Origin of the sequence: Pseudomonas sp. BN415 (assembly GCF_029871195.1) — a bacterium.
Classification (GTDB): domain Bacteria; phylum Pseudomonadota; class Gammaproteobacteria; order Pseudomonadales; family Pseudomonadaceae; genus Metapseudomonas; species Metapseudomonas resinovorans.
Genome location: NZ_SSOK01000014.1, coordinates 1 through 41820 on the forward strand (window position 1 = coordinate 1; position 41820 = coordinate 41820).

Genomic DNA, 41820 nt, shown 5'->3' on the forward strand with positions numbered 1-41820 from the left:
CCGGATGCAGGGGCAAGCCTTTTGGTTCCTTTCGGCGCTTGAGAAAGGGACTCGTCCGGGGGGACGAAACCAGAAGCATCCGCAGAACTCGGCAAGCAGCCTGGCTCAGGACGTACTAGCAACACTTAACGCAGACATAGCCAATGAATTCGCCCCTTCTACCGGGCTGTTCCGAAAGTCCGTAACCCGGATGAAATCCGGGAGCGAGGGTGTGGTCATTCCCGGATTGCATCCGGGCTACCGTTCCTGTGTAGAAGGTGAACCGGGCGTCACCCCTCTCCCGTCAGGAAGAGGGGGTGGGGGAGAGGGTTTAGAACTCCACGCTGTAGCTCAGGCTGTAGGTACGGCCACGGCCGTGGTAGTCGAACAGGTCGGCGGGGATGTTGGCGCTGTAGAACACTTGGGCGCGCTGACCCCAGACGGTGGTGTAGTCCTTGTCCAGCAGGTTCTGGATGCCGAAGTTGAGGGTGCCCACCGGCAGGACCTGGCTGCCTAGGAGGTCGAAGGTCGTATAGCCGTCGATCTTGTGGTCGTTGCCATCGAACTGGCCGCTGGCGAGGACGTTGCCGTCGTCGGAGAGGTTGAAGGTACGCACACCCTGCAGGCGCAGGCTGGTGTCGTCGTCACGCCAGCCGACGAAGGCGGTCAGTTTGGAGGGGCTGGCGGCGGTCACGTCCTGTTTCTGCCAGCGGTCGTCGATCTTCTGCTGGGAGCGGATCGCCAGCGCACTGGTGCCCACCTGCCAGTTCTCGGTCAGCCAGTAGTTGGCCTGACCTTCCAGGCCGTAGTTGCGCTTTTTGTTGTCCAACTGCTCCACCAGCAAGGTGGTGCGGTTGTAGGTGATGCTCTTGTCGGACCAGGCATAGAAGGCCGCCAACTGGGCATCCAGGCTGCCGTCGTAGTGGCGCCAGCCAAGTTCCACCTGCTTGGTCTTGATGCCATCGAGGGCCGAGTCCTCGACGTTCACGCCTTTCTGCAGGACCCAATGGCCGTTGACCGGCGCGGCGGAGTAGGTGCCCTGGCCGTAGTACTTGGCCGGGTCGGGCAGTTCGAAGCCTTCGGAGTAGTTGGCCCAGACCTGCTGGGCCTTATTCAGCTTGTAGACGGCACCGAAGTTGTAGAGGTCGACCTGGTAGTCCTTCTCGCCACCGGGAATGGCGTCGGCGCTGGTGCCGTTGCCCTTGCTGATCTGGATCTGCTGGGCCGCCGCGACGAAGTCGCCGACATCGTTGTTGGTGCGCTGGCGACGCACGCCACCCGACAGGGTGAGGGCGTCGGTGGCGCGCCAATTGCCCTGGGCGAACAGCGAGTTGCTGTCGGTGTCGATGCCGGGGTAGCGGCCGACCTTGGCGTATTCGTCGGCCACCAGGCCTCCGGTCTGGGCAGCGGTGTCGAGGTCGAACAGGGCCTGGTCTGCGTCGAAGCTCTCGCGCTCTATGTCCGCGCCATAGGTCAGGGTGAAGCGATCCCACTCTTTCACCAGCACGGCTTTCAGGCCGTAGTAGTCGGTGTCCTGCTGGGAGGCGGAGTAATAGGAGCGGGCAGGGTTGATCGCGCCGGTGCCGGTGAAGGCGATGCTCGGGTAGGGCTGGAAGGCCATTTCCTCGCTACGGTAGTAGGCCTGCAGATAGAGGTCGTGGCCGAGCGTTTCGGGGGCGTGGTAGGTGGCGTTGACCTGCTGGCGCTCGGTGCGCGGCTCGCGGTCGAAGCTGGCGCCACCTTCGATCTCGAAGGGCTCCAGGCCGCGCAGGCCACGGAAGTTGCGGCCGAGGTCGACGCCCTTGTCACCGTCGTAACCGGAGTCGTACCACTGGGCGCCCAGGCTCAGGCTGTGGCCGTTGGCGAAGGCGAAGTCGAGGCTGCCCATGACATCCACCGACTGGTTGTACTGCAGGTCGGTCTGGGTGATGTCGAGCATCACCTGGTCGCCGCTGCCGTCGTAGGCGGCGCCATTCTTCTGGTAGGCGACCGAGGCGCGGCCCTTGATCTGCTCACTGCCACCGCTGACGGATTGGGCGACGCGCCAATCGTGGTCCTGGCTGGTCTCGAAGCCGCTGCGCAGGCCCACTTCACTGTTGAAGCGCGCCGGGCCTGACTCGCCCTTTTTGGTGACGATGTTGATGATGCCGCCGGTGGCGCCACCGCCGTAGACCGCGCTGGCGCCGGAGAGCACTTCGATGCGTTCGACGTTGAACGGGTCGATGGAGTCGAACTGGCGGCTGATGCCACGGGAGCTGTTCAAGGAGACGCCGTCGATCATCACCAGGGCGCTACGGCCGCGCATGTTCTGGCCGTAGTTGGTGCGGCCCTGTGGGCCGATGTCGAGGCCGGGAATCAACTGGCCCAGGGCTTCCTTGAAGGGCACACCACCTTTGGTCTGCTCCTGCAGCTGAGGGGCGTCGATGATCCAGACGGTGCCTGGCAGCTCGCTGATGCTGGTCGGCGCGCGGGAGCCGATCACGACCTGGCGATCCACTTCGATGGCCGCGCCGCTGGACTGCAGGCTGTAGCCGCCATCCTGGGCCACGGCCTGCAGGCCGCTACCGGCCAGCAGTTGGCGCAGGCCCTCGTCGACGCCGTACTGACCGTGCAGTCCCTGGGTCTGGCGGCCCGCGGTCAGCTCGGGGCTGAAGGACAGCAGCACGCCGGCTTCGCGACCGAACTGATTGAGCGCCAACTCCAGCGGGCCTGCGGGAATGTCGAAGGCCTGGAGCTGGCTTTCGGCGCTGATTTCCTGGCTGGCGGCAATGGTCGGCGCGGGCAGGACTGCAGCCAGGCCCAGGCCCAGCATCAGGGCGCGGGCAAGGGGCGTGCGGGGGAGGGTGCGAAGGCGTTGCGGGGACTGCATGGCGGCGTCTCGTCGGTAAAAAGGAAGGGTCTCTGCCTGCCTTGTCACGCGAGATCGAAAAAAAGGCTCAGCTTTCGCAAAAAAAATAAATGGTTTCGCCGTGTCGGCCCTTGCGTAGGGTGGATGTCGCTTTTCACATCCACCAACGGAGCCCGATCGAGCCTCGAACGGTGGACCGATGAAGCGTGGTCCACCCTACGAACTACGAATGCATGAACGCGCGGCTTTGTAGGATGGCGTGGAGCGCAGCGATACCCATAGCTTCGGTACTTCGTCATCAGCTCGTGGCGCGCGGATGTACCTTGACCCAGTAACGCGTCAGGCTGTGCACCTCCACCGGCAGCGCCTTGGGCAGCATGGCGAGAATGCGTTCGGTGTTGTCCAGCGGGTAACTGCCGGAGATCAGCAGCCCGGCCACCTGTGGGTCGCAGCCGAGGTGGCCGCGACGGTAGCGGCCCAGTTCGGCAAGGAAGTCGTCCAGGCGCATATGGCTGGCAACCAGCATGCCCTGGGTCCAGGCCATGTTGTCTTCGCTGGCGCTTCTCGGTGGACCGATGCGCGTCGGCGAGAGGTTGGCCTGCTGGCCGGGCAGCAGCGACTGGCTCTGACCGTCGGCCAGCAGATCGGCGTTGCCATCGAACAGGCTGACCCGACTGCTGCGTTCGAGGATGCGCACGTTGAGGCGGCCACCACGGCTTTCGATCAGCCCCTGAGGCGTGTGGATGCGCAGCGGACGTGAGTCGCTGACGGCATCGACGAGGATTTCCCCCTGGCGCATCTCGATCAGTCGTTGTCTGGCATCGAAGCGGATATCCACAGCGCTGGCGGTGTTCAGTTCCAGGCGCGAGCCATCGGCCAAATTGAGCGCTCGGCGTTCGCCGATACCGGTGGCCTCGTCACTGCGCAGGGCCAGCAGGGGTGCGCTGTCGCGCAGGTTGATCGCACCACCGCCCACCAGGACGCAGAGCACCAGGAGTTTCAGGGCCTCGCGGCGGCTGCGGCGGGCGGGGGCGCCCAAGGCTGCCAGGGTCAGCGGCGTGTCCAGACCTCGCAGGCCAAGGTTGATCGCCTCGATACGCTGCCAGGCGCGTTCATGTTCGGCGTCGGCGCTGCGCCAGTCCTGCCAGGCCCGGCGACGCTGTTCGCTGACTTCGCCACTCTGCAATTCCACCAGCCATTCGACCGCCTGCTCGGCAACGGCCGGGGCGATTCGGCTGCGGTCCACGACAGAGAGGTTCATCTCAGAAGCTCTCCGCGAAGTAGCAGCGCTGGGCTGCCTTGACCATGTGGCGCTTGACGGTGGAGAGGGAAATGTCGAGCTGTTCGGCGATTTCGGCGTAGGTCATGCCGTCCACCTGGGCCAGCAGGAATACCTTCTTCGCCACGGCTGGCAGGCCGTCCAGCAGGCGGTCCAGCTCCACCAGGGTTTCCAGGATGATGGCGCGTTCCTCTTCGCTCGGGGCCAGGGCTTCCGGTTGCGCGGCGAGGGCTTCGAGGTAGGCGCGCTCGATGTCCTGGCGGCGGTAGTGGTTGGCCAGTACGCGCCTGGCCACTGTGGTGAGGAAGGCGCGGGGCTCCAGGATCACGGGTTTTTCCCGTGCCAGCAGCACGCGCAGGAAGGTGTCATGGGCGAGATCGGCGGCATTCTGTGGGCAGCCCAGGCGACGGCGCAGCCAGCCCGTCAGCCAACCATGGTGGTCACTGTAGAGCTTGTGCAGGGATTCGGCCGGCGGAGGCGGAAGGGCGTCGGCACCGTGATTCAAGAGCAAGACTCGGAAGCAAATGGGAATGTTTCGCATTCTATAGCTACCGGCCGGAGTTCAGCAATAATCTGAATATCAGTGTGAATTTTCCGCGTTTGTTTTAGGAAAGCTGGAACCGGAAAACACGTTCCGTGGTCAACTGGCCACAATATCTGGAGAAACCACCATGCTCTCGCGTCCTTGCAACCGTCGTCTCGCTTCCTGCCTGATTGCCAGCCAGTTCCTCTTCCTCGCCCAGATGCCCCTGGCCCAGGCCGCTATGATCGGCACCCCCCAGGCCCTGCAGGAGCAGCAGTTGCCGCAGCAGCAACCGGTGGACCAGGCACAACTGCGCGCCATGCTCGACGACAAGCAGGTGCAGCAGAAGCTCGAATCCCTTGGCGTACCGCGTGAACAGGTGGAAGCGCGAATCGCCAGCCTGACACCGGCCGAACTGCAGCAGTTCAACCAGCGCCTGGAGCAGGAACCGGCCGGTGGCTGGGTGGGCATCATCGTGCTGTTCCTGGTGATCTTCATCATCACCGACATGCTCTGCGCCACGGACATCTTCAGCTTCATCAAGTGCATCAACTGATGCGGTTCTGGCTTGCCTTGCTGACGCTGGCACTTGCGGGCTGTGCCGGGCAGCAACCCATGCTGTCACCGCACAGCGATCGACTGCCGCAACGGGTGGAGCTGACCCAGACGCCGTTCTACCCGCAGGAGATCTACCAGTGCGGTCCGGCGGCCCTGGCTACGTTGCTGGTGCAGCGCGGAGTGCAGACCTCGCCTGAGGCGCTGGCGCCGAAGGTCTATCTGCCCGCCAGGCAGGGCAGCCTGAAGCTGGAACTGGTGGCCGCCGCGCGTCAGCACGGCATGCTGGTCTACCCGCTGCAGCCAAGCCTGGATGCGCTGTTGGCACAGGTGGCGGCCGGTAATCCGGTGCTGGTAATGCAGAACCTCGGCCTGGACTGGCTGCCGCGTTGGCACTTTGCGGTGGTGGTGGGTTTCGATCGCAGCAAGGATGAACTGGTGCTGCGTTCCGGCACCGAGAAACGCTGGGTCACCGACCTGCGCAGCTTCGACCGCACCTGGCAGCGCGCCGAGCGTTGGGCCGTGGTGACGGTCCCTGCGGACCAGCTACCGGCAGAGGCGCAGCTGGAACCCTGGCTCAAGGCCGCCAGTGACCTGGAGGAAACCGCCCAGCGCCCGGTGGCTGAGCGTGCCTACCGCACCGCTGCCGAACACTGGCCGAAGGAGCCGTTACCGCTCTTCGCCCTGGCCAACGCACGCTATGCCGATGGCGATCGCGACGGTGCCGAGCGTGCCTTGCGTGAAAGCCTGAGGCGCAAGCCGGACTACGCGCTGGGCTGGTTCAACCTCTCCGAGGTGCTCAACGAGAAAGGCTGTACGGCCCAGGCCAGTCAAGCGCGGGCCTGCGCTCGCCAACTGGCACCCCATGATTCGCGGTTGGCGGCGTCCCTGGCCGCAGGGGCCGCGATCAAGGGGCATTGCGAGGCGTTGCCGGTGTGTGGGGAAGGGGCCGCGATTCGCGAATGAGTTCGCTCACTCATCGTGCATCGGTGGCCCTTGCAGAACACCGGTGCAAGCCATCCTCCGAACCGGTCACTTGCCGGGCTTCGCGTACTTCGGCCTGATTCAGAGTCCACAAAAAAGGCGCCAAATGGCGCCTTTTCGTGGCTGATGCACTCAGGGGCGGATCTCGATCAGGGTGCCGTCTTTCACCAGGCTCCAGATTTCGCGCATGTCCGAGTTCCTCATGGCGATGCAGCCTTCGGTCCAGTCCAGCGTATGGAAGTACCACTCCGGGTATTCCTCATCCAGCGGGGTGCCGTGGATCATGATCATGCCGCCCGGTGATACGCCCTTTTCCCGGGCCTTGGCGGCATCGCGGGCGTTGGGGTAGGAGATGTGCATGGAGAGGTTGAACTTGTCGCTGGTCTTGCGCCAGTCAATCCAGTAGAAGCCTTCCGGGGTGCGCTGGTCGCCTTCGCGCAGCTTGGCACCGAGCGGTTGCTTGCCAAGCGAGATGCGGTAGGTCTTGAGAATGTCACCGCGATTCATCAGCAGCAGCTTGCGCTCCGATTTCACCACCATGACCTTGTCGATGGCTTTGCCACCCAGCGTCGGCGTGGTGCTCGCCTGGGCGAGAGCCGAAAGGCTCATGATTAATACGACTAGCAACCAGCGCATCGGCACAACATCCCCACAGTGTTCAAGTAAGCAGATTAGCGGTCAGGCTTTTTTGTAGTAGGCCAGCAACGGTGCCAAGGGCTCGTTGCGCACCGGGAAGACCTGCCCGGTACGGTCAGCGAAATAACATTCTAAGGTACGGCCTACCGTGGGAAAAGCCAGCTCCGACCAGGGAATATCCCGTTCGTGGAAAAGGCGTACTTCCAGGCTTTCGTCACCGGCTGCGAAGTCCAGGTCTACCAGTTCGGCGCGGAAGAAGGTGTACACCTGGCTGATGTGCGGCAGATCGAACAGGGTATAGAGGCTGAGGTTGCGCACCCGCGCGCAGGCTTCTTCGAGGGTTTCGCGGGTGGCGGCCTGTTCCATGGTCTCGCCGTTCTCCATGAAACCGGCGGGTAGCGTCCAGTACCCCTTGCGCGGGTCGATGGCGCGACGGCAGAGCAGCACCTGCTGCTCCCACACTGGCAGGCAGCCGGCGACGATGCGCGGATTCTGGTAATGGATGGTGTGGCAGCGCTCGCATACATAGCGCAGGCGGTTATCGCCTTCGGGAATGCGCTGGGCGACCAGGCCGCCGCACTGGCTGCAGAATTTCATCGGGGTTCCTCTGGTTCAGGCGCTCATCTTGGCGCGGCATGGTGTCGCACGGCAAGCGGTGTACAGGGCAAACCAAAGGTGGTGAATGGTGCGGCCGGTCGGCGCGGGGCTTGGGCGTCCCCAAGGTTCGTGCCATGATGCCCGGCAGTCGAGAACAATGAGAAAGTCCATGCTGGATGACCTGCTCCGTCGTGTGCAGAGCTACTCCCCGAGAACCTTGGAGACCGATCACGACTTCCCCGAAGCGGCTGTGCTGGTGCCCATCACGCGCAGCGACGAGCCCGAACTCGTCCTGACCCTGCGCGCCAGTGGGCTGTCCACTCACGGCGGTGAAGTCGCCTTTCCTGGTGGCCGTCGCGATCCCGAAGACCCCGACCTGATCCGCACCGCCCTGCGTGAAGCGGAAGAAGAAGTCGGTCTGCCTCCGGGGTTGGTGGAGGTCATCGGCCCGCTCAGCACCCTGGTCTCTCGTCATGGCATCAAGGTCACGCCTTTTGTGGGGCTGGTTCCGGACTTCGTCCAGTACAAGGCCAACGACGGTGAGATCGACTCGGTCTTCAGCGTGCCGCTGGAATTCTTCCGTGACGACCCCCGGCAGGTGACCCACCGCATCGACTACCTCGGCAGCAGTTGGTACGTGCCCAGCTACCAGTATGGCGAATACAAGATCTGGGGCCTGACCGCGATCATGGTCGTCGAACTGGTCAACCTGGTGTACGACGCCCGGATCGACATGACCCGTGCGCCCGAAAGCTTCATAAAACTCAAATAAGCCCTTCCGAGGAGCGCCTGATGAAATACCGCCTTGGAACCGCCCAGGTCGAAGCCCACCCCGACAGTTGGGCCGCCCCCAATGCCACCCTGGTCGGCAAGGTCCGCCTTGATGCCGGTGCCAGCGTCTGGTTCGGTGCCGTGCTGCGCGGCGACAACGAACTGATCCACATCGGTGAGAACAGCAACGTCCAGGATGGCACTGTGATGCACACCGACATGGGCTACCCGCTGAACATTGGCCGCTCCGTCACCATCGGTCACAACGCCATGCTGCACGGCTGCTCGGTGGGAGACTTCAGCCTGATTGGCATCAACGCCGTGGTCCTCAACGGCGCGAAGATCGGCAAGTACTGCATCATCGGCGCCAATGCGCTGATTCCCGAAGGCAAGGAAATCCCCGACGGCTCACTGGTCATGGGCTCCCCCGGCAAGGTGGTGCGAGAGCTGACCGAGCAACAGAAGAAGATGCTCGAGGCCAGTGCCGCTCACTATGTACACAACGCCCAGCGCTATGCGCGCGACCTGTCGGAGCAGGACGATTGATGGACGCCGAACGCCCCGTCCGCTCGCCCTGTGTGCAGGTCTGTGTGCTGGATGACCATGACATCTGCAGCGGCTGCCAGCGCACCGCCGATGAAATCACCCGCTGGGGCCGCATGGACAATGCCGAACGCCGCGAGGTCCTGGTGCGCTGTTTCGAGCGTGCCAAGGCCAGTGGCCTGTTCATGACGTCCCCGACCCAGGCCTCTTGACTCCCCGAGGAAACGACATGCCCCGTATTGGAACCCCCTTGTCGCCCAGCGCGACCCGTGTACTGCTGTGCGGCTCCGGCGAGCTCGGCAAGGAGGTGGTGATCGAACTCCAGCGCCTCGGCTGCGAAGTGATTGCCGTTGACCGCTATGCGGATGCCCCCGCCATGCAAGTGGCCCATCGCAGCCATGTGATCAGCATGCTGGATGGTGCCGCCCTGCGTGCGGTGATCGAGCAGGAAAAACCGCACTACATCGTGCCGGAGATCGAAGCCATCGCCACTGCGACCCTGGTCGAGCTGGAAGCTGAAGGCTTCACCGTGGTGCCTACCGCTCGCGCCGCCCAACTGACCATGAACCGGGAAGGCATCCGTCGTCTCGCGGCTGAGGAGCTGGGCGTCCCCACTTCGCCCTATCATTTCGCCGACAGCTTCGAAGACTACCGTGCCGCTGTGGCCAGCGTTGGCTACCCCTGCGTGGTCAAACCGATCATGAGTTCCTCCGGCAAGGGCCAGTCGGTGCTGAAGTCCGACGCTGACCTCCAGACGGCCTGGGACTATGCCCAGGAAGGTGGTCGCGCCGGCAAGGGGCGGGTGATAGTCGAGGGCTTCATCGATTTCGACTACGAAATCACCTTGCTCACCGTGCGCCACGTCGGCGGTACCAGCTTCTGTGCGCCCATCGGCCACCGCCAGGTGAAGGGGGACTACCACGAGTCCTGGCAACCCCAGGCCATGAGCCCGAAGGCCCTGGCCGAATCGGAGCGCATTGCCCAGGCAGTGACCGAGGCCCTGGGGGGGCGCGGTCTCTTTGGTGTCGAATTGTTCATCAAGGGCGATCAGGTGTGGTTCAGCGAGGTTTCTCCGCGTCCGCATGACACCGGTCTGGTGACCCTGATCTCCCAGGACCTGTCCGAATTCGCCCTGCATGCGCGCGCCATCCTCGGTCTGCCGATCCCGGCAATCCGCCAGGTGGGGCCGTCCGCTTCGGCGGTGATCCTGGTCGAAGGCACGTCCAGCCAAGTCAGCTTCGGCAACCTGGGTGCCGCCCTCAGCGAACCGGATACCGCCCTTCGCCTGTTCGGCAAGCCGGAAGTAGGCGGCCAGCGCCGCATGGGTGTGGCCCTGGCGCGGGACGAATCCACTGACCTGGCGCGGGCCAAGGCGACCCGTTCGGCCCAAGCGGTAGACGTCCAGCTGTGATTCGCCTGGCCGGGCTGTGCTGGTGGGTAGCGGCGCTGCCGCTGCTGCCCCTGGCGCTGCCCATGGCTGTGCATACCCGCCGTACCGCCCTGCGCCTGGCGCCTGCCGCCGGGCCTGAGAGCGGTCTTGCCGGGGGCGGGCTCGAGGGCGCGCCCCTGCGTCTGCTTTTGATTGGTGAGTCTACTGTCGCCGGTGTCGGTGCCTCCTGCCTGGACTTCGCCCTGCCCGGGCAACTGGCCGCTGCGCTGGCGTCGCGTCTGGGCCGCCCCGTGGCCTGGCGGGCCTGTGGCGAGAATGGCATCACCGCGGGCGAAGCCCGGAAGCGACTGTTGCCGCAGGTGGCGGAGGAACCGGTCGATCTGGTGCTGCTGGTCTTCGGCGTCAACGACACCACGCATTTCAGTTCCAGCCGCAGCTGGCTGGCATCCCAGCAGGCGCTGGCTCGCCATTTCGTCGAGCGAGGTGCGCAGGTTGCGTTTGCCGGCGTGCCGCCCTTGCAGTATTTCAGTGCCTTGCCCTGGCTGCTGCGTCATTTGCTGGGATGGCGGGCGCGCCTGCTGGACTGGCAGTTGCGAGCGCTCGCGATGCGCGAAGGGCTGGCGTGCTGTGCTACGCGCCTGGAGATGCGCCCGGATTACCTGGCGCTGGATGGCTACCATCCGTCGTCGCTGGGCTATCGCGTCTGGGGTGAGTCTCTGGCGGACTGGATGGTCGGCAGGGTCGGGGAGGGCGGGGAAATCCCCGGTCCGCCACGGAGGCTGGCGCAGGTAGCTGCTAGGCCTTTGGCATAAGCCCGGCGCGCCAGGCGAGTACGCGCTGTACCCGGTTTTCGCTGGATTGGAGGATTTCCAGGCGGTAGGGGCCGACTTTCAGGCACACGCTACAGTCGGGAATCTGCTCGAGTGCTTCGGTGATCAGGCCGTTGAGGGTCTTGGGGCCGTCGCACGGTAGGTGCCAGCCGAGCACCCGGTTCAGTTCGCGCAGGTGCAGCGCGCCGTCCAGCTCGTAACGGCCATCGTCGCGGGGCTGGATGCCGGGGTTGGGGGCGAAGTCTTCCAGGCTGCCAAACTCGCCGACCAGCTCCTGAAAAATGTCCTCCAGGCTGACCAGCCCTACCACGTCACCGTACTCGTCGACCACGATGCCAAGACGGCGCTTCTGCTTCTGGAAGTTCACCAGTTGGGTCAGCAGCGGCGTGCTTTCGGGTACGAAATAGGTTTCTCGGCTCACGGCCATCAGTTGCTCGGCACTGGTTGGGCCTTCGGTCAACAGGCGTGGCAGTTGGCGCAGGTGGAGAATGCCTTCGATTTGATTGATGTCTTCGCGATAGAGCGGCAGGCGGGTGTGGGTGGCGTTCTGCAACTGCACCAGGAGTTCGTCCGGCGTTGCGTCCAGGTCGATGCCCTGGATTTCACTGCGGGGAATCATGATGGAGCTGACGGTAACCCGTTGCAGCGCATCGGCCACCGCCACCGGCAGGCGGGATTGTGGCTGGATCTCGACGCCATGACGGCGTCGCGTCGCCAGCCAGGCGACCAGCGCGCCGGCTACCAGGGAGAGGGTGATTCCGAGGAGAAGGCCGGCGAGCAGTCCGTGCATGGGATGGTCAGACGTGGAGGATGAATTCGCGGACCAGCTTGCTGCCGAAGTACGCCAGCATCAGCAGGCAGAAACCTGCCAGGGTCCAGCGGATGGCCTTGTGCCCGCGCCAGCCGAGCTGGTGGCGGCCCCACAGCAGGACGCCAAACACGACCCAGGCGATGCAGGAAAGGATGGTCTTGTGTGCCAGGTGCTGGGCGAACAGGTTCTCGACGAACACCCAGCCGGAGATCAGCGACAGCGACAGCAGGCACCAGCCGGCCCAGAGGAATCCGAACAACAGGCTTTCCATCGTTTGCAGGGCCGGGAAATTCTTGATCAGCCCGGACGGGTGCTTGTGCTTGAGTTGGTGGTCCTGTAACAGCAGCAGCAGCGCCTGGAACACTGCCATGGTCAGCAGGCCATAGGCCAGGATCGACAGCAGGATATGGGCGAGAATGCCGGGTTCTTCATTGATGGCCTGGGACGTGCCGCCTGGCACCAGCGCCGCTGCCAGCACCGTCAGGGCGCCGAGCGGTAGCAGCAGGAGCAGCAGGTTTTCGATGGGAATCCGCGCGATGGCCACAATGGTCAGCAGGATCACCGCTGCGGCGATCAGGCTGGCTGCGTTGAAAAAATCTAGATAGAGCCCGACCGGCGTCAGCAACTGGAGGAAAAGCGCGGTGCAATGGGCGAACAGGGCCACGCCGCCACCGATGATAAGCAGGCGCTTGTCCGGCGTGGTGCGCTGGCTAAGGCGAAGGCCCTGGTAACCAGTAGTGCCCGCATAGAGGAATGCAGCCAGGAGGCTGGGCAGCAGAGGGTGCATAAGTCCTTGTAAGGCAAGCCCGAAAGGCAGTGAGTGTGGCATACAAGGCTTGCCGGTGAAAGACCGCTGGCGGTGTCGGCAATGCCGAGTCTTCGTTATACTCCGCCGCCTGCCGCAAGCTCAGCCGGGGCTCACGAGAGCCCGAAAGGAACGCGCATGTTTGAAAACCTTACCGACCGCCTCTCACAGACGCTGCGCCATGTCACCGGCAAGGCGAAACTGACCGAGGACAACATCAAGGACACCCTGCGCGAGGTGCGCATGGCTCTGCTCGAGGCCGACGTCGCCCTTCCGGTGGTGAAGGACTTCGTTGCCAAGATCAAGGACCGTGCGGTCGGTACCGAGGTTTCCAAGAGCCTGACCCCTGGCCAGGCCTTCGTGAAGATTGTCCAGGCCGAACTGGTCGAGCTGATGGGCGCTGCCAACGAGGACCTGGCGCTGAATGCCGCTCCACCGGCGGTGATCCTGATGGCCGGTCTGCAGGGTGCGGGCAAGACCACCACCGTGGGCAAGCTGTCGCGCTTCCTTAAAGAGCGCAAGAAGAAGTCGGTGCTGGTGGTTTCTGCGGACGTCTACCGTCCGGCGGCTATTAAACAGTTGGAAACCCTGGCCAATGACATTGGCGTCACCTTCTTCCCTTCCGATACCAGCCAGAAGCCGGTGGATATCGCTGAGGCGGCGATCCGCGAAGCCAAGCTGAAGTTCATTGACGTCGTCATCGTCGACACCGCAGGCCGTCTGCACGTCGACACCGAGATGATGGACGAGATCAAACAGGTCCACGCCGCGATCAAACCGGTAGAAACCCTGTTCGTGGTCGATGCCATGACCGGTCAGGACGCCGCCAACACCGCCAAGGCCTTCAACGATGCCCTGCCGCTGACCGGCGTGGTGCTGACCAAGGTCGATGGTGACGCCCGTGGTGGTGCCGCGCTCTCCGTACGCGCCATTACCGGCAAGCCGATCAAGTTCCTCGGCATGGGCGAGAAGACCGAAGCGCTCGACCCCTTCCACCCGGACCGCGTGGCCTCTCGCATCCTCGGCATGGGCGATGTGCTCAGCCTGATCGAGCAGGCCGAGCAGACCATGGATCGCGAGAAGGCCGAGAAGCTCGCGAAGAAGATCAAGAAGGGCAAGGGTTTCGACCTCGAGGACTTCCGCGATCAGCTGCAGCAGATGAAGAACATGGGCGGCCTCGGCGGCCTGATGGACAAGCTGCCGATGCTCGGCGGCGTCAACCTGTCTCAGATGGGCAACGCGCAGAACGCCGCCGAGAAGCAGTTCAAGCAGATGGAGGCGATCATCAACTCCATGACACCTGCCGAGCGTCGCGACCCGGAAGTGATCAGCGGTTCGCGCAAACGCCGCATCGCGCTGGGCTCCGGCACCCAGGTGCAGGACGTCGGGCGTCTCATCAAGCAGCACAAGCAGATGCAGAAAATGATGAAGAAGGTCACCGCCAAGGGCGGCATGGCCAAGATGATGCGCGGTATGGGCAGCATGTTCCCCGGCGGCATGCCGAAGATGTGAGCCCCGGCCGCCGACCAGCGGCCAGCAAAAAGAGATTTGCAATCGGCCGGATAATCCTTAGAATATGCGGCCTTTCGGGCCCATGGCCCATGTGTGTGCATTGCTTGAAAAGCACCGACTATAGGAACGAAGTTCAATGGTAACCATCCGTCTTGCCCGTGGCGGCTCCAAGAAGCGCCCCTTCTACCACCTGACCGTGACCAACAGCCGCAATGCGCGCGATGGTCGCTTCGTAGAGCGTATCGGCTTCTTCAATCCGGTCGCCACCGGTGCAGAAGTGAAGCTCTCCGTAAACCAGGAGCGCGTCAGCTACTGGCTGAGCCAGGGCGCCCAGCCGTCTGAGCGTGTTGCTCAGCTGCTGAAGGAAGCTGCCAAGGCTGCTGCCTAAGCATCTTTATGAGCACGACGCCGGCTCCCGCCGATGAACTGATCGTTCTCGGCAAGATTTTCTCGGTGCATGGCGTACGTGGCGAGGTGAAGGTCTACTCCTTCACCGATCCGCTGGATAACGTGCTCGATTACCGCCGTTGGACGCTCAAGCGTGACAACGAGGTAAAGCAGGTCGAAGTCGTCAGCGGACGCGTACACGGCAAGGTCCTGGTGGTAAGGCTGAAAGGGTTGGACGATCGCGAAATCGCTCGTACCTACGCAGGATTCGAAATCTGTGTCCCTTGCAGCGAACTGCCGGAGCTCGACGAAGACGAGTTCTACTGGCATCAGTTGGAAGGTCTCAATGTGATCAATCAGGACGGGCACTTGCTCGGTCGAATCGATCACCTGCTGGAGACCGGTGCCAACGATGTGATGGTGGTCAAGCCCTGCGCTGGCAGCCTCGATGATCGTGAGCGCCTGCTGCCCTATACGGAGCAGTGCGTGCTGTCGATCGATCTGGACGCTGGCGAGATCCGGGTGGAGTGGGACGTTGATTTCTGAGGGGCCTGACATGAAAAGCATGCAGGTCGAAGTTATCAGCATCTTCCCCGAAATGTTCGCCGCCATCAGCGAGTACGGCATTACCAGCCGCGCGGTGAAGCAGGGGCTGCTCAAGCTCAACTGCTGGAATCCACGGAGCTTCACGGAGGACCGCCACCAGACGGTGGATGATCGGCCCTTCGGCGGCGGCCCGGGCATGGTGATGAAGATTCAACCTCTGGAGCGGGCTCTGGCAGCAGCCAAGGCAGCGACAGGGGATCGAGCGAAGGTTATCTACCTCTCGCCGCAAGGGCGCCAGCTGAAGCAGGCAGCCGTGCGCGAGCTGGTGAATGAGGAGGCTTTGATCCTCATTGCCGGGCGCTACGAAGGCATTGACGAACGCTTCATTGAAGAGCACGTCGATGAGGAATGGTCGATCGGGGACTACGTCCTGTCCGGCGGTGAGCTGCCGGCCATGGTGCTGATCGATGCGGTGACGCGGTTGCTGCCCGGAGCGCTGGGCCACGCGGACTCCGCCGAGGAGGATTCCTTTACGGATGGCCTGCTCGATTGCCCGCATTACACCCGACCGGAGTTGTATGCAGGCAAGCGTGTTCCTGAGGTGCTGCTCAGCGGCAACCACGAACACATCCGGCGATGGCGTTTGCAGCAGGCGCTTGGGCGCACCTGGGAACGTCGGGCTGATCTTCTGGATTGCCGCTCGCTTTCTGGAGAAGAGAAAAAGCTGCTGGAGGAATACATCCGCCAGCGGGACGATAGTTAACGTATCGATGGCACGCCCAGAAGGCCTGCCTTAGGAGCATAGCGATGACCAACAAGATCATTCAGCAACTCGAAGCTGAACAAATGAATAAAGAGATTCCGGCTTTCGCCCCGGGCGACACCGTAATCGTTCAAGTTAAAGTGAAGGAAGGCGACCGTTCGCGTCTGCAGGCCTTCGAAGGTGTGGTCATCGCCAAGCGTAACCGCGGCCTGAACAGCGCTTTCACCGTGCGCAAGATCTCCAACGGCGTAGGCGTTGAGCGTACTTTCCAGACCTACTCCCCGCTGGTTGACAGCCTGAGCGTCAAGCGTCGCGGTGACGTGCGCAAAGCCAAGCTGTACTACCTCCGCGACCTGTCCGGCAAGGCAGCTCGTATCAAGGAAAAGCTGGCCTAATCGCCGCGGCTTTCCCGAAAGACCCGCCCAGGTTCGCCTCGGCGGGTTTTTTGTTGGCCGTGGGAAGGGGATAATCCGCTTCCCGCTGGTGCCGCCAGCCGGGAGCAACGGCCCATCCGGCAGGGCACAGAAGAACGACAAGAGTCGCCGCATGCGTGGCAGCCACATGGGTTCGATTCAGGTAGTAGTGGCATGACCCCGAGAGAGCAAGAAATCGCCTGCAGGACCGAGCTGTCCGAGAGCCGGGTGACCAAGGCGGTATTCCCGTCCAGCACCAACCATCACAACACCCTGTTCGGCGGTACTGCCCTGGCCTGGATGGACGAAGTGTCCTTCATTACCGCCACGCGCTTCTGCCGTTTGCCGCTGGTGACTGTTTCCAGTGACCGAATCGACTTCAAGCATCCGATCCCGGCAGGCTCCATCGTCGAGTTGGTGGGGCGTGTGGTGAAGGTGGGCAACACCAGCCTCAAGGTGGAGGTCGAGGTGTTCGTCGAGGACATGTACAGCGCCTCCCGCGAAAAGGCCATTACCGGACTGTTCAGCTTCGTCGCCATCGACGCGGAGAAGCGCCCGGTGCAGGTTCTGCCAGACCATCCCCAGGCCGCCAGCGCCGCATGAATGCAAAAGGCACCCACAGGGTGCCTTTTTAGTATCCCGCCGGGTTCAGTTGCGCATACTGATCTTCAGCGATGCCTGGGACAGGTCGATGTTGTTCAGTGTCAGGCTGCCGAAACTCTGGTCCTGTGGCGCGCCTTCGACGCGAATGTTGTCCAAGCGCAGTTCGCCGATGGAGCTGGGTAGTCGCACATTCACGGAGCCGTCCGGGTTGACCATTGAGGTCATCTTGCTGGTGTCGTAAACCACGTCTTTCATCGAGGTTTCCGCATCCAGGCTATCCAGCACCGGCATCACCAGCTTTGCCAAGTGCTTTACCGCCCCCAACCCGTCGCCGCTTTCTGCCTGAAGAAACAGGCCCTGCAACACATCGTCCAGGCCCTGGGCGCTGACGTTGCTCATTTCCAGGTCTGTCAGCGGTCGCAAGCCCTGCGGGGTTTCCTGGCGGCTGATACTGGCGGGCGGCTGTAGGCGCTGGATGTCCGCGCTGGCCATCTGGAAGGGGCTCATCAACGCTGCCACGAGGGTAGCCGCCAGACGCAGATTGCTCTGCTTCTTCAGGGCCTTGGTCAGTTGCTTCTGGGATAGCAGGCCTTGCGCTATCAGTACTTCACCCAGCCGCAACTTGCTGGTGAGTTGCATCTTGATCGCGGCATCCAGCTCCTGGGAGGTGATCAGACCCTTGTTGATGAGGATCTGTCCCAGGCGGGAATTCATTTGGTTGGCCATGTTCCGGTACCGGCAATGGGTGATAGCAAGATGAAATCATCCACGGCCAGCCCGATCCTGTCACCAGACTTAGGATAGGCTGGCCATGCCGCTTGTCAGTGTGTTTGCACCAGTGTGCGATCGGCGGTAACACCGGGTTGCGCTTCAGTTTCGATCAGGGACACCAGCGTCCAGTCCTTCTCCGGTGTGAAGTCCAGCGGCTGCCCTGCCAGATGCGTCCAGCCCCGCGGATCCAGGGCCAGCAGCAGGGTGGCGCGATCGCCGTGCAGGGCCTGGTACTCGCTCCAGCCGAAGGTCGCGGTCAAGGTGGTGGTGCGCACGTCAGCGCCCTTGGACAGGTAGCTGGCGAACTGCGGATAGGTCAGTGGCTGGTTGCCCAGGGGGCGGCCGCGTACCGTTTCGCTGGTGCGGTGCTTGTCGCTGCGCCGGCTTTCGTTGCCGCTGGGCAGCGTGAATCGGCGCTGGGCACTGAAATCGTGGCGGAAGTGCATGCAGGCCAGGGCATTCAGTTCGCTGGACGGGGAGAGTGCCAGCAGGTGGCCGAGACCTACCAGGTCCAGGTGTGCCTCGGCGTGTTGCGATGTCGGATTGCCAAAGTAGGTCGGCAGGTTGTCCATGCGCGCGGCGCGGATGTTCTCCCAACTGGAGTCGGTGAGCAGCACGCGGATGTCCAGATTCTGCAGGGCCCTGCCCACCTCACGGGCTACCGGGTTGGCGCCGATGATTAGAAAACCCGATGGCGCCGGTTCGGCGACGTTCAGCAGTCGTGCCAGCGGTCGGGAGGTTGCGCTTTGCAGCACCACGGTGCCGATGATCACCAGGAAGGTCAGGGGCACCAGCAGTTGCGCCTGTTCGTGGCCCGCTTCCATCAGGCGCAGGGAGAAGATCGCGGACACCGCCGCCGCGACTATGCCGCGCGGCGCGATCCAGGCCAGCAGCGCGCGCTCCCGCCAGTTCAGGCCGGAACCCAGCGTACTGATGGCGACATTTAACGGGCGTGCCACGAACTGGATCACCGCCAGCAACAGCAGGGTAGCCGGGCCCATGGCCACCAGGGCAGCAAAATCCAGACGTGCGGCAAGCAGGATGAACAGCCCGGAAATCAGCAAGACGCTGAGGTTTTCCTTGAAGTGCAGGATTTGTCGCACGTCCACGCCACGCATGTTGGCCAGGCCCATGCCCATGACGGTTACCGCCAGCAGGCCGGACTCATGCACCAGCAGGTTGGCGCCGATGAATACCCCCAGCACTGCAGCCAGTGCCGCGAGGTTCTGCAAGTATTCCGGCAGCCAGTGACGTCGCAGTACCAGGCCGAACAGCCAGCCGCCAGCCGCACCCAGCCCGGTGCCGCTAGCGATCACCGCGGTAAAAGTCCAAAGGCTGGCGCTCCAGCCGCCGTCGTCGCGACTGACAATGAAGCTGAATACTACGACCGCCAGCAAGGCACCGATGGGATCGATGACAATGCCTTCCCAGCGCAGGATGTTGGCGATCGAGGACCGTGGCCGCACCACGCGCAGCATCGGGACGATGACGGTGGGCCCGGTGACCAGTGTCAGGGTGCCGAACAGCAGTGACAGCTCCCAGGAGAAGCCCAGCAGCCAGTGAGTGGCAACGGCGATCACCGCCCAGGTGCTCAATGCGCCGACCGTGACCATGCGCCGGACAACGGTGCCGATTTCCCGCCATTCGGAGAAGTGCAGGGTAAGGCTGCCTTCGAAGAGGATCAGCGCTACCGACAGGGAAATCAGTGGGAATAGCAGCGGGCCGAACAGTGCCTGCGGGTCCAGCAGGCCGGTAGCCGGCCCCGCGAGAATGCCCGCCAGCAGCAGGAAGAGGATGGCCGGTAGCCGCAGGCGCCATGCCAGCCACTGGCAGAACAGCGCGGCTGCGCCGATGCCACCCAGACCTAGCAGAATATGGTGTTCGCTCATCAAGACTCCTTGTCGGGGATGAAATCGGTTTACGCCCGTGGAAGACTAGCGCGTCTCACACGCCAAGCAGTCTGCCATGCCCGCCCTGGATCACCTTCTGATTGACCGCTTCCTCGACGCCCTCTGGCTGGAAAAAGGCCTGTCCGAGCATACGCGTTCGGCTTATCGCAGCGATCTCGCACATTTCAACGGCTGGCTCGATGAACGCGGCCTGGCGCTGGACAAGGCCGGACGCGACCTGATCCTCGACCACCTCGCCTGGCGCCTGGAACAAGGCTACAAGGCGCGCTCCACCGCGCGCTTCCTCTCTGGCCTGCGCGGTTTCTACCGCTTCCTCCTGCGGGAGAACCTGATCCTCGAAGACCCGACCTTGCAGATCGACCTGCCGCAACTGGGGCGTCCCTTGCCCAAGTCGCTGTCCGAGGCCGATGTGGAGGCGCTGCTGGAAGCGCCGGAGCTGGAAGATCCGATCGGCCTGCGCGACCGCGCCATGCTCGAAGTCCTCTACGCCTGTGGCCTGCGTGTCACCGAACTGGTGAGCCTGACCCTGGAACAGGTCAACCTGCGCCAGGGCGTACTGAAGGTGTTCGGCAAGGGCAGCAAGGAGCGCCTGGTTCCCCTGGGCGAGGAGGCCATTGCCTGGCTTGAGCGTTACCAGCGTGAGGCGCGGCCCTTCCTCCTCGACGGCAAGCCCAGCGACGTGCTGTTCCCCAGCCTGCGTGGCGAGCAAATGACCCGCCAGACCTTCTGGCACCGCATCAAGCACCAGGCCCAGGTCGCCGGCATCAGCAAGTCACTGTCACCGCACACACTGCGCCACGCCTTTGCCACCCACCTGCTCAATCACGGCGCCGATCTGCGCGTGGTGCAGATGCTGCTTGGCCACAGCGACTTGTCCACCACGCAGATTTACACCCACATCGCCCAGGCCCGTCTGCAGGAGCTGCATGCACGCCACCACCCACGGGGTTGAACCAGGCAGAGGCACCACGACATGGATGTCATGCACAGGTCCCGGTTCTCATGCATGCGTCGCTTCCGTCCGACGAATTCCCCGGCCGATCTCCGACAACGGCCGCCGGGCGTCCGACATCTGTGCGCCGGGGCTTCTGTGTTAGGCTTGAACGATTTCCGTACGTCCGCTGCTCGACAGGAGTATCCATGCGCGTGACCCGTCTTATCGCCGGCCTGGCCCTCGGCCTTGCCAGCACCATCAGCCTCGCCGACGACCCGGACCAGGCCATCCGCAAGACCCTCGACGCCCTGGAGCTCGGCTTGCCCATCGAATCCATCGGTGAAAGCCCGATGACCGGCATCTACCAGGTCCAGCTCAAGGGCGGCCGCATGCTCTACACCAGCGCCGACGGTCAGTACCTGATGCAGGGCTACCTGTACCACGTGCAGAACGGCAAGCCGGTGAACCTTACCGAGCAGGCCGAGAGCCGCTCCATCGCCAAGGAAATCAACGCCATCCCTGCCGGCGAGATGGTGGTGTTCTCGCCCAAGGAGCCCGCCAAGGCCCATATCACCGTGTTCACCGACACCGATTGCGGCTACTGCCAGAAGCTGCACAGCGAAGTGCCGGAGCTGAACCGCCGCGGTATCGAAGTGCGTTACGTCGCCTTCCCGCGCCAGGGTATCGGCAGCCACGGCTACAACAGCCTGGTCAGCGTCTGGTGCAGCAAGGACCGCCAGGCTGCGATGAACAAGGCCAAGTCCAGTGAGGAGCTTCCTGCCGCGACCTGTGATAACCCGGTGGCCAAGCAGTTTGAACTGGGCCAACTGATCGGCGTCAACGGCACCCCGGCTATCGTGCTGGGCAATGGCCAGATGATTCCGGGCTATCAGCCGGCTCCGCAACTGGCGAAGCTGGCCCTTGAGGCCAAGTAATCCGGGCACCTGCCTCGATTGACCAATATTCAGCCGCTTCGTAAAGTGCGGCTCTTTTCCTCGGCCGGGACTCTTCCGGCCGCTTTCGCAGTGATGATGGGGAGTTCAGCGTGAAGCCGGTAAAAGTAGGCATCTGTGGCCTTGGGACCGTCGGTGGCGGCACCTTCAACGTACTCAAACGCAACGCCGAGGAGATTGCCCGCCGTGCCGGGCGTGGAATCGAAGTTGCCCAGATTGCCGCTCGTCGTCCCAACCCGAAGTGTGATACCGGCGCTACCCCCATCACCGCCGACATCTTCGACGTGGTCAACAACCCGGAAATCGACATCGTCATCGAGCTGATCGGTGGCTACACCCAGGCTCGCGAGCTGGTCATGAAGGCCATCGAGAACGGCAAGCACGTCGTTACCGCCAACAAGGCGCTGATCGCCGTGCACGGCAACGAAATCTTCGCCAAGGCCCGCGAGAAGGGCGTCATGGTTGCCTTCGAAGCCGCCGTGGCCGGCGGCATCCCGGTGATCAAGGCGATCCGCGAAGGCCTCTCCGCCAACCGCATCAACTGGCTGGCCGGCATCATCAACGGCACCGGCAACTTCATCCTCACCGAAATGCGTGAGAAGGGCCGTGCCTTCGAAGACGTGCTCAAAGAAGCCCAGGCGCTGGGCTACGCCGAAGCCGATCCAACCTTCGACGTCGAAGGCATCGATGCCGCCCACAAGCTGACCATCCTTGCCTCCATTGCCTTCGGTATCCCGCTGCAGTTCGACAAGGCCTACACCGAGGGTATCTCCAAGCTGACCAGTGCCGACGTGAACTACGCCGAAGCCCTGGGCTATCGCATCAAGCACCTGGGCGTGGCGCGTCGCACCGACAGCGGTTTCGAGCTGCGCGTGCATCCGACCCTGATCCCGGCCGACCGCCTGATCGCCAATGTCAACGGCGTGATGAACGCCGTGATGGTCAACGGTGACGCTGCTGGCAGCACCCTGTACTACGGCGCTGGCGCCGGCATGGAGGCCACCGCGTCTGCCGTGGTCGCCGACGTCGTGGACGTGGTTCGCGCGCTGACCACCGACCCGGAGAACCATGTGCCGCACCTGGCGTTCCAGCCGGACTCGCTGTCCGACCACCCGATCCTGCCGATCGAAGCCTGTGAGAGCGCCTACTACCTGCGCATCCAGGCCAAGGACCACCCGGGTGTGCTGGCACAAGTCGCGTCCATCCTGTCGGAGCGTGGCATCAACATCGAATCCATCATGCAGAAAGAAGTCGAAGAGCAGGACGGCCTGGTGCCGATGATCCTGGTTACCCACCGGGTCGTCGAGGCGCGCGTCAACGACGCCATCGCCGCGCTGGAAGCTCTGGAAGACGTGGTAGGCAGCGTAGTGCGCATCCGCGTCGAGCAACTGAACTAAGCAGCCGCCGGGCCCCGGTGCCGTCGCGAGGGGCGATCCCCCGGAGCGACGCACCGACCCCGGCCGCTCGAAACCAAGGTTTTAAGACATGCGCTATATCAGTACCCGCGGCCAGGCTCCGGCCCTGAACTTCGAAGACGTGCTGCTGGCTGGCCTGGCCAGTGACGGCGGCCTCTACGTCCCGGAAAACCTGCCGCGCTTCACCCAGGAAGAAATCGCCTCCTGGGCCGGCCTGCCGTATCACGAACTGGCTTTCCGTGTGATGCGCCCCTTCGTGGCCGGCAGCATTGCCGATGCCGACTTCAAAAAGATCCTCGAGGAAACCTACGGCGTCTTCGCCCACAACGCCGTGGCGCCGCTGCGCCAGTTGAACGGCAACGAGTGGGTGCTGGAGCTGTTCCACGGCCCGACCCTGGCGTTCAAGGACTTCGCCCTGCAACTGCTGGGTCGCCTGCTCGACCACGTGCTGAGCAAGCGCGGCGAGCGCGTGGTGATCATGGGCGCCACCTCCGGTGACACCGGCTCGGCCGCCATCGAAGGCTGCAAGGCCTGCGAGCACGTCGATATCTTCATCATGCACCCGCACAACCGTGTGTCCGAGGTGCAGCGCCGCCAGATGACCACCATCCTCGGCGACAACATCCATAACATCGCGGTCGAGGGCAACTTCGACGACTGCCAGGAGATGGTCAAGGCGAGCTTCGCCGACCAGGGCTTCCTCAAGGGCACCCGCCTGGTAGCGGTCAACTCGATCAACTGGGCGCGGATCATGGCCCAGATCGTCTACTACTTCCACGCGGCCCTGCAGCTGGGCGGCCCGGCGCGTTCCGTGGCGTTCTCCGTGCCCACCGGCAACTTCGGCGACATCTTCGCCGGCTACCTGGCGCGCAACATGGGCCTGCCGATCAGCCAGCTGATCGTCGCCACCAACCGCAACGACATCCTGCACCGCTTCATGAGCGGCAATCAGTACGTCAAGGACACCCTGCACCCGACCCTGTCGCCGTCCATGGACATCATGGTGTCGTCCAACTTCGAGCGCCTGCTGTTCGACCTGCACGGTCGTAACGGTGCTGCTATCGCCAACCTGATGGATACCTTCAAGCAGGGTGGCGGCTTCAGCGTCGAGGAAGACCGCTGGACCGAAGCGCGCAAGCTGTTCGATTCGCTGGCCGTGGATGACGCAGCCACCTGCGAAACCATCGCCGAGGTGTACAAGGAGTGCGGCGAGCTGTTGGACCCGCACACCGCGATTGGCGTTCGCGCCGCCCGCGAATGCCGCCGCAGCCTAGCGATCCCGATGGTCACCCTGGGCACTGCCCATCCGGTCAAATTCCCGGAAGCGGTGGAGAAGGCCGGCGTTGGCCTGGCCCCGGCACTGCCGTCGCACCTCGCCGATCTGTTCCAGCGCGAGGAACGTTGCACCGTGCTGCCGAACGACCTGAAGCAGATCCAGGCCTTCGTCAGCCAGCATGGCAACCGCGGCAAGCCGCTGTAAGCCAGAGCGCCTGAAACGAAAAGGCCGGCTCCCGAAAGGGGCCGGCCTTTTTCATTGCCGCACGGAATGGGAGGGAAAACTGTGGGGGCGAATTCATTCGCTAAGGGCAGCGCAGCTGACCCCTGACGATCCGAATGGCAGGCCTTCGGCCTGCTCAGCGAATGAATTCGCCCCCACAAGGAAAGGCAGCGCGGCGTTCATCAAATCGCCCCATCTCCTTTCAACGCCGCCACCTGCTCGGCGCTGTAGCCCAGCCCCGCCAGCACTTCGCTGTTGTGTTCCCCCAGCTCCGGGCCGATCCATTCGGTCGAGCCGGGGGTATCGGAGAGCTTGGGTACGATCCCCGGCATCTTGAACGGCTTGCCATCAGGCAGCTTCGCCGAGAGGAACATTTCGCGGGCGAGGAATTGCGGGTCGGCGAACATGTCCTCGGCGGAGAAGATACGGCTGGCCGGCACTTCGGCGCGATTGAGCACCGCCAGTACCTCCCCCAGCGACAGCCCACCCACCCAGCGGTCGATTACCCCATAGAGTTCATCGCGACGGGCGTCACGGCCGTCGTTGCTGGCCAGCTGTGGATCGTTGGCGAGGTCCTCGCGGCCGATGGCGAGCATGAAACGCTTGAAGATGGCATCGCCGTTGGCGCCGATCTGCACATGACGGCCGTCGGCGGCGGTGTGGATGGAGGAGGGAGTGATACCCGGCATGATGTTGCCGGTGCGTTCGCGGATGAAACCGAAGACATCGAACTCCGGCACCATGCTTTCCATCATCGCGAACACCGCCTCGTAGAGTGCCACATCCACCACTTGCCCCTGTCCGCCGTTCACCTCGCGGTGGCGCAGCGCCATGAGCGCGCCGATAACGCCCCAGAGCGCGGCGATGGAGTCGCCGATGGAAATCCCGGTGCGCACGGGCGGACGATCCTCGAAGCCGGTGATGTAGCGCAGCCCGCCCATGGACTCACCGACTGCACCGAATCCTGGCTGGTCTTTGTAGGGGCCACTCTGGCCGAACCCGGACAGTCGCACCATCACCAGCTTCGGGTTCAGGGCGTGGATGACGTCCCAGCCCAGCCCCAGCTTCTCCAGCACACCGGGGCGGAAGTTCTCGATCAGGATGTCCGCGTCGGCCAGCAGCCGCTTGAGGATTTCCTGGCCGTCGGGGTGCTTGAGGTTCAGCGTCAGCGACTTCTTGTTGCGTGCCTGCACGAACCACCAGAGCGAGGTGCCCTCGTAGAGTTTGCGCCACTTGCGCAACGGATCACCGCCGTCGGGGGATTCGATCTTGATGACTTCGGCACCGAATTCGGCGCACAGGCGGGAGGCGAAAGGGCCGGCGATCAGGGTGCCGAGCTCAATCACCTTGAGGCCGGCGAGGGGTTTGGCGGGGGCGTTCATCGGGTTATCCATGGGCCAGGCAATGGCGGCGACTCTACCCCGTGGGGCCGATAGCGAACAGTCCGGTTTGCCGCTGGCGCACCTTTCCGGGCCGACTTAAAGTGCTTGCAGGACCCACATTCTCGCGCGCCGACCGCCATGCCAACACGCTTCGCAACTGCCTGCCACTTGTCGCCCGGTTCGCGCCGGGAGGGGGGCTTATGCAGCTGAATGTCCCCACTCTGGTGCTGGTGGATATCTACGTCCTCGCCCTGGTGGGGCTGCTCATGCTGCACGCTTGGCGCCGTGGCCGCCGCGAGCCGACCCTCGGCTACCTGGCCGCCATGCTGTTGCTTGGCGCCGTGGGCACCGTGCTGGGCAGCTTGCGCGGCATGGGCATGGATTTCGTCCCCTTGGTGCTGGGCAACCTGGTGCTGCATGTCTGTGCGGCCATGAACTGGACTGCCATGCGCGTGTTCGTTGGGCGTCAGCCGCATCTGCCGGGCATCTGCGCGGGTGCCGTGATCTGGGCGGTGCTCTGCCTCAACCCGGCCTTCTACGAATCCCTCATGGTAAGGGTGGCGGTCAGTTCTCTGATCACAGTCTGCTATTGCGGGCTGAGTGCCTACGAGCTCTGGCGCAGCCGCGCAAGCCTTGAAGTGGCCTACATGCCGGCTTTGGCACTGACCCTGTTCCACATGGTCTTCTACAGCGTGCGCATCGTGGTCGACCGTGGCATGCCCTTCGAGCAGGCGGTCGCGAGCTCCGGGCAAGGCACCAGCTTCTTCTCCCTGCTGGTGTTCGAAACCCTGCTCTACGCCATCGGTATCGCCTTCGTCACCCTGGCCATGGTCAAGGAACGTGCCGAACTGAAGTTCCGCGCAGCCGCCTATTGCGACCCGCTCACCGGCGTCGGCAACCGTCGCGCCTTCATGGCCACGGGCGAGTACCTGGTGGAAAGCTGCGAGCATCGCGGCGAACCGGTGGCTCTGTTGCTCTGCGACCTTGACCATTTCAAGCGTCTCAACGACAGCTATGGCCACGCCACCGGTGACGAAGCCCTGGTGGCCTTCACCCGCGTTGCCGCCGGCAGCATGCGCAAGCAGGACGTGTTCGGCCGCATCGGCGGCGAGGAGTTCGCCTGCCTGCTGGCCGATGCCGACGACGAGGCCGGCGCCCAGGTGGCCGAGCGTATTCGCCGCGAGTTCGCCGAACTGCCGTTCCAGGAGCCGGGTGCCCTCAGCGTCAGCATCGGTATCGTCAGTTCAAAGGAGGCCGGTTACGACCTGTTCCGCCTGCTCTCCCTGGCCGACGATGCCCTCTACGACGCCAAGGACAAGGGCCGCAACCGCATCCAGCGCTACCCCGCCGATTAGCCGGAAGGCCCAGCCACGACGGTGGAATCAGGGTAGACTTGCCGCCCTCCGAGAATCATCAAGAAGCCCGCCATGGCCCTCCAAGCGACCCCCTACAAAGTCGAACTCAACCTCACCGACCTCGATCGCAGCGTCTACGAGAACCTGCGTTTCACCGTTGCCAAGCACCCGTCGGAAACCGAGGAGCGACTGGCCGTCCGCCTGATCGCCTACATCCTCTGGTACCACGAGCAGTTGGCCTTCGGTCGTGGCCTGTCGGACGTAGACGAGCCCGCGCTGTGGGAAAAGAGCCTGGACGACCGTGTGTTGCACTGGGTCGAAGTGGGTCAGCCCGATGCCGAGCGCATGACCTGGTGCTCGCGCCGTACCGAGCGCTTCAGCCTGGTGGCCTACGGCAACCTGCGGGTCTGGCAGACCAAGGTGCTGGACGGTGTGCGCAGCCTGAAGAACATCAACGTCGTTGCCGTGCAACAGGAAGCGCTGGAAGAACTGGCCCGCGACCTGCCGCGTTCGATCAGCTGGAGCGTGATGATCAGCGACGGTTCCCTGTTCATCACCGACGAGCGCGGCCAGCACGAGATCCCGCTGGAGTGGTTGGTCGGGGAACGCTGATCGGAAATCCGGAGGATTTCCGGGGCAGGGCATCAGGCCCTCGCCCCAAGGCCCTTTCCCGTTAGGGAGAGGGAATGTCGAGTCAAAGATTGGACCTTTCATGCGTATCGAACACCGCGTCCTGCCCGATGTCCTGCCTGACCTGGGCGACCTGCCACCGCTGCTGACCCGCCTCTACGCCTCCCGGGGTGTGCAATCCGCGGCGGAGCTGGACAAGAGCCTGGCGCGGTTGATCCCCTACCAGCAGCTCAAAGGCATCGACGCCGCCGTGGCGCTGCTGGTGGAGGCCCTGGAGAAGCGACAGCGCATCCTCTACGTTGGCGACTTTGACGCCGATGGCGCCACCGCCAGTAGCGTCGGCGTGCTCGGCCTGCGCATGCTCGGTGCCTTCCATGTCGATTACCTGGTGCCCAACCGTTTCGAGTATGGCTACGGCCTGACACCGGAAATCGTCGCCGTCGCCCTGGAGCGCAATCCGGACCTGCTGGTGACCGTGGATAACGGTATCTCCAGCGTCGAAGGCGTGGCCGCAGCCAAGTCCGCGGGGCTGAAGGTACTGGTGACCGACCATCACCTGCCGGGCCCGGAGCTGCCGGTGGCCGACGCCATCGTCAACCCCAACCAGCCCGGTTGCGACTTCCCCAGCAAATCCCTGGCCGGTGTCGGCGTCATCTTCTACGTGCTGATGGCCCTGCGGGCACGCCTTCGCGAGCTGGACTGGTTCAATCGTGCCGGCCTCAAGGAACCCAACCTGGGCGACCTGCTGGACCTGGTGGCGCTGGGCAGCGTGGCCGACGTGGTCCCGCTGGATGCCAACAACCGCATCCTGGTGCATCAGGGCCTGGCGCGCATCCGCGCTGGCCGGGCGCGGGCAGGCCTCAAGGCGATTCTCGAAGTCGCCGGCCGGCCGGCTGGCCGCATCACGTCGACCGACCTCGGCTTTATTCTCGGCCCGCGCCTGAATGCCGCCGGCCGCCTGGACGACATGAGCCTGGGTATCGAGTGCCTGCTCTGCGAAGACGAAGCCCTTGCCCGTGACATGGCGGTGCAACTGGATCAGCTCAACCAGGACCGCAAGGCCATCGAGCAGGGCATGCAGCGCGAGGCCCTGGCCCAGCTGAAGAACCTGCCCATCGAAGACATGCCGTTCGGCCTTTGCGTGTTCGAGCCGGACTGGCACCAGGGCGTGATCGGCATCCTCGCCTCGCGGCTGAAGGAGCGCTATCACCGCCCGACCATCGCCTTCGCCGATGCCGGAGACGGCCTGCTGAAGGGCTCGGCGCGTTCGGTGCCGGGTTTCCACATCCGCGATGCGCTGGACGCCGTTGCTGCGCGCCATCCGGGCCTGATCAGCAAATTCGGGGGGCATGCCATGGCCGCCGGTCTGTCCCTGCCTGTGGAAAACTTTGGCGCCTTCGCTGCCGCCTTCGATGCCGAGACCCGTCGGCAGCTCAATGAAGACGACCTCACCGGCCGCCTGCTCTCAGACGGCCAACTGAGTATCGAGGAATTCCACCTGGAACTGGCCCGCGCCCTGCGCCTGGCCGGTCCCTGGGGCCAGCACTTCCCCGAGCCGTTGTTCCATGGCGTATTCCAGATCGTCCAACAGCGCCTGGTCGGCGAGCGCCACCTGAAGCTGGTGCTGAAAAGTGAATGCGGTTCGGTGCAGCTCGACGGCATCGCCTTCAACATCGACCGCGAGCAATGGCCCAACGCCAGCGTGCGCTGGGCCGAGGTGGCCTACAAGCTGGACGTCAACGAGTACCGTGGGCAGGAAAGCGTGCAACTGATGGTCGCTCACATCGCCCCGCGCTGACGCGAAGGGTTGTGGGGGCGCGTTCATTGGCTATGTCTGCGTTACGTGTTGCAAGCAGCTCCTACAAGGCTCTTGGCCCGTTGGTAAATCTCTCGCAACAGCTTGCGCAGACCCGCGAGGCATGCCTTCGGCCTGCTAAGCGATTGAGATCGTGCCCACTTGCTCATCCGTCACCCCACCCGCGCAAACCTCCGATCCGGGACTACGCTGTCCCAGTCCTGCGTCCCTGGAAAAAATTTCGTCCTGTTGTCGATCTGGTCGTTTCCCCATCGACCAATAAGCACAGTCAGCAGGCACGGGCCGCAGGCTGGAGTTCATGCCACCCAACAGGAGAACAACAATGCGCTTCATGGTGATTGTCAAAGCAACCAAGGAATCGGAAGCCGGCATCATGCCGAGCACGGAACTGCTCACGGCCATGGGCCAGTACAACGAGGAGCTGGTGAACGCCGGCATCCTGCTTGCCGGCGAGGGTCTGCACCCCAGCTCCAGGGGCGCGCGGGTGGTGTTCAAGGGCAAGGACCGCGCCGTGATCGACGGCCCCTTTGCGGAAACCAAGGAACTGATCGCCGGCTTCTGGCTGTTCAAGGTCAATTCCCTGGAAGAGTGCATCGAATGGGTCAAGCGTTGCCCCAACCCCATGCTGTCCGATTCCGAGATCGAAATCCGCCAGGTGTTCGAGGCCGAGGATTTTGGTGAGGAGTTCACCCCCGAACTGCGCGAACAGGAACAGCGCGTATTCGAGAAAGCTGGGCAGCAGTGACCGCCTTCCACCATGGACAGGAGACCCTCATGAAAATCGACCCCTACCTCACGTTCGATGGCCAGTGCGGCCCGGCCTTCCAGTTCTACGCCAAGGTGCTCAACGGCACTCTGGAAGCCTTCCTGAGCTTCGCCGAAAGCCCGGCCAGCGGCGACGTCCCGGAGAACTTCCGCGACAAGATCATGCATGCCCGACTGGCGGTGGGGGACCAGGTGATCATGGGCTCTGACTGCCCGCCCCAAGCGCCTTTCGAAGGCGTCCGCGGCATCAGCATCTCGATCAATGTCGACCGCATAGTCGAGGCTGAGCGGGTGTTCAACGCCCTGGCCGAGGGCGGCCAGATACAGATGCCCCTGGCGCAGACGTTTTGGGCCGCGCGCTTCGGCATGCTGGTGGACCGCTTCGGCGTGCCCTGGATGATCAACTGCGAGAAGGATCAGTAATCCGCATCAAGCCCATAACGCCGGAGCTACCCCGGCGTTATGGGCCTAAGCTTCTGGAGTCGAATCCGGGACGACTCCTATGCGCCTGACCCACTGGCTGCGTGACCGCGCCAGCCGCCTCCATTACCGCTGCGAATGGCTGCGCACCGACATCGCCGCCGGTCTGTCGGTGGCCGCGGTGCAGATTCCCACCGCCATTGCCTATGCGCAGATCATTGGTTTTCCCGCGCAGGTCGGCCTCTATGCCTGCATCCTGCCGATGCTGATCTACGCCCTGGTCGGTGGTTCGCGGCAGTTGATGGTCGGCCCCGACGCCGCCACCGCCGCGATGGTCGCCGCAGCCATCACACCGCTCGCCGCCGGCGATCCGCAGCGCCTGGTGCACCTGTCGATGATCGTCGCCGTGATGGTCGGCCTGCTGTCTATCGTTGCCGGATTCATTCGCGCCGGTTTCATCGCCAGCTTCCTTTCGCGCCCCATCCTGGTGGGCTACCTGAATGGCATCGGCCTCAGTCTGCTGGCCGGGCAGTTGGGCAAGCTGCTGGGGTATCAGAGTGAGACCAGCGGTTTCATTGCCGGGCTGCTGGCGATGATCCGCAACCTCGCCAGTACCCACTTGCCGACCCTGGCGCTGGGAGCCGCCACCCTGCTGCTGATGATTGTCCTGCCCAGGCGTTGGCCGCGGCTGCCCGTCTCCCTGGTCGCCCTCGTGCTGGCGTCGGTGGCGGCCGCCTGGCTGCAGCTGGACCGGCACGGCGTGGCGCTGCTGGGCGCCGTCCCGGCGGGCCTGCCTGAGCTGAGCTGGCCGAAGACCAACTACCACGAGCTGCTCGGCCTGCTGCGCGACGCCACCGGTATCACCATCGTCAGCTTCTGCAGTGCCATGCTCACCGCCCGCAGCTTCGCCGCCCGTCATGGCTACGCCATCGATGCCAACCGCGAATTCATCGCCCTGGGGCTGGCCAACGTCGGCGCCGGGGTGTCGCAGTCCTTCGTCATCAGCGGTGCGGATTCGCGCACGGCGGTGAACGACTTGGTGGGCGGCAAGACGCAGATGGTCAGCGTGGTGGTGGCCCTGGTGATAGTCGCGGTACTGGTGTTCCTCCACGGCCCGCTGGCTTGGGTGCCGATCGCAGCCCTGGGCGCGGTGCTGATGCTAGCCGGCTGGGGGCTGATCGATTTCCGCGCGCTGAAGGCCTTCTGGCGCCTCAGCCGCTTCGAGTGCGGCCTCTGCTTGCTGACCACCGTGGGCGTGCTGGGTGTCGGTGTGCTGCCCGGCATCTTCGTTGCGGTTGTCCTGGCCCTGTTGCGCCTGTTGTACCTCACCTATCGCCCCAGCGACGCGGAGCTTGGCTGGGTGGAGGGCGTGGACGGCCAGGTGGAACTTGGGCGTTATCCACAGGCCACCACCTTGCCGGGGCTGATCATCTACCGATTCGACGCGCCGCTGCTGTTCTTCAATGCCGATTACTTCAAGCAGCGCCTGCTGGCTGTGGTGGAGCGTGCGGAAGACCCGCGCGCGGTGCTGCTCAACGCCGAGACCATGATCAACCTGGACGTGACCGGCCTGGCCACCTTGCGTGAGGTGCAGGAAACCCTCGCGGCCCGGGGCGTTTTTCTCGGCTTTGCCCGTCTCTTCGGTCCGGCACACGACCTGCTGCTACGCTCCGGGCAGTTTGGTGAGCTGAAACCGCCGCTGGTGTTCAGCTCGGTACGTGCCGGGATCAATGCCTACCGCATCTGGCTGACAAAGCAGGCCTTGCAGGAAAAGCAGCCTGTCGCGTAAACCACAGGATCAACCCATTGGAAACCAAGGAATGACCATGGACCCTTTCATGCAAGCCGCCATCGAAGAAGCCCGCCAGGGCCTGGCTGAGGGCGGGATTCCCATCGGCTCGGTGATCGTCCACAAGGGCCGCATCATCGGTCGGGGCCATAACCGCCGTATCCAGGAAGGCAGTGCGATCAAGCACGGCGAGATGGACGCCTTCGAGAACGCCGGTCGCCAGCCCGCCAGCGTCTACCGCGAGGCGGTGCTCTACACCACGCTGTCGCCGTGTGCCATGTGCAGCGGCGCCATCCTGCTCTATGGGATTCCCAAGGTGATCATCGGCGAGAACCGCACTTTCATGGGCGAGGAGGAACTGCTGCGCTCCCGTGGCGTGGAGCTGGAGGTCCTGCAGGATGCCGAGTGCGTGAAGCTCATGGAGGATTTCATCGAAGCCCGGCCGGAGTTGTGGAACGAGGATATCGGCGAGCCGGTGGCCTGATCCCAAGCCGACGCCACCTCCGTATCACCCCCTGGCGCCCGCCAGGGGGAACCCCTTGCCAGAGGCCTTCTCGCAAGGGGGCTACCAATCGTCGAGTAGCGACTATGCTGGTATTCAACCGATCCAGCAGCGGATCGCAGACGTCGCTTTAGGCCCGACACGATAGGGGCGTCGAGGCTGGAAGCCGGCAGAAATGACGATCATTGAACAGAAATGACTTGGATCAGACTCCAGTGCGGCTTGAGGATCTCGCGCCGTACGTCCGTTGGATCGCTGCCAAGCAGTAGGAATGTCCGACTGGTTTTGCCTGATTGATACAGCAGAAGGAGAGTTCAATGCTGCCAAGTTCCGTTTCGGAAAGGATCCTGTCTCGCGGTCTGATGGACGTGCTCATTCGAGCAGGCCTGGTCGCGATCCTCGCCATTTCCTGCTACCAGGTTTTCCATCCTTTCCTCAATCTGATGCTCTGGGCATTGATTCTGGGCGTCACGTTCTACCCACTGCATCAGAGCCTGAAGACCAAGCTGGGCATGCGTGATGGCCACGTGGCCACGCTGATCGTCGTGGTTTCCCTGATCCTGCTGATGGTGCCGATCTACTTGCTGGCGTCTTCCATGGCCGAGTCGGTGCAGGGGGCCATTGCACTTTTCAAAGACGGTGAGCTGAACATTCCATCGCCCAACGCGTCGGTTGCCAGCTGGCCACTGATCGGCCAGCCACTGTTCGATTTCTGGCAGCAGGCGTCGGTCGACCTGACCAGTCTGATGAAGAAGCTGCTGCCCCACCTGCGCGGCTTCGGCATGAGCATGTTCGGCAAGCTGGCCGGCGTAGGGGCGGGCTTTTTGCTGTTCATCGCCGCATTGATCGTGGCGGGCATCTTCATGGCCTTTGGCGAGAACGGCCACCGCAGTGCCCTACAGATCGCTTCACGCATCTCCGGGCCGGACCGTGGCCCGCAGATCGCCGAGCTTTGCACGGCGACCATTCGCGCCGTGGCCCAGGGCGTGGTCGGCATTGCCTTCATCCAGATGCTGCTGGTGGGCATCGGCTTCGTGCTGATGGGGATCCCGGGCGCTGGCCTCCTGGCACTCGGCGTGCTGCTGCTGGGCATCATGCAACTGCCCGCATTGCTGATCACCATCCCGGTGATCATCTTCGTGTTCGCCACCCAAGGGGCGACCGCCGGAACCATCATTTTCGCCATTTACACCTTCGTTGCCGGGATGTCGGACAACGTCCTGAAACCCTTGTTGCTGGGGCGTGGCGTCGACGTGCCGATGCCCGTGGTGCTGATCGGCGCCCTGGGTGGCATGGTCACCGGCGGCATCATCGGGCTCTTCATCGGCCCGGTCATGCTGGCGGTCGGCTACATGCTGTTCTGGCACTGGGTGGAGGACCAACCCACGGCGCTGGACGCGGACGCGGAAGAGGAGGGGCGAGCGACCTGAGCCGGACCCGGTGCCATGGTCCACTCCGCCGCCTTCCGGCTGGTCCTGTTCGGTGTGCTTGGCCTCAGTGGCTGTGTGCGGCTGGGGCCGGATTTCCAGTCGCCCCGCGAGCCCTGGGTGGAGCACTGGAGCAGCCCCGCGCTGGAGCAGATGAGCCTCGACCGACCGGAGCCCGACTTCCGGCAGTGGTGGCGGGTGTTCGAGGACCCGACCCTGGATGCCCTGATCGCCGAGGCGGACGTGTACAACTCCAGCCTCGAAATTGCCGGCCTGCGGGTGATGGAGGCTCGTGCGCAACTGGGTATCGCAGTGAGTGGTCGCTACCCGCAGTTCCAGCAGGCCAGCGCCGATAGCCTCTACCTGGACCGTGACCAGTCCGGCGGCCGTAATCCCCAGGACAGTCATTCCTGGCAGTATGGTGCCGCGTTCGACATTGCCTGGGAGCTGGACTTCTGGGGCCGATTCAGTCGCGCCATCGAATCCGCGGACGCGGCCTACTTCGCCGCCCGGGCCAACTACGAAGACGCCCTGGTGTTGTTGCGTGCCCAGGTGGCGGATACCTACTTCGTCCTCCGAACTTTCGAGGCCCGCCTACGCATCGCTCGGGAAAACGCGGAACGGCAGAAGCGCAGCTTTGAGATCACCGAGCGGCTGTTCCGCAGTGGCGACAGTTCCGAACTGGACTTCCAGCAGGCGAAAACCCAGTACCTGGGCACCCTGGCGACCGTTCCCGATCTGGAGGGCCAGGTCGCCAGGACGCGCAACGCGCTCGCCGTGCTGATCGGTCGGCCACCGGGTCCCTTGCCTGAGCTGGCCGAACGGGTCGGGCTCATTCCGCTTCCCGATGCGGCGGTGCTGCAGGACGTCCCCGCCAATCTGCTGCTGCGTCGGCCGGATGTGCGCTCAGCCGAACTGGCGGTCGCCGCCCAGTCGGCGCTGATCGGTTTCTCCGAGGCCGATCTGTATCCGTCGGTGGCATTGTTGGGCAGCATCGCCTGGAGTGCCTCGAGCCTCGATGGCGCCTCCGACACTCTGGACCTGGTCGGCGGTCCCAGCCTGACCTGGAACCTGTTCGACCACGGCCGGATCAAGAACGACGTGCGCGTGCAGGACGCTCGCTTGCAGCAGTTGATCGAGGCCTACCGTGACCGGGTTCGCCAAGCCGCGCGCGAGGCCGACGACGCCGCCACCGGGCTGGCCAAGGCGCTGGAAAGCGAGCGCATCCGCCGCGAGAGCGCGCTGTCTGCCCTGCGTTCGCTGGACCTGGCCAACGCCCAGTACATCGAAGGCTTCGCCGACTTCCAGCGAGTGCTGGATGCCCAGCGCGAGCTGTTCCAGCAGCAGGAAAGCTACCTGCTCAGCCGCAGCGATGCGGTTAGCAACCTGATCGGCCTGTACAAGGCCCTCGGGGGTGGTTGGTACCGGGACGGTCCCATGATCGACGACACCACCCGCGAGCAGATGCAACGGCGTACCGACTGGGATGATCTGCTGGACGAGCCGCCGGCTACGGCCGAGCCAGACGCTGATACCGAGCAAGGTGAACGAGAATGAGCGAGCAACCGCAGGCTCCGGCCGAGGAAACGGCAAAGCCCGAACCAGCCGGAGCGCCCGATGCGGCCGCGAAGGGGACGAAATGGGTGGCGCTGGTGATCGTCCTGACACTGGCCTGGTACCTCCTGGCGGATCGTTTCACCCCCTATACCCAGCAGGCACGGGTGCAGGCCTTCGTGGTGCCGGTAGCTGCCGAAGTCGCCGGCCGGGTCACCAAGGTACATGTGCGCAACAACCAGGACGTCGACGCTGGCGCGGTGCTCTTCGAAGTGGACCCGGAGCAGTACCAGATCGCTGCCGACCGCGCCCGGGCCGATCTCGAAACCGTTCGCCGACAGATCGGTGCGAGCACCGCCGCCATCGACTCGGCACTGGCGTCGCTGCGAGCCGCCCAGGCTAATGAACTGAAGGCGCGGCAAGACAACGATCGCCTGGAGCGGCTGTATCGGGACGATCCGGGCACCATTTCCGTGCGTCGCCTGGAAGGGGCACGGGCGACCCTCGAACAGGCCATCAGCCAGGTGGCCGCGGCACGCGCCGAAGTGCAGCGGGCGCGCGAGCAACAGGGCGGCAGCGATGAGGAGAACGCGCAGTTGCGCAGTGCCGCCACTGCGTTGGAAAAAGCCGAGCTCGATCTGGCCAATACCCGGGTGAAGGCCCGTTCCGCCGGCCTGATCACCGACCTGCGCACCGATGTCGGCCAGTACGTCGGCGCTGGCAGCCCGGTCATGACCCAGATCGCCATCCACGACCTGTGGCTGAGCGCCGAGATGACCGAGAACAACCTGGGCCATGTCGAGGTCGGCACGCCTGTGGCCATTGTGCTCGACGCCCTGCCGGGACGGCTGTTCGAAGGAAAGGTACGCAGCATCGGGTATGGCGTCAGTGTCGGGCAGGCCCCGGCCCCAGGCACCCTGCCGACGGTGGATAACAGCCGCGACTGGTTGCGCCCGGCGCAGCGCTTCCCGGTGATCGTGGAATTCGCCCCCGGTGAGCTGGATCAGCTGCGTGGCCTGCGCGTCGGTGGCCAGGCGGAGGTCATGGCGTTTCCGAGCGAGGGCAATCCGCTCAATCCCCTGGGCCGGTTGTTCATCTACCTGATGAGCTGGCTGTCCTATGCCTACTGAGGGCGATCCACGCGGTCGACGGGCGCTGCGCATGGCCAGCGGTGTCGCGCTGTGCCTGGCGATCAGCTTCGGCTTTGCCTTGCCGATACCTTTCCTGCCGCCGATCTTCGTCCTTTTGCTGCTGATCACCAACAACCGCCCGCTGCCCCTCAAGGCGGCCCCGGCCCTGGCCCTGCTCATCATGCTGACCACCGGCAGCGGCCTGCTGATCATCCCGCTGCTGCGTCATGCACCGCCCAGTGGCGTCCTGCTGGTGGGGCTGTGCCTGTTCCTTTGCTTCCGCTACGGCCTGCGCGGAGGCAATCCCCTGGTGACACAGTTCCTGGTGGTCGGCCTGACCATGATATCCGCGGCTGGCACCTTCGATTTCGGCTTGGCGGTCATGGTTATCGAGGCTCTGGCCAAGGGCATCGTGCTCGCCGTGCTGGTCGCGGCGGTCAGCCACTGGCTGTTCCCGGAGCCGGTCAATGCCTCGGCCTCGCCGAGCCGCCCGGTGCTGGGAGACAGCGAATCTGCCTGGATTGCGCTACGTGCTGCACTGGTAGTGCTGCCAGCTTTCCTCCTGGCGCTGATCGACCCTTCCAGCTACATGCCGCTGATCATGAAGGCGGTCAGCCTGGGCCAGCAGGTCTGCGGCGCCTCCGCTCGCAATGCCGGCCGCGAGCTGTTGGGCTCGACCCTGCTCGGTGGCCTGCTCGCGATGTTGTTCTGGGCGGCCCTGAGCCTGTTCCCGCACCTGTGGATGTTCTTTCTCTGGATGCTCCTGTTCGGGCTGCTGCTGGCGCGCCGCCTCTACGCGCTGGTGGCGACCCGACAGACACCGGGATTCTGGGTGAACACCCTGGTGACCCTGATCATCCTGCTGGGGCAGTCAGTGCAGGACAGCGAGGCTGGCAAGGATGTCTACACCGCCTTCGCGGTACGTATGGGGCTGTTCATCGCCGTCACCCTGTACGCCTGTGTGGCGGTCTACCTGATCGACCGCCGGCGTTTTCAGCGGCAAGGCCGTGCCGCCCTTTGAGAGGTCTGTTCGATGCTGATCAATCTGCTGGTTGGAATTCCCGTGATGGTGCTCTGCCTGTTCATGCAGTCAGTGTTCGTGGCCTTCAGTCTGAAACCGTACATCCGCTATGTGCGAGGCGGAAGGGTTCACCTATCGGCCTGGCGCATCACGTTGCTGCTGTCGGCAGTGATGCTGGTGATGCTGCTGGGCAACTTCATCCAGATGGCGGTGTGGGGGGCGCTGTTCCTGATGCTGGGGGAATTCGACAGCTTCGCCACGGCGCTTTATCACTCGGGGGTGAACTTCGCCACGCTGGGCTACGGCGACATCGTCATGACCGAGCAGTGGCGGCTGCTGGGCCCGCTGGAAGCCGCCAACGGCATCCTGATGTTCGGGGTTTCCACGGCGGTCATGACCGCAACCGTTTCGGATGTCATCAAGCACCAGTTCGAAGACGGCCGGTCCCGCTAGAGCGAAGCTAGACTGAAACTGTTCGTCCCCATGCACCTGCGGGAGGTGCAGCATGGCGATTCGCGAAGGTTTCATCGGCAGCGTCGGCAACACGCCCCTTCTGCGTCTGGACAGCCTCTGCGCCGCGACCGGCTGCGACATCCTGGGCAAGGCCGAATTCCTCAACCCCGGCGGCTCGGTCAAGGATCGCGCGGCCCGCTTCATCATCGACGACGCCGAACGCCAGGGCTTGCTGTACCCCGGCGGTACCGTGGTGGAAGGCACCGCTGGCAACACCGGCATAGGCTTGGCGCATATCTGCGCGGCACGGGGCTACCGCTGCATCATCGTGATTCCCGACAACCAGTCCCCGGAAAAGCTCGACCTGTTGCGTACCCTGGGGGCTGAAGTGCGCCCGGTACCGCCCAAGCCCTACAAGGACCCGGATAACTACCAGAAGATCGCCGGCCGCCTGGCTGCCGAACTGCCGGGTGCCATCTGGGCCAACCAGTTCGACAACACCGCCAATCGCCAGGCCCACTTCGAGACTACCGGTCCCGAAATCTGGGCCGACACCGAGGGCCGGCTGGATGCCTTCGTCTGCGCCACGGGTACCGGCGGCACCCTGGCTGGCGTCGCGCGCTACCTCAAGGCGCGTGATCCGCAGGTCCGCATCGTGCTCGCCGATCCGATGGGCAGTGCGCTCTACAACTGGGTGAAACGCGGCGAGCTGGTGGCCGAGGGCAGCTCCATCACCGAAGGCATTGGCACCACGCGCATCACGGCCAACCTCGAAGGCACCCCCATAGACGACGCCGTGCAAGTGGACGATCCCGCCTGCGTGGCCATGGTTTACCACCTGTTGCGGGAGGAGGGCTTGTTCGTCGGCGGCTCATCCGGCATCAACCTGGCCGCCGCCGTGCAAGTCGCTCGCCAGCTCGGGCCGGGGCACCGGATCATCACCCTGCTGTGCGACCGGGGTGGGTTGTATGCGGGGCGTTTGTTCAATCCGGCGTGGCTGGCGGAGAAGGGGTTGGCGGCGGCGGCCGGAGTCGAAGGGTAGGGGGACCCCATGCGCAGCACACCCAGCGGGGAAATTCCGGCAAGAGTCGTGAACGAAGCCCAACGATGAGGCGTTGGGCGTCATATTTCTGCCCGACCCGCAGGGCGCTCCGGAGACCTTCGGCTTACCAGCCGAGCTGCTTGTTGAAGCCGAGGGCGTCGTAGTAGTCGCCCTGGTAGGCGATCTTGCCGTCCTTCACGCGGATGAAACTCACGCCTTCGAACTTCAGCGGCTTGTGGGTGGCCGGGGTTTCGGCACTCCAGGCGCCGCTGTTGGTGCCGGCGAACTCCCATTGGAAGGCAATGCCGTCGGCACTGACGATGGGCTCGCTGGTCATCTTCCAGGTGAGGTTCGGCACGGCGGTGATGAACACCTTGATCACGTTGTCGCGGGCAGCGGCGCGGCCTTGTTGCGGGGTACCGACGGTGGCGTCGAAGAACTCCGCGTCTTCGGCCAGGAAGCTGGCGGCCTTGTCGACATCGTGGGCATTCCAGGCGGCCATGTAACCGTCGACTATCGCCTTGGCATCGTCGGCCGCGTGGGCCATGCAGGCCAGGGTGGAAAGCAGGATGAAGCCGAAACTACGCAAGGTGTTACGCATTGCTGGATCTCCTGGTGGCTTGTGCGGGTACTGCCTGTGGAACGGCTTTGCTCGGCTTTTTGTGGGGGCGATTTCAATCGCGAAGGGCGGCGTAGCTGCCCCGAGGTTTCCAGGGCAGACCTGCGGCCTGCTCAGCGACTGAAGTCGCCCGCACAAGATCTCCGCTCCCACAAGGAACCGGCCGAGGCCGGCTCGTTAGTGCTTGAACATCACGTGGCGAATGGCGGTGTAATCCTCCAACCCATACATGGACATGTCCTTGCCGTAACCGGAGTGCTTGACGCCGCCGTGGGGCATTTCGCTGACCAGCATGAAATGAGTGTTGACCCAGGTGCAGCCGTACTGCAGGCGCGCGGACAGGCGGTGGGCGCGGCCGACGTCGGACGTCCAGAGGGAAGAGGCCAGGCCGTAGTCGGAATCGTTGGCCCATTCCAGCACCTGCTCCTCGCTGTCGAAGGCGGTGACCGAAACCACCGGGCCGAACACTTCACGGCGGACGATTTCGTCGTCCTGGCGAGCGCCGGCGAGCACGGTGGGCTGGAAGAAGAAGCCCGGTCCGTCGACGCGGGAGCCGCCGGTGACCACCTGGATGTGTGGCAGGGCGGCGGCGCGCTGGACGAAGCCTTCGACGCGTTCCAGGTGCTGCTCGGTGATCAGCGGGCCGAGCTCGGTGGCCGGGTCGTCCTGCAGGCCGGTCTGGATGCTGCCCACGGCTTCGCCCAGTTTGGCCACGAAGCGCTCGTAGATGCCCTTCTGTGCGTAGATGCGGCAGGCGGCGGTGCAGTCCTGGCCGGCGTTGTAGAACCCGAAGGTGCGGATGCCTTCCACGGCGGCGTCGATGTCGGCGTCGTCGAAGATGATCACCGGCGCCTTGCCGCCCAACTCCATGTGCATGCGTTTCACGCTGTCGGCGGTGCCGGCGATGATCCGGCTGCCGGTGGCGACCGAGCCGGTCAGGGACACCATGCGCACTTTCGGATGGGTCACCAGCGGCTCACCGACACTCGGGCCACGGCCGAAGACCAGGTTCACCACGCCAGCGGGGAAGATCTGGGCGATGAATTCGGCGAGCTTCAGTGCGGTCAGCGGGGTCTGCTCGGAGGGCTTGAGCACCACGGTGTTGCCGGCGGCCAGGGCCGGGCCGAGCTTCCAGGCGGCCATCATCAGCGGGTAGTTCCACGGCGCGATGGAGGCGACCACGCCGATCGGATCGCGGCGGATCATCGAGGTGTGGCCGGGCAGGTATTCGCCTGCCGCGGAGCCGCTCATGCAGCGGCTGGCGCCGGCGAAGAAGCGGAACACATCGGCGATGGCCGGCAGTTCGTCGTTCAGGGCGGCGGCGTAGGGCTTGCCGCAGTTCTGTGATTCCAGGCGAGCGAGTTCCTCGGCGTGGGCGTCGATGGTGTCGGCCAGCTTCAGCAGCAGGGTGGCGCGGTCCTTCGGCGGGGTCTGCGACCAGGCCGGGAAAGCGGCGTCGGCGGCCCGCACGGCGGCGTCGACCTGGGCCGGGCTGGCCTCGGCGATTTCCACCAGGGCGCTGCCCAGGGACGGGTTGAGCACGGCGAGGCTGGGGCCTTCGCCGGCGACGAGCTGGCCATTGATCAGGAGCTTGGTTTGCATGGGGTGAGTCCTCGTTCGGTCTAGCCCCTCTCCCCCTGGGAGAGGGGTTGGGGTGAG

41 protein-coding genes and 1 pseudogene are annotated in these 41820 nt (G+C 64.1%); 30 read left to right on the forward strand and 12 right to left on the reverse strand.

Features of this window, described 5'->3' with window-relative positions:
• Positions 1 to 310: 310 nt before the first annotated feature.
• The 3 genes from E8F20_RS04365 to E8F20_RS04375 form a co-directional block, all read right to left on the reverse strand.
• Positions 311 to 2848 carry a TonB-dependent receptor gene (locus tag E8F20_RS04365; protein ID WP_280282609.1) on the reverse strand — a complete coding sequence of 846 codons (2538 nt, stop codon included), beginning with the start codon at positions 2846 to 2848 and terminating at the stop codon, positions 311 to 313.
• Positions 2849 to 3125: 277 nt separating this feature from the next.
• Entirely contained in the window at positions 3126 to 4088 is a 963-nt protein-coding gene (locus E8F20_RS04370) for a FecR family protein (protein ID WP_280282610.1), read from the reverse strand.
• A gap of 1 nt (position 4089) precedes the next feature.
• On the reverse strand, positions 4090 to 4611 hold the full coding sequence (locus E8F20_RS04375; RefSeq protein ID WP_280282611.1) for a sigma-70 family RNA polymerase sigma factor: 522 nt from the start codon (positions 4609 to 4611) through the stop codon (positions 4090 to 4092).
• A gap of 166 nt (positions 4612 to 4777) precedes the next feature.
• Between E8F20_RS04375 and E8F20_RS04380 the strand changes: the two genes are divergently transcribed.
• Both E8F20_RS04380 and E8F20_RS04385 read left to right on the forward strand, forming a co-directional pair.
• Positions 4778 to 5185 (forward strand): PA2779 family protein, encoded by a 408-nt coding sequence (locus tag E8F20_RS04380; RefSeq protein ID WP_028630284.1) that lies wholly within the window; start codon positions 4778 to 4780, stop codon positions 5183 to 5185.
• The gene (locus E8F20_RS04385; protein WP_280282612.1) at positions 5185 to 6150 is read left to right on the forward strand and encodes a PA2778 family cysteine peptidase; all 966 of its coding nucleotides are present in this window, start codon (positions 5185 to 5187) and stop codon (positions 6148 to 6150) included. Before E8F20_RS04380 ends, E8F20_RS04385 begins: the two co-directional genes overlap by 1 nt.
• Positions 6151 to 6300: 150 nt before the next feature.
• Here the strand turns inward: E8F20_RS04385 and E8F20_RS04390 are convergent, their stop codons facing one another.
• Both E8F20_RS04390 and E8F20_RS04395 read right to left on the reverse strand, forming a co-directional pair.
• Positions 6301 to 6804, reverse strand: coding sequence for a L,D-transpeptidase family protein (locus E8F20_RS04390; RefSeq protein ID WP_280282613.1), 504 nt, complete (start codon positions 6802 to 6804; stop codon positions 6301 to 6303).
• 42 nt (positions 6805 to 6846) lie between these two features.
• Positions 6847 to 7401 (reverse strand): NUDIX hydrolase, encoded by a 555-nt coding sequence (locus E8F20_RS04395; protein WP_280282614.1) that lies wholly within the window; start codon positions 7399 to 7401, stop codon positions 6847 to 6849.
• A gap of 169 nt (positions 7402 to 7570) precedes the next feature.
• Between E8F20_RS04395 and E8F20_RS04400 the strand changes: the two genes are divergently transcribed.
• From E8F20_RS04400 to E8F20_RS04420, 5 genes are read left to right on the forward strand one after another with little or no spacing between them, the layout of a single operon-like run.
• Complete coding sequence (locus E8F20_RS04400; protein ID WP_280282615.1) at positions 7571 to 8173, forward strand: CoA pyrophosphatase; 603 nt, start codon at positions 7571 to 7573, stop codon at positions 8171 to 8173.
• 20 nt (positions 8174 to 8193) lie between these two features.
• Complete coding sequence (locus E8F20_RS04405; RefSeq protein WP_280282616.1) at positions 8194 to 8718, forward strand: gamma carbonic anhydrase family protein; 525 nt, start codon at positions 8194 to 8196, stop codon at positions 8716 to 8718.
• Positions 8718 to 8927 (forward strand): DUF1289 domain-containing protein, encoded by a 210-nt coding sequence (locus E8F20_RS04410; protein ID WP_162144829.1) that lies wholly within the window; start codon positions 8718 to 8720, stop codon positions 8925 to 8927. The genes E8F20_RS04405 and E8F20_RS04410 overlap by 1 nt, the downstream gene beginning before the upstream one ends.
• 17 nt (positions 8928 to 8944) lie before the next feature.
• Entirely contained in the window at positions 8945 to 10126 is a 1182-nt protein-coding gene (purT, locus tag E8F20_RS04415; RefSeq protein ID WP_280282617.1) for a formate-dependent phosphoribosylglycinamide formyltransferase, read from the forward strand.
• Entirely contained in the window at positions 10123 to 10917 is a 795-nt protein-coding gene (locus tag E8F20_RS04420) for an SGNH/GDSL hydrolase family protein (protein WP_280282618.1), read from the forward strand. Before purT ends, E8F20_RS04420 begins: the two co-directional genes overlap by 4 nt.
• Here the strand turns inward: E8F20_RS04420 and E8F20_RS04425 are convergent.
• Together E8F20_RS04425 and E8F20_RS04430 are read right to left on the reverse strand one after the other, a co-directional pair.
• A pseudogene (locus E8F20_RS04425) lies at positions 10901 to 11581 on the reverse strand (transporter associated domain-containing protein); the annotation flags it as partial. The gene E8F20_RS04420 and the pseudogene E8F20_RS04425 sit on opposite strands and share 17 nt — an antisense overlap.
• Before the next feature lie 151 nt (positions 11582 to 11732).
• Positions 11733 to 12533 carry an inner membrane protein YpjD gene (locus E8F20_RS04430; protein ID WP_280282619.1) on the reverse strand — a complete coding sequence of 267 codons (801 nt, stop codon included), beginning with the start codon at positions 12531 to 12533 and terminating at the stop codon, positions 11733 to 11735.
• 156 nt (positions 12534 to 12689) lie between these two features.
• Here E8F20_RS04430 and ffh point away from each other — a divergent pair, with 156 nt between their 5' ends.
• The 6 genes from ffh (at position 12690) to E8F20_RS04460 (ending at position 16775) form a co-directional block, all read left to right on the forward strand.
• A complete protein-coding gene (ffh, locus tag E8F20_RS04435) occupies positions 12690 to 14063 on the forward strand; it encodes a signal recognition particle protein (protein ID WP_028630294.1) in 1374 nt (457 codons plus the stop codon).
• Between the two features lie 136 nt (positions 14064 to 14199).
• A complete protein-coding gene (gene rpsP / locus E8F20_RS04440; RefSeq protein ID WP_028630295.1) occupies positions 14200 to 14451 on the forward strand; it encodes a 30S ribosomal protein S16 in 252 nt (83 codons plus the stop codon).
• Between the two features lie 8 nt (positions 14452 to 14459).
• The gene (gene rimM, locus E8F20_RS04445; RefSeq protein ID WP_280282620.1) at positions 14460 to 14996 is read left to right on the forward strand and encodes a ribosome maturation factor RimM; all 537 of its coding nucleotides are present in this window, start codon (positions 14460 to 14462) and stop codon (positions 14994 to 14996) included.
• Between the two features lie 10 nt (positions 14997 to 15006).
• Complete coding sequence (gene trmD / locus E8F20_RS04450) at positions 15007 to 15759, forward strand: tRNA (guanosine(37)-N1)-methyltransferase TrmD (protein WP_280282621.1); 753 nt, start codon at positions 15007 to 15009, stop codon at positions 15757 to 15759.
• A gap of 44 nt (positions 15760 to 15803) precedes the next feature.
• Positions 15804 to 16154, forward strand: a complete 351-nt coding sequence (gene rplS / locus E8F20_RS04455; protein WP_028630298.1) for a 50S ribosomal protein L19 — start codon at positions 15804 to 15806, stop codon at positions 16152 to 16154.
• Between the two features lie 192 nt (positions 16155 to 16346).
• Positions 16347 to 16775: an acyl-CoA thioesterase gene (locus tag E8F20_RS04460; RefSeq protein ID WP_280282622.1), complete on the forward strand. Its 429-nt coding sequence runs from the start codon at positions 16347 to 16349 to the stop codon at positions 16773 to 16775.
• Positions 16776 to 16820: 45 nt separating this feature from the next.
• On the opposite strand, the gene E8F20_RS04465 is transcribed toward E8F20_RS04460, so the two are convergent.
• Complete coding sequence (locus E8F20_RS04465) at positions 16821 to 17501, reverse strand: hypothetical protein (RefSeq protein ID WP_280282623.1); 681 nt, start codon at positions 17499 to 17501, stop codon at positions 16821 to 16823.
• A gap of 95 nt (positions 17502 to 17596) precedes the next feature.
• Positions 17597 to 19435: a sodium:proton antiporter gene (locus tag E8F20_RS04470; protein ID WP_280282624.1), complete on the reverse strand. Its 1839-nt coding sequence runs from the start codon at positions 19433 to 19435 to the stop codon at positions 17597 to 17599.
• A 76-nt stretch (positions 19436 to 19511) separates the two neighbouring features.
• Between E8F20_RS04470 and xerD the strand changes: the two genes are divergently transcribed.
• From xerD to thrC, 4 genes are all read left to right on the forward strand, one after another.
• Positions 19512 to 20408: a site-specific tyrosine recombinase XerD gene (gene xerD, locus E8F20_RS04475; protein WP_280282625.1), complete on the forward strand. Its 897-nt coding sequence runs from the start codon at positions 19512 to 19514 to the stop codon at positions 20406 to 20408.
• A gap of 188 nt (positions 20409 to 20596) precedes the next feature.
• Positions 20597 to 21325 (forward strand): thioredoxin fold domain-containing protein, encoded by a 729-nt coding sequence (locus E8F20_RS04480; RefSeq protein WP_280282626.1) that lies wholly within the window; start codon positions 20597 to 20599, stop codon positions 21323 to 21325.
• A 110-nt stretch (positions 21326 to 21435) separates the two neighbouring features.
• Positions 21436 to 22740 (forward strand): homoserine dehydrogenase, encoded by a 1305-nt coding sequence (locus tag E8F20_RS04485; protein ID WP_028630304.1) that lies wholly within the window; start codon positions 21436 to 21438, stop codon positions 22738 to 22740.
• Positions 22741 to 22828: 88 nt separating this feature from the next.
• A complete protein-coding gene (gene thrC, locus E8F20_RS04490; protein ID WP_280282627.1) occupies positions 22829 to 24238 on the forward strand; it encodes a threonine synthase in 1410 nt (469 codons plus the stop codon).
• 200 nt (positions 24239 to 24438) lie between these two features.
• Here the strand turns inward: thrC and E8F20_RS04495 are convergent, their stop codons facing one another.
• Positions 24439 to 25638, reverse strand: coding sequence for a CaiB/BaiF CoA-transferase family protein (locus E8F20_RS04495; protein ID WP_280282628.1), 1200 nt, complete (start codon positions 25636 to 25638; stop codon positions 24439 to 24441).
• Between the two features lie 200 nt (positions 25639 to 25838).
• Between E8F20_RS04495 and E8F20_RS04500 the strand changes: the two genes are divergently transcribed.
• The 13 genes from E8F20_RS04500 (at position 25839) to E8F20_RS04560 (ending at position 39542) form a co-directional block, all read left to right on the forward strand.
• Positions 25839 to 26993: a GGDEF domain-containing protein gene (locus E8F20_RS04500; RefSeq protein WP_280282629.1), complete on the forward strand. Its 1155-nt coding sequence runs from the start codon at positions 25839 to 25841 to the stop codon at positions 26991 to 26993.
• 72 nt (positions 26994 to 27065) lie between these two features.
• Positions 27066 to 27605 (forward strand): YaeQ family protein, encoded by a 540-nt coding sequence (locus E8F20_RS04505; RefSeq protein ID WP_280282630.1) that lies wholly within the window; start codon positions 27066 to 27068, stop codon positions 27603 to 27605.
• A gap of 100 nt (positions 27606 to 27705) precedes the next feature.
• Positions 27706 to 29421, forward strand: a complete 1716-nt coding sequence (gene recJ, locus E8F20_RS04510) for a single-stranded-DNA-specific exonuclease RecJ (protein ID WP_280282631.1) — start codon at positions 27706 to 27708, stop codon at positions 29419 to 29421.
• A gap of 340 nt (positions 29422 to 29761) precedes the next feature.
• Positions 29762 to 30184, forward strand: coding sequence for a YciI family protein (locus E8F20_RS04515; RefSeq protein ID WP_280282632.1), 423 nt, complete (start codon positions 29762 to 29764; stop codon positions 30182 to 30184).
• 29 nt (positions 30185 to 30213) lie between these two features.
• A complete protein-coding gene (locus E8F20_RS04520; RefSeq protein ID WP_280282633.1) occupies positions 30214 to 30627 on the forward strand; it encodes a VOC family protein in 414 nt (137 codons plus the stop codon).
• Between the two features lie 79 nt (positions 30628 to 30706).
• Positions 30707 to 32413 (forward strand): SulP family inorganic anion transporter, encoded by a 1707-nt coding sequence (locus E8F20_RS04525; RefSeq protein WP_280282634.1) that lies wholly within the window; start codon positions 30707 to 30709, stop codon positions 32411 to 32413.
• A 37-nt stretch (positions 32414 to 32450) separates the two neighbouring features.
• Positions 32451 to 32897, forward strand: a complete 447-nt coding sequence (locus tag E8F20_RS04530; protein WP_280282635.1) for a nucleoside deaminase — start codon at positions 32451 to 32453, stop codon at positions 32895 to 32897.
• A gap of 335 nt (positions 32898 to 33232) precedes the next feature.
• Positions 33233 to 34345, forward strand: a complete 1113-nt coding sequence (locus E8F20_RS04535; RefSeq protein WP_280282636.1) for an AI-2E family transporter — start codon at positions 33233 to 33235, stop codon at positions 34343 to 34345.
• Between the two features lie 15 nt (positions 34346 to 34360).
• Positions 34361 to 35899 (forward strand): TolC family protein, encoded by a 1539-nt coding sequence (locus tag E8F20_RS04540; protein ID WP_280282637.1) that lies wholly within the window; start codon positions 34361 to 34363, stop codon positions 35897 to 35899.
• Complete coding sequence (locus E8F20_RS04545) at positions 35896 to 37026, forward strand: HlyD family secretion protein (RefSeq protein ID WP_280282638.1); 1131 nt, start codon at positions 35896 to 35898, stop codon at positions 37024 to 37026. Before E8F20_RS04540 ends, E8F20_RS04545 begins: the two co-directional genes overlap by 4 nt.
• Positions 37016 to 38047: a DUF2955 domain-containing protein gene (locus E8F20_RS04550; RefSeq protein WP_280282639.1), complete on the forward strand. Its 1032-nt coding sequence runs from the start codon at positions 37016 to 37018 to the stop codon at positions 38045 to 38047. The genes E8F20_RS04545 and E8F20_RS04550 overlap by 11 nt, the downstream gene beginning before the upstream one ends.
• 12 nt (positions 38048 to 38059) lie before the next feature.
• Entirely contained in the window at positions 38060 to 38500 is a 441-nt protein-coding gene (locus E8F20_RS04555) for a potassium channel family protein (RefSeq protein WP_280282640.1), read from the forward strand.
• A gap of 52 nt (positions 38501 to 38552) precedes the next feature.
• Complete coding sequence (locus tag E8F20_RS04560) at positions 38553 to 39542, forward strand: cysteine synthase A (protein WP_280282641.1); 990 nt, start codon at positions 38553 to 38555, stop codon at positions 39540 to 39542.
• 124 nt (positions 39543 to 39666) lie between these two features.
• Here E8F20_RS04560 and E8F20_RS04565 read toward each other — a convergent pair whose 3' ends face one another.
• Positions 39667 to 40143 carry an ester cyclase gene (locus tag E8F20_RS04565; RefSeq protein WP_280282642.1) on the reverse strand — a complete coding sequence of 159 codons (477 nt, stop codon included), beginning with the start codon at positions 40141 to 40143 and terminating at the stop codon, positions 39667 to 39669.
• Between the two features lie 195 nt (positions 40144 to 40338).
• A complete protein-coding gene (locus tag E8F20_RS04570; RefSeq protein WP_280282643.1) occupies positions 40339 to 41763 on the reverse strand; it encodes a gamma-aminobutyraldehyde dehydrogenase in 1425 nt (474 codons plus the stop codon).
• Positions 41764 to 41820 lie beyond the last annotated feature (57 nt).

Coding starts and splice junctions, on each gene's coding strand:
- ffh (WP_028630294.1), top strand. CDS start 12,690: ATGTTTGAAAACCTTACCGACCGCCTCTCACAGACGCTGCGCCATGTC.
- E8F20_RS04385 (WP_280282612.1), top strand. CDS start 5,185: ATGCGGTTCTGGCTTGCCTTGCTGACGCTGGCACTTGCGGGCTGTGCC.
- E8F20_RS04460 (WP_280282622.1), top strand. CDS start 16,347: ATGACCCCGAGAGAGCAAGAAATCGCCTGCAGGACCGAGCTGTCCGAG.
- E8F20_RS04535 (WP_280282636.1), top strand. CDS start 33,233: ATGCTGCCAAGTTCCGTTTCGGAAAGGATCCTGTCTCGCGGTCTGATG.
- E8F20_RS04540 (WP_280282637.1), top strand. CDS start 34,361: ATGGTCCACTCCGCCGCCTTCCGGCTGGTCCTGTTCGGTGTGCTTGGC.
- rplS (WP_028630298.1), top strand. CDS start 15,804: ATGACCAACAAGATCATTCAGCAACTCGAAGCTGAACAAATGAATAAA.
- E8F20_RS04570 (WP_280282643.1), bottom strand. CDS start 41,763: ATGCAAACCAAGCTCCTGATCAATGGCCAGCTCGTCGCCGGCGAAGGC.
- E8F20_RS04495 (WP_280282628.1), bottom strand. CDS start 25,638: ATGAACGCCCCCGCCAAACCCCTCGCCGGCCTCAAGGTGATTGAGCTC.
- E8F20_RS04470 (WP_280282624.1), bottom strand. CDS start 19,435: ATGAGCGAACACCATATTCTGCTAGGTCTGGGTGGCATCGGCGCAGCC.
- E8F20_RS04525 (WP_280282634.1), top strand. CDS start 30,707: ATGCGCCTGACCCACTGGCTGCGTGACCGCGCCAGCCGCCTCCATTAC.
- E8F20_RS04430 (WP_280282619.1), bottom strand. CDS start 12,533: ATGCACCCTCTGCTGCCCAGCCTCCTGGCTGCATTCCTCTATGCGGGC.
- E8F20_RS04555 (WP_280282640.1), top strand. CDS start 38,060: ATGCTGATCAATCTGCTGGTTGGAATTCCCGTGATGGTGCTCTGCCTG.
- E8F20_RS04530 (WP_280282635.1), top strand. CDS start 32,451: ATGGACCCTTTCATGCAAGCCGCCATCGAAGAAGCCCGCCAGGGCCTG.
- rimM (WP_280282620.1), top strand. CDS start 14,460: ATGAGCACGACGCCGGCTCCCGCCGATGAACTGATCGTTCTCGGCAAG.
- E8F20_RS04565 (WP_280282642.1), bottom strand. CDS start 40,143: ATGCGTAACACCTTGCGTAGTTTCGGCTTCATCCTGCTTTCCACCCTG.
- recJ (WP_280282631.1), top strand. CDS start 27,706: ATGCGTATCGAACACCGCGTCCTGCCCGATGTCCTGCCTGACCTGGGC.
- xerD (WP_280282625.1), top strand. CDS start 19,512: ATGCCCGCCCTGGATCACCTTCTGATTGACCGCTTCCTCGACGCCCTC.
- E8F20_RS04390 (WP_280282613.1), bottom strand. CDS start 6,804: ATGCGCTGGTTGCTAGTCGTATTAATCATGAGCCTTTCGGCTCTCGCC.
- E8F20_RS04380 (WP_028630284.1), top strand. CDS start 4,778: ATGCTCTCGCGTCCTTGCAACCGTCGTCTCGCTTCCTGCCTGATTGCC.
- E8F20_RS04480 (WP_280282626.1), top strand. CDS start 20,597: ATGCGCGTGACCCGTCTTATCGCCGGCCTGGCCCTCGGCCTTGCCAGC.
- E8F20_RS04500 (WP_280282629.1), top strand. CDS start 25,839: ATGCAGCTGAATGTCCCCACTCTGGTGCTGGTGGATATCTACGTCCTC.
- E8F20_RS04370 (WP_280282610.1), bottom strand. CDS start 4,088: ATGAACCTCTCTGTCGTGGACCGCAGCCGAATCGCCCCGGCCGTTGCC.
- E8F20_RS04545 (WP_280282638.1), top strand. CDS start 35,896: ATGAGCGAGCAACCGCAGGCTCCGGCCGAGGAAACGGCAAAGCCCGAA.
- thrC (WP_280282627.1), top strand. CDS start 22,829: ATGCGCTATATCAGTACCCGCGGCCAGGCTCCGGCCCTGAACTTCGAA.
- E8F20_RS04365 (WP_280282609.1), bottom strand. CDS start 2,848: ATGCAGTCCCCGCAACGCCTTCGCACCCTCCCCCGCACGCCCCTTGCC.
- E8F20_RS04405 (WP_280282616.1), top strand. CDS start 8,194: ATGAAATACCGCCTTGGAACCGCCCAGGTCGAAGCCCACCCCGACAGT.
- rpsP (WP_028630295.1), top strand. CDS start 14,200: ATGGTAACCATCCGTCTTGCCCGTGGCGGCTCCAAGAAGCGCCCCTTC.
- E8F20_RS04465 (WP_280282623.1), bottom strand. CDS start 17,501: ATGGCCAACCAAATGAATTCCCGCCTGGGACAGATCCTCATCAACAAG.
- E8F20_RS04515 (WP_280282632.1), top strand. CDS start 29,762: ATGCGCTTCATGGTGATTGTCAAAGCAACCAAGGAATCGGAAGCCGGC.
- E8F20_RS04395 (WP_280282614.1), bottom strand. CDS start 7,401: ATGAAATTCTGCAGCCAGTGCGGCGGCCTGGTCGCCCAGCGCATTCCC.
- E8F20_RS04505 (WP_280282630.1), top strand. CDS start 27,066: ATGGCCCTCCAAGCGACCCCCTACAAAGTCGAACTCAACCTCACCGAC.
- E8F20_RS04560 (WP_280282641.1), top strand. CDS start 38,553: ATGGCGATTCGCGAAGGTTTCATCGGCAGCGTCGGCAACACGCCCCTT.
- trmD (WP_280282621.1), top strand. CDS start 15,007: ATGAAAAGCATGCAGGTCGAAGTTATCAGCATCTTCCCCGAAATGTTC.
- E8F20_RS04520 (WP_280282633.1), top strand. CDS start 30,214: ATGAAAATCGACCCCTACCTCACGTTCGATGGCCAGTGCGGCCCGGCC.
- E8F20_RS04410 (WP_162144829.1), top strand. CDS start 8,718: ATGGACGCCGAACGCCCCGTCCGCTCGCCCTGTGTGCAGGTCTGTGTG.
- E8F20_RS04400 (WP_280282615.1), top strand. CDS start 7,571: ATGCTGGATGACCTGCTCCGTCGTGTGCAGAGCTACTCCCCGAGAACC.
- purT (WP_280282617.1), top strand. CDS start 8,945: ATGCCCCGTATTGGAACCCCCTTGTCGCCCAGCGCGACCCGTGTACTG.
- E8F20_RS04550 (WP_280282639.1), top strand. CDS start 37,016: ATGCCTACTGAGGGCGATCCACGCGGTCGACGGGCGCTGCGCATGGCC.